We start from the raw sequence: 56462 nt of genomic DNA, 5'->3' as shown, positions 1-56462 counted from the left end.
CCTCAACGCCCTCCAGGGCACCGGCTCGGTGTACCTCGCGTGCTTCGCGGCGGGGATGCTCGGCATCCTGATGTACAACCAGTTCGGCCAGGACACCTCGGCGTTCTGGATGGTCGCGATGACGATCTCCTCGCCCCGTGACGCGTACGCGGAGCTGCGGGGCCGCGCCCTGGCGCTGACGCTGATCACCCTCCCCTACGCCACCCTGGTCACCGTCCTGACCACGGCGATGCTCGGCGACTGGCCCGCCCTGCCGGAGGCCCTCGGCCTCTCCTTCGCGCTGCTCGGCGCGATGCTGGCGACGGGCGCCTGGGCCTCGGCCCGCTTCCCGTACTCCATCCCGCAGGAGGGCTACAAGAACGTGGCCCCCGGGCAGGCGGGCCTCGCCTGGCTCTCCGTCTTCGGCGGCATGGTGGCGGCGGCCCTGCTGTGCGCCCCGGTGCTTGCCCTCACGATCTGGCTGCACGCCTCGGACGCGGCTTCCTGGACCTGGCTCCTGCTCCCCGTGGGCGTGGCCTACGGCTGGGGGATCGCGGAGGCCGGAATGCGCCTCGCGGCCCCGCGCGTGGCCGGCCGCCTCCCGGAGATCCTCACGGCGGTCAGCAGGGGATAGCCGCCGACCGATGACTTTCGCGACCCGATGCGGTCTGATGTGGCAGCCGACGATCAGTTCGAAGAGCTGATCCATGACGCGTGACCAGGAGACTTCACGATGCGCACCTTGATCAGCACCGCCTTCGTATCGCTCGACGGCGTGGTGGAGGCCCCCGGCGGCGAGCCGGGCTACCGGAACGCGGGCTGGACCTTCAAGGACATGGAGTTCCTGCCCGAGGCCTTCGAGATCAAGGGCCGGGAGCAGCAGGAGGCCACCGCGATGCTGCTGGGCCGGGTCAGCTACCAGGCGTTCAGCCCGGTCTGGCCGGCCATGGCGGACTTCGCCGACTACAAGTCGATGCCGAAGTACGTCGTCTCCTCGACCCTCGGTGAGGACGACCTGGTGTCGGACTGGGGCGAGACCACGATCCTGCGCTCGCTGGACGAGGTGGCCGCGCTGAAGGAGACCGAGGGCGGCCCGATCATCGTCCACGGCAGCGCCACGCTGAACCGGAGCCTCTCCGACGCCGGCCTGATCGACCGCTACCACCTGCTGGTCCTCCCGCTGCTGCTCGGCGCGGGCAAGCGGCTGTTCAGCGACACCGACAAGGACAAGCAGCGGCTGCGCCTGGTGGAGCACGCGGCGTACGCCAACGGCCTGCAGCTCAACGTCCTCGACGTCGTCCGCTGAGGCGGGCGTCCTGGGGGCACGCGCCCTCGGGACGCGGACGACCCGCGAGCCGTGGTTCCTGGGACGCCGGACGATGCCGGGTCCAGGAAGCCGGCCGGACGTACCGGCGGCTCGCGGGTCGGGTGACTGCTGGGAAATAGGGCCGGCTGCACGCACATCACACGTGCCGGTCCGGCGCCGAATTCGATGCGCGACGACGGGCCGCTAGCCCGCAGTCACCTCACGCGTCCGGTTTCGATACATCTGCCGAACCACCTCCCTTCTCGTGTACGTGCCACCCTAGGAACCGCTCCCCGCGCCGCACAACCGAATTTCGGGGCGCCACTTTTCCCGCGAGTTCCGGGAACCGGCTGTGGGGTGCGTCACGTTCGAGTTGAATGATCTGAGGACACGGCTGCAGGGGGTTCGGGGTGAGTGCTTCGCGGCGGAGCGGGACTACTGACGAACTGGGCCCTGACGAGCCCGAGCAGGGCGGCGCCGAGCTGCTCGCGGCGCTGCTGGACGGGATGGACGCGGCGCTGTGCGCGTTCGACGCCGACGGCGTGGTGACGCACTGGAACCGCGAGGCGGAGCGGGTCCTCGGCTGGTCGGCGGCGGAGGCCGTCGGGCGGCGGGGGCTGTCCGGGTGGGCCGTGCGGGCCGCCGACGCCGGGGACGTCGAGGGGCGGCTGCTGTCCGCGATGGACGCGCCGGGGCGCCAGGTGCACGAGTTCGCCCTGGTGACCAAGGGCGGCGGACGCGTCCTCGTACGGATGCAGTGCGCGTCCGTGCGCGGTGGGGACGGCAAGCCCGCCGGGGTGTACTGCGCCTTCAGCGAGGTCCACGCGCAGATCGACCTGGAACGGTCCATCGCCCTGAGCGAGGCGCTCTTCGAGGACGCCTCGTGGGGCGTGGTCATCGTCGACGCCGACCTGCGCCCCGCGGTGGTCAACGAACACGCCGCCCGCGCGCTGGGCCTCGGGCGCACGGCGGTCCTCGGCAGGCCGCTGGCCGATCTGCTCGGGCAGGGCGTGGAGGAGCTGGAGTGCGCGCTGGCCCATGTGCTCGCCGAGGGCGCGCCGCCCGCCCCCGCCGAGCTGTGGGTGTCGGTGCGGGCGGGCGAGGGCCAGGAGGAGGGCTTCGAGCGGCGGTGCTGGCGCAGCGGCTTCCTGCGGCTCGCCTCACCGCTCACGGAAGAACCGGTTCCGCTCGGTGTCGGATGGCTCTTCCAGGACGTGACCGAGGCGAAGCTGACGGAGCAGGAGGCCTCGCAACTGCGCTTCCGCTCCCAGCAGTCGCACCGCGCGGCGCGGGCCGCCGCCGAGTGCGAGGACCCGATGGAGGCGGCCACCGTCCAGCTGGACTTCGCGCTCGCCGGGTTCGCCGACCACGCCCTGGTCGACCTCGTGGCCGGCGAGGACCCGGTGCGCCTGGTGCGGGTCGCCGCGACGCCCGCCGGGGCGCCGGGGCCGTGTCTGCCGGTGGCCATGGCGGGGATACCGGTCCGCTATCCCGAGGGCCATCCGGCTCCGCAGTGCGTGGAGCGGGCCGGCTCGGTGCGGGCGAGCGCGGGCGCGGCGGCCCCGGAGCGGGCCCGCGAGTGGGCGGGCGCCCGGCAGTGGCCCACGGACACGGTGCACGCCCTGTGCGCGGTGCTGCGCAGCCGGGGCCGGACGCTGGGCGTCGTGACGTTCCTGCGGGGGCCGGGGCGCGGCCAGTTCGAGCGGGCGGACGCGATGTACGCGGAGAGCGTCGCGGCGCGGGTCGCGGCTGCGCTGGACCTGGCCGGGGGCCTCGGAGACTGACGGCGCCCCCCTTCGAGGTGCCTCCAGAAGCGTCGGGGTGCTCTCAGTAGCTTCGGGTGCTCTCCGAAGCGTCGGGGTGCTCTCAGTAGCTTCGGGTGCTCTCCGAAGCGTCGGGGTGCTCTCAGAAGCGGTAGAAGATCCGGTCCCCGTACTCCTGGAAGACCCGGCCGTTCCAGTCGTGGCCCCCGTCCACGTTCCCGGAGCGGAGCAGCGGGGGCTGGACGCCGCGCTCGGCCAGCTCCGCCACCGCGGCGGCGACCATCGCCTGCATGAGCGCGTTCGTCACCACGCTGGAGGCGGGGCCGAACGGCGCGTCGACCCCGTCCAGGGACAGCTCCGCGTCCCCCACGGCGATCTTGGAGTCGACCACCACGTCGCAGTGGTCCTTCAGGAACGTCCCGGAGGTGTGCCGCGACCTGGTCGCGGTGGCGTAGGCGAGCGAGGTCACGCCGATGACCTTGAGGCCGAGCGCGCGGGCGTTCATCGCCATCTCCACCGGCAGCGGGTTCCGCCCGGAGAGCGAGATGATCACCAGGACGTCGCCGGGGCGGGCGGGCGAGGAGTCGAGGACGGCGGCGGCGAGGCCGTCGACGCGCTCCAGGGCGGAGCCCAGGGTGGCGGGCATCACGTCGACGCCGACCACACCGGGCACGGCGAGGAGGTTCATCAGGGCGAGGCCGCCCGCGCGGTAGACGACGTCCTGCGCGGCGAGCGAGGAGTGTCCGGCGCCGAAGGCGAAAAGCCGCCCGTCGGAGGCGGCCGCATCGGCCAGCAGCGTGCCCGCGGCCGCGATGTTCCCGGACTCCTCGTCGCGGACCCGTCGGAGCAGGTCGATGGCGGCGTCGAAGTACTGGCCGGCCGGTTTGCTCTCGCTCTTGGAGCTCATTCGCCTCACGTTGCGGTCTGGACCTACACCCTGTCAACACTGTCTTCGGCCGCCCGGGGGCGGGTTTTCCCACGGCGCGGCACGGTTGTCGGTGGTATGCGTCAGAATTGAGGGCAGGGCCAGCGCACGAGCGAATTCTGAGGGGCACCCATGTCGGGGCTGATTGACACCACTGAGATGTATTTGCGCACCATCCTCGAACTGGAGGAGGAAGGTGTGGTCCCCATGCGCGCCCGGATCGCCGAGCGGCTGGACCAGAGCGGACCGACCGTGAGCCAGACCGTGGCGCGCATGGAGCGCGACGGCCTGGTGGCGGTCGCCAGCGACCGCCATCTGGAGCTGACCGAGGAGGGTCGCCGGCTGGCCACCCGCGTGATGCGCAAGCACCGCCTGGCGGAGTGCCTGCTGGTCGACGTGATCGGGCTGGAGTGGGAGCAGGTGCACGCCGAGGCCTGCCGCTGGGAGCACGTGATGAGCGAGGCCGTGGAGCGCCGCGTCCTGGAGCTGCTGCGCCACCCCACCGAGTCGCCGTACGGCAACCCGATCCCGGGTCTGGAGGAGCTGGGCGAGAAGGACGGCGCGGACCCGTTCCTGGACGAGGGCATGGTCTCCCTGACGGAGCTCGACCCGGGCACCGAGGGCAAGACGGTCGTCGTGCGGCGCATCGGCGAGCCGATCCAGACGGACGCCCAGCTGATGTACACGCTGCGGCGGGCCGGTGTGCAGCCGGGCTCCGTGGTGAGCGTGACCCAGTCGGCGGGCGGCGTGCTCGTGGGCAGCAGCGGCGAGGCCGCGGAGCTGTCCGCGGAGATCGCCTCGCACGTCTTCGTCGCCAAGCGCTGAGGACAACTTCCGCTGCCAGAGGGGTAGTTGACAAGCCGCTGCGATCTCCGCGAGATGTCGCGGAGTCCAAGATCCAGTGTGCGGAATCGCAGCGCGCGAGCGTTTCGCGTGCGAGGCTGTCGCGAGAGGCATATGACCTGAAGGCTCTTGACCGTGTCGGCGCCGGGTCTGGCCGCACGGCCGGAGAGGGGGCGGGATGTGCCCGTCTGGTGAGTCCGGATGCGAGGGTCCCGGCGCCCGAGGGCGCCGGGACCTGTCCTCCCCTGTACTGACCCGGAGCCCCGAGCTCTCGGGGTCAGTTCCCGCGGACCGGTTTCCCCGAGCGGCCCGCCTCCCGATGAAGATCTCCCCTCGGCCGCGCGGGTCAATCCTTGAGCGTGGTCACCCGAACGAGGGGTGTTACCCGCGATCCGCCCGTTCTCGAAAGGGAGTTCGATAGCGTGCGGGGGTGTGGGGCAAGGCCAGGCGTGGGTCCCGAGCGGAGTCAAGGGGGGTGCCAGGAATCATGGTGCGGCGCATCGACGTGACGGGCGCGGAGGGCGTACGCCTCGCCGCCTGGGAGTTCGCCGATCCTCCCAAGGCGGGAGAGGGCGAGGGGGCGCCGGGCGGTGTGCTGCTGCTGCACGGCCTGATGGGTCGGGCCTCGCACTGGGCGGACACCGCCCGCTGGCTCTCCGAGCGGCACCGCGCGGTCGCCCTCGACCAGCGCGGCCACGGCCGCAGCGAGAAGCGGCCCGAGGGCCCCTACACCCGCGAGGCCTACGTGGCCGACGCCGAGGCGGCCCTGGAGCAGCTCGGCCTCGCGCCCGCCGTCCTGATCGGCCACTCCATGGGGGCGCTGACCGCCTGGCAGCTGGCCGCGCGCCGCCCGGACCTGGTGCGGGGTCTTGTCATCTGCGACATGCGGGCCTCGGCGCTCGGCGCGGCCTCGCAGCGCGAGTGGGAGCAGTGGTTCACGTCCTGGCCGGTGCCGTTCGCGACGCTCGCCGACGTCCGCAGGTGGTTCGGCGAGGACGACCCGTGGGTGGAGCGCCCCAACCCCTCGCGCGGCGAGTTCTTCGCCGAGGTGATGGCCGAGGGCCCGGACGGCTGGCGGCCGGTGTTCGACCCCGCCCAGATGCTCAGGTCCCGCGAGCCGTGGGTGCACGACGCGCACTGGGAGGAGCTGATGCAGGTCCGCTGCCCGGCGCTCGTCGTGCGCGGCCTGGACGGCGAGCTGGGGCGGGCCGAGTCCCAGGAGATGGTCCGCGTGCTGCCCCGCGGCGAGTACGCGGAGGTGGCCGACGCGGGGCACCTCGTCCACTACGACCAGCCCAGCGCGTGGCGGGCGGCCGTCGAGCCGTTCCTGGACAGGGTCCTCGCCGGGTAGACCGGTGGGCCGGGTGTGCGCGGGGTCTGTCGTGGCCTTCGGCCCACTCGTCCTCAGACACCGGACGGGCTGTCCACTCCGGCCGAGGCTCGTCCCCAAACGTCGGCCTTGTCACGGGCTCAGGCGTTCCAGGTGCCAGCCCTTGCCGCCCTTGTCGTCCGGCGTCCGGACGTAGCGCAGGCGGTCGTGCAGGCGGTTCCTGCGGCCCTGCCAGAACTCCACCGCCTGCGGGGTCACCCGGAACCCGCCCCAGTTCGGGGGCACGGGGACCTGTTCACCCACCGGATAGCGGGCCGCCAAGTCGGCGTACGCGCGGTCCAGTTCGTCCCGGGAGGCGAGCACGGAGGACTGGGCGCTGGCCCAGGCGCCGAGCTGGGAGCCGTGCGGGCGGGTGCGGAAGTAGGCGACCGTCTCCTCGCGCCCGACCCGCGCGGCGGTGCCGGAGACGATGACCTGGCGGGCCACGGGGTGCCAGGGGAAGAGCAGCGAGACGTGGGCGTTGCCGGCCAGTTCCCGGGCCTTGCGGGAGTCGTAGTTGGTGAAGAAGACGAAGCCGCGCTCGTCGAAGCCCTTCAGGAGCACCGTGCGGGAGCTGGGCCTGCCCTCGGCGTCGACCGTCGAGACGATCATGGCGTTCGGCTCGTGCAGGACGTCCTTGTCGCGCGCCGCCTCCTTGAACCAGCGCGCGAACTGTGCCATGGGGTCGGCGGGCAGCTCCGCCTCGACGAGCCCCTCGGTGACGTACTGCTCGCGCATGCCGGCCGGCTCGGGGAGAGGTTCGGGGAAAGGGGCACTGGAGTCGGTCACCCGGTCATCTTGCCGTATCGGGGCGGGCGCCCGGCGGGGTGTTCCGCGCCCCGGAGAGGTGACCTGTGGCACTGAGTGCCGCGTTCCATCGCCAAAGGTGACACCAGGGGATATCGTCCTGCTGCCGAATCGGTTGGGTGACCACCAGCCCCACGGGGCATCACCGGGGTGACCGCTTCGGACCGCGAGTCGGCGAACGCGCCGTACAAAGGCCAGATCGACCGCGGAACCGGATCGTTGTTCGCCCGATTTTGACGCATGGTCATGAGCTGGTCGTCAACCCATCTCGCACACCATCCTGTCGAACCATCACGAGGAGCCGCCTGATGTCCGACTTCGTACCCGGTCTTGAAGGAGTCGTCGCGTTCGAGACGGAGATCGCCGAACCGGACAAGGAAGGCGGCGCGCTGCGCTACCGCGGCGTCGACATCGAGGACCTGGTCGGCCACGTCTCCTTCGGGAACGTGTGGGGCCTGCTCGTGGACGGCGCGTTCAACCCCGGTCTGCCGCCCGCCGAGCCCTTCCCGATCCCCGTGCACTCCGGTGACATCCGCGTGGACGTCCAGTCCGCGCTCGCGATGCTCGCCCCGGTGTGGGGGCTGCGCCCGCTGCTCGACATCAGCGAGGAGCGGGCCCGCGAGGACCTGGCGCGCGCCGCCGTCATGGCCCTGTCCTACGTCGCCCAGTCCGCCCGCGGCCAGGGCCTGCCGATGGTCCCGCAGCGGGAGATCGACAAGGCCGGGACCGTCGTCGAGCGGTTCATGAAGCGCTGGCGCGGGGAGCCCGACCCCAAGCACGTCCAGGCCGTCGACGCGTACTGGACGTCGGCCGCCGAGCACGGCATGAACGCCTCCACGTTCACCGCGCGCGTCATCGCCTCCACCGGCGCGGACGTGGCGGCGGCGTTGAGCGGGGCGGTGGGCGCGATGTCCGGTCCGCTGCACGGCGGGGCGCCGTCCCGGGTCCTCGGCATGATCGAGGAGATCGAGCGCACGGGTGACGCCGTGGCGTACGTGAAACAGGCGCTGGACAAGGGCGAGCGGCTGATGGGCTTCGGGCACCGCGTGTACCGCGCCGAGGACCCGCGGGCGCGGGTGCTGCGCCGTACCGCCCGCGAGCTGGGGGCGCCCCGCTTCGAGGTCGCCGAGGCGCTGGAGAAGGCGGCCCTGGACGAGCTGCACGCGCGGCGGCCCGACCGGGTCCTCGCCACGAACGTGGAGTTCTGGGCGGCGATCGTCCTGGACTTCGCGGAGGTGCCGGCGCACATGTTCACGTCGATGTTCACCTGTGCGAGGACCGCCGGGTGGTCGGCGCACATTCTTGAGCAGAAGCGGACGGGGCGGTTGGTGCGGCCCTCCGCGCGGTACGTGGGGCCCGGGTCGCGCGGGCCCCAGGAGATCGAGGGGTACGGGGACATCTCCCGCTGAGCCCGGGGGGCACCGTCTCGGGGGGCCTCGGGGGCTACCGCCTCGGGGCTCCGCCCCGGACCCCGCTCCTCAAACGCCGGAGGGGCTGAATTCCGGCCCCTTCAGCCGAGCCGGGTAGCTGCTGTTCGCCCCTTCAGCCGAGCGCCCCCTCCACCAGTGCCGTCCACTGGGCGACGACCCGCTCCCTGCGTGCTCCGTCGTCCGTGAGGAGGTTCGCGAGGCCGAGGCCCCGGGCCATGTCCAGCAGGCCCTGGATGGTCTCGCGGACGCCGGGCACGGACTCGTCGGCGCCGAGGAGTTCCACCGCGATGCGGTGCGTCTCGCGGCCGACGCGGGCCTCCAGCTCCGTCACCCGGGGGCCCAGCTGCGGTTCGTGGGACGCGGCGACCCACAGGTGGAGCGCCGCCCGGAAGAGCGGACCGGTGTAGAGGTCCACCAGGGCGGCGACCACCGGGCCACGGTCCTGCGCGGGCAGGGAGCGCAGGGCCGTGGAGCGCTGCTCGGCGACGTACTCCACGGCCGCCGTGAAGAGGTCCTCGCGGGTCGGGAAGTGGTGCTGGGCGGCGCCCCGCGAGACCCCGGCCCGCTCGGCGACCACCGAGACCGTCGAGCCCGCCCAGCCGTGCTCGGCGAGGCACGACACGGCGGCCTCCAGGAGCTTTTGCCGCGTCGCGCGGCTGCGGTCCTGCTTGGGCGCCCGGTCGGCGGTGGTCACAGCGCCCATGGGGGCTCCCGTCGTTCGAGGAACGCCCCCATGCCCTCCCGCGCCTCGGTAGAACCGAAGAGCCGCGCGGACAGGGCGAGCAGGGCGTCCGAATGCTCGTCGAATGCGTCCAGCACCCTAGCCGTGAGCAGCTTCTTCGTCTCGGCCAGGGCGCCCGGCGCCGCCTTCCGCAGCCCGTCGAGCATCGGTGCGAGACCCGCGTCCACGTCGGCGGCGTACGCCGTGACCAGGCCGATCCGCGCCGCCTCCGCCGCCTCGAAGCGCTCCCCGGTGAGGTGGTAGCGGGCGCCGGCGCCCGGGTCGAGGCGGGGCAGCAGGGTCAGGGAGATCACGGCGGGCGCCACCCCGAGGCGGACCTCCGTGAGCGCGAACGACGCGCCCGGCCCGGCCACCGCGAGGTCGCACGCGCCGAGCAGCCCGAGCCCGCCCGCCCGCACATGGCCGTCCACCCGCGCGAGCACCGGTTTGGGCAGCTCCACGATCTGCCGCAGCAGCCGCACGAAGTCCCGGGGGTCCGGTGGCTCGCGCAGGTCGGCGCCGGCGCAGAACGTCGTCCCCGTGTGGGTGAGGACGACCGCCCGCACGGCGGGGTCCCCGCCGAGACCGTGGAGCGCCTCGGCGAGCGCGCCCAGCAGGTCCGCCGAGAGCGCGTTGCGGCGCTCGGGGAAGTCCAGGCGGACGGTGACGATCCCCCGCTGCGGGGAGGAGACGACGAGGCTCATGGGCGGGGCTCCTCCTCAGTAGGACTTGGGCAGGCCGAGGCTCTGGTGGGAGACGTAGTTGAGGATCATCTCCCTGCTGACCGGGGCGATCCGCGCCACCCGGGAGGCCACGACGAGCGAGGCGAGGCCGAACTCCTTGGTCAGGCCGTTGCCGCCGAGGGTGTGCACGGCCTGGTCGACGGCCTTCACGCAGGCGTCGGCGGCGGCCAGCTTGGCCATGTTGGCGGCCTCGCCCGCCGCAATGTCGTCGCCGTCGTCGTAGAGCCTCGCGGCCTTCTGCATCATCAGGCGGGCCAGTTCGATCTCGATGTGGGACTGGGCGAGGGGGTGCGCGATGGCCTGGTGGGCGCCGATGGGCGTCTTCCAGACGGTGCGCTCCCTCGCGTACCCGACGGCGCGGTCCAGGGCGAAGCGGGCCATGCCGAGCGAGAAGGCGGCCGTCATGATCCGCTCGGGGTTGAGGCCCGCGAAGAGCTGGAGGAGGCCCGCGTCCTGGTCGCCGACAAGCGCGTCGGCGGGCAGCCGTACGTCGTCCAGGACCAGCTCGAACTGCTTCTCGGCCGCCTGGAGCTCCATGGCGATCTGCCGCCGCTCGAAGCCGGGGGCGTCGCGCGGGACGATGAACAGGCACGGCTTGAGGCTGCCGGTGCGGGCGTCGTGCGTCCGGCCGACGACGAGCGTGGCGTCGGCGATGTCGACGCCGGAGATGAACACCTTGCGCCCGCTCAGCAGCCAGTCGCCGGTGTCGGGGTCGCGGCGGGCCGTGGTGGTGATGCGGTGGGAGTTGGAGCCCGCGTCCGGCTCGGTGATGCCGAAGGCCATGGTGCGGGAGCCGTCGGCGAGGCCGGGCAGCCAGGTCCGCTTCTGCGCGTCGGTGCCGAAGCGGGCGATGACGGTGCCGCAGATCGCGGGCGAGACGACCATCATCAGCAGCGGGCAGCCGGCCGCGCCCAGCTCTTCGAGCACGATGGACAGTTCGCTGATGCCGCCGCCTCCCCCGCCGTACTCCTCAGGCAGGTTCACCCCGAGGTAGCCGAGCCGGGCGGCGTCCGCCCACAGCTCGTCGGGGTGGCCGTCGCCCGCCACGACACGGGTCATGTACTCCCGTCCGTAGCGCTTGCCGAGGGCGGCGACGGCGGCGCGCAGCGCCCGGTGCTCCTCGGTCTCCAGAACGGTGCTGCGTACGGTGCTTCCAGCGACGCTGCGTGTGGTGCTGCGTGCGGTGCTCATGCGGACTCCTCCGGTTCGGCGGCCTGGACGACGGCGAGCAGCTGGCCGACCTCGACCTGGCGGCCGGGTGCGGCGTGCAGCGCGGTGAGCGTGCCGGAGGCGGGAGCGCAGACGCGGTGCTCCATCTTCATCGCCTCCAGCCAGACGAGGGGCTGCCCGGCCGTGACCGCCGCGCCCTCGGCGAGTCCTTCGGCGACGCGCACGACGGTGCCCGGCATCGGGGCGAGCAGCGAGCCGGGCGCGCGGTGGGCGGTGGGCTCGGGGAGCAGGGGCAGCGCGGTCAGGGCGGTGTCCCCGTGCGCTGTGGTGACGTGCACGCGCTCGCCGTACCGGGCGACGGTGAACTTCCTTCGTACGCCGTCGGCCTCCAGCTCGACGCGGGTCGGCGTCACGGTCAGGACCCGCACCCCCTCGGCGGTCGGGCCGCGCCGGGTGTGGTCGTAGCGGACGTCGTGTTCGGTGCCGTCGGGTTCGGTGCGGTAGCGCTTGAGGTGGGGCTGGGAGCGGAGGTTGCGCCAGCCGCCGAACCGGGAGCGGCCGTGCGCGTCGGCGAGGGCGGCGGCGAGCGGGGCCAGGGGGTCGGGCGCGGCGCCGGTCAGCTGCGCGGCGTGCCGGTCGTAGAAGCCGGTGTCCATGCGGGCGCCGGTGAACTCCGGGTGCCGCAGGGAGCGTACGAGCAGGTCGCGGTTGGTGACGGGGCCGTGGACGACGGCCCGCTCCAGGGCGCCGGCCAGTTTGCGCAGGGCCTCGGCGCGGGTGGGCGCGTGCGCGACGGCCTTGGCGAGCATCGCGTCGTAGTGGACGCCGATCGTGTCGCCGTCCGTGTAGCCGGTGTCGAGGCGGACGCCCGGGACGTCCAGGTGGTGCAGGGTGCCGGTCTGCGGGGCCCAGCCGGCCGCCGGGTCCTCGGCGTACAGGCGGGCCTCGACGGCGTGCCCGCGCGCGGGCGGCGGCTCCGCCTCCAGGGCGTGGCCCTCGGCGACGCGGATCTGGAGCGCGACCAGGTCGAGGCCGAACACGGCCTCGGTGACGGGGTGTTCGACCTGGAGGCGGGTGTTCATCTCCAGGAAGTGGGCTCGGCCGTCGGCGACGAGGAACTCGACCGTGCCCGCCCCCCGGTACGCGGTCACGCGCGCGGCCCGCACCGCCTGTGTGTGCAGTTCCGCGACCAGGTCAGGGGCGAGGCCCGGCGCCGGGGACTCCTCGATGACCTTCTGGTGGCGGCGCTGGAGGGTGCAGTCGCGGGTGCCGAGCGTCCACACCGTGCCGTGCGCGTCGGCCATGACCTGCACCTCGACGTGCCGGCCGCCTTCGACGAACGGCTCCACGAACACCTCGCCGTCCCCGAAGGCACCGGTCGCCTCCGCGCGCGCCGCCGCCAACTCCCCCGCGAGGTCGGCGAGGTCGCGGACGACGCGCATGCCGCGTCCGCCGCCCCCGGCCGCCGCCTTCACCAGGAGGGGCAGGTCGGCCTCGGTGGGGTCGCCGAGCGGTGCGACGCCCATCAGCTCCTTGGCGCGCGTCTTGGACGCCATCGCCTCGATGGCCTCGGGCGGCGGGCCGATCCAGACCAGGCCGGCGGCCAGGACCGCGCGGGCGAAGCCGGCGTTCTCGGAGAGGAAGCCGTAGCCGGGGTGGACGGCGTCGGCGCCCGCCGCCCGCGCGGCCCGTACGACGAGGTCGCCGCGCAGATACGTCTCGGCGGGCGCCGCACCGGGCAGCCGTACGGCCGTGTCGGCCTCCCGTACGTGCAGGGCGTCCGCGTCGGCGTCGGAGTACACGGCGACCGTGGCGATGCCGAGGTCGCGGCAGGTACGGAAGACGCGGCAGGCGATCTCGCCGCGGTTGGCCACCAGGACTGACTCGATCATCGTCACTGCCTCACATCCGGAAGACACCGAAGCCGCCGCGCGCGCCTTCGTAGGGGGCCGTGTGGATCGCGGACAGGCAGAGGCCGAGGACGGTGCGGGTGTCGCGCGGGTCGATGACCCCGTCGTCGTAGAGCCGTCCGGACAGGAACATGGGCAGGGACTCGGCCTCGATCTGCTGCTCCACCATGGCCCGCAGACCGGCGTCGGCCTCGTCGTCGTACGGCTGTCCCTTCGCGGCAGCCGACGCGCGGGCGACGATCGACAGGACGCCGGCGAGCTGCTGCGGGCCCATGACGGCCGACTTGGCGCTCGGCCAGGCGAAGAGGAAGCGGGGGTCGTAGGCGCGCCCGCACATGCCGTAGTGCCCGGCGCCGTAGGAGGCGCCCATGAGGACGGACAGGTGCGGGACGCGCGAGTTGCTGACCGCGTTGATCATCATCGCGCCGTGCTTGATGATGCCGCCCTGCTCGTACTCCTTGCCGACCATGTAGCCGGTGGTGTTGTGCAGGAAGAGCAGCGGGATGTCGCGCTGGTTGGCCAGTTGGATGAACTGGGCGGCCTTCTGGGACTCTTCGCTGAACAGCACGCCCCGCGCGTTGGCGAGGATGCCGAGGGGGTAGCCGTGCAGGGCGGCCCAGCCGGTGGTGAGGCTGGTGCCGTAGAGCGGCTTGAACTCGTCGAAGTCGGACCCGTCGACGATGCGGGCGATGACCTCGCGCGGGTCGAAGGGGTTCTTCAGGTCGCCGGGGACGATGCCGAGGAGTTCGTCCTCGTCGTACTCGGGCGACTCGGCCGGGCCCGGATCGGAGTGCGCCTTGCGCCAGTTGAGGCGCGCGACGACCCTGCGGGCCCGGCGCAGCGCGTCCCGTTCGTCCTCGGCGAGGTGGTCGGCGAGGCCCGAGGTGCGGGCGTGCATCTCGGCGCCGCCGAGCGACTCGTCGTCGCTCTCCTCGCCGGTCGCCATCTTCACCAGCGGCGGTCCGCCGAGGAAGACCTTCGCCCGTTCCTTGACCATGATCACGTGGTCGCTCATGCCGGGGACGTAGGCGCCGCCCGCCGTGGAGTTCCCGAAGACGACGGCGATCGTCGGGATGCCGGCCGCCGAGGACTGCGTGAGGTGCTTGAAGAGGGCGCCGCCCGGGATGAAGATCTCCTTCTGGGAGGGCAGGTCGGCGCCCCCGGACTCCACGAGGTGGATCGACGGCAGCCGGTTCGCGTAGGCGATCTCGTGGGCCCGGAAGGCCTTCTTCAGCGTCCAGGGGTTGGAGGCGCCGCCCCGGACCGTCGGGTCGTTGGCGGTGATCAGGCATTCGACGCCCTCGACGACACCGATGCCGGTGACCATGGAGGCGCCGACGGGATGGTCGGTGCCCCAGGCGGCCAGCGGCGACAGCTCCAGGAAGGGCGTGTCGGGGTCGAGGAGCAGTTCGATGCGTTCGCGGGCGAGCAACTTGCCGCGCCCGCGGTGGCGTCGGACGTATTTCTCGCCGCCGCCCTCCAGGGCCTTGGCCTGCTCGGCGTCGAGTGCGGCCAGCTTCTCCAGCATGGCCGCGCGGTGCTCGGCGTACTCGGCGCTCGCGGGGTCGAGCGCGGAGGCGAGGACGGTCACAGCAGTACCTCCGGTAGGTCCAGGTGGCGGGCGCGCAGCCACTCGCCGAGGCCCTTGGCCTGCGGGTCGAAGCGGGCCCGCGCGGCCACGCCCGCGCCGAGCAGGCCCTCGACGACGAAGTTCAGGGCGCGCAGGTTGGGCAGGTCGTGGCGTACGACGGTCAGGTCGACGCACTCGGGCAGCAGGTGCCGCAGGCGGTCCACCGTCAGCTCGTGGGCGAGCCAGCGCCAGGCGTCGTCGGAGCGCGCCCACACGCCGATGTTGGCGTCGCCTCCCTTGTCGCCGCTGCGGGCCCCGGCGACGAGCCCGAGCGGGGCGCGGCGGGTGGGGCCCGGTGGCAGGGGTGCGGGCAGGGGTGGCGGCGGCACGTCCTGGAGTACGAGGGTGTCGTGGCCGCCCGACTCCACCGGACGCCGCTCGCCGTCGGGCAGCACGGCCGTGTGCGGGACGTCGGAGCGGTCCACGTACGCGGCCTCGAAGATCCCGTACGGTTCGCCCTTGCCGGGGGGCGCGGTCACGTGGAAGCCGGGGTAGCTGCCGAGGGCGAGTTCGACCGCGGCGCCGCTGAGGGCGCGGCCCACCGCGTCGGCGTCGGGGTCGCGCACGACGAGCCGCAGCAGGGCGGACGCCGTCTCCTCGGTGGCCGCGTCCGCGTGGTCGGTGCGGGCCAGCTCCCAGCGCAGCTCGGCGGGGCGGGACCCGGCGCGGTGCAGGGCGTCCTCCAGTTGGGCGCGCAGGAGCGTGGCCTTGGCCTCGATGTCGAGGCCGGTGAGGACGAAGACGACCTCGTTGCGGTGGCCGCCGAGCCGGGTGAGACCCACCTTCAGGGTGGGCGGCGGGGCCTCGCCGCGCACGCCGTCGACGCGTACCCGGTCGGGGCCCTCCTGGGTGAGCGCGACGGTGTCCAGGCGGGCGGTGACGTCCGGGCCCGCGTACCGGGCGCCCTGCGTCTCGTACAGGAGCTGCGCGGTGACGGTGCCGACGTCGACGAGGCCGCCGGTGCCGTCGTGCTTGGTGATGACGGCGGAACCGTCCTCGTGGATCTCGGCGAGCGGGAAGCCGGGGCGGCGCAGGGCCGCCGGGTCGTGCGCGGCGAAGAAGGCGTAGTTGCCGCCGGTGGCCTGCGTCCCGCACTCCAGGACGTGCCCGGCGACGACCGCGCCCGCGAGCCGGTCGTAGGCGGTGGGCGCCCAGCCGAAGTGGGCGGCGGCGGGCCCGGTGACCAGAGCGGCGTCGGTCACCCGCCCCGTGACGACCACGTCGGCGTCGCCCCGCAGGCAGGCCGCGATGCCGGCGCCGCCGAGGTAGGCGTGGGCGGTGAGCGCGCCGGGGAAGCGGGCGCCGAGGTCGTCGCCCTCGACGTGCGCGACCCGCGTGGGGACGCCGAGCCGCGCGGCCAGGTCCCGCACGGCGCCGGCGAGGCCCGCCGGGTTCAGCCCGCCCGCGTTGACGACGATCTTCACGCCCCGCTCGTGGGCGGTGCCCAGGCACTCCTCCAGCTGCCGCAAGAAGGTCTTGGCATACCCGCGCGCGGGGTCCTTGAGGCGGTCACGGCCGAGGATCAGCATGGTCAGCTCGGCGAGGTAGTCACCGGTCAGCACGTCGAGGTGACCGCCGGTCAGCATCTCGCGCAGGGCGTCGAACCGGTCACCGTAGAACCCGGAGGCGTTCCCTATGCGCAGGGGCGACCGCTTCATGCGCCGGCTCCCGGGGTGCTGTCTCCCGAGGCGACGTGGGCCTGTGACGCGGCTGCCCGCGCCCCGCCTCCCTGCGCCCCGTCTGCCCTCGGCGTGTCTCCTGGCGCCCGAGGGGCGCGGCCCGTGCCCGGGGGGCCCGCGAAGGCCTGGGCGATGTCCAGCCAGCGGTCGGCGTCGGCGCCCTCGGCGCGCAGGGACAGGTCGGCGCGGTGCGCGCGGCGCGTCACGAGCAGGCAGAAGTCGAGCGCGGGCCCGGTCACGCGCTGGGCGGCGCCCTCGGGCCCGTACGCCCACGACTCGCCGGTCACGGGCGCGGTCAGCTCGACCCGGAACTCCTCGCGGGGCGCGCTCTCCCCCCGTACGGCGAACGCGAAGTCCCGCGCCCGTACGCCGATCCGCGCCACGTGCCGCAGCCTGCCGGTCGGTGTCCGCCGCACGCCGAGCGCGTCCGCCACGTCCTGGCCGTGCGCCCAGGTCTCCATGAGCCGCGCGCTCGCCATGGACGGCACCGCCATGGGCGGCCCGTACCAGGGCAGCCGGGTCCCCGGAGGCGCCTCGGCGAGGACCCGGGCCAGCTCGTCGCGCCCGGCACGCCAGCGCGCGAGCAGCTCGGCGGGTGCCAGCGCCGCCCCTTGCTCGGCGCCCTCGTCCACGAACGAGTCGGGCGCCGCGGCGGCCTTGTCGACCTCGGTGGCGAAGGCGCCCGGGTCGGTGGCGGCGAGCAGGGCGGCCCGGTCGGTCCAGGCCAGGTGCGCGATCTGGTGGGCGATCGTCCAGCCGGGCGCGGGGGTGGCGAGGGCCCAGCGGTCCTCGCTCAGATCGCCGACGAGCCGGTCGAGTTCCTCGCTCTCGCGGCGCAGGTCGTCGAGCACGGACGGGGCATCGGACACGGAACGCTCCCCTCGGGGCACGAATGGGGTCTCCCCCTGCTCGACCGAAGCGGAGAGCTTGGGGAAGTGCCTGGGAGCATGGCAGCGCGCCGAGAAACAAGCAAGCGTGCTTGCATGAATTTACGCACGCCGTGTATCCGGTCCGGTGGAGCGGCGGCGTCCTCGTGCGGGGGCGGGCCAAGAGCAGAATCGGGAGGAGAAGCGGGAGGAGGAACGGGAGGAGGACGCGTAGAAGCGCTGCCGCCCGTCACTCGGCATGGCCGGTGTGGGGGGTGATGTCACCGGGCCCGGGAGGTGTCGTCGGAGACCTTGGTGAACGGAGTGACCGCGCCGTGCGTCACACGTGAGGGAGTGCGGTGCCTGCGGAAGGCACAGCCCCGCCCTCGGGTCCCTGAGGGGCGGTGCGGTCCGAAACGGGCGTCTGTGGTGCTGGTGAAAGCTAGGCTCCGGTCATGCCCGAGCCCTTCGTGAACGGCGACGTACACCACAGCGCGTGCGGCGTCTGTCCGTCGCGGTTTCACGCGGTCGGCGAGTTCGACGTGTTCGAGCGACCGACCCCGGAATGCCCGTTCAACAAGGCGGACGGGCACCGGTACTTGAGCGACGGGACACCGGTGTGTGTCCACCCCGGAAAGGTCGGGCTGCCCGCGAAGCGCTACAAGAGCGAAGGCGAGCCGCTGACGGTCGAGTTGCAGCTACCGCCCGACCCTTCCGCGGTGGTGCCGTATCTGCATGACGTGCTGTACGGCGCGGCCCCGGTCCTCCTGGATGACCTGATCTCACAGGCACAGCAGCAGATCCGGCAGCGCTTCCCGGAACTGGACCCGCTCACGTTGATGCGACAGGCACTCGGCTAGCCGTTACGCGGGGACGGGCTCGAACGTGATGCTGTGCGCGAGACCCATCCGGCGGAAGCCCGCCGCTTCGTATTTCCCCCGCAAGATGCCGAGCCGGCGAGTCACCTCCGCGTGCGTGAGCCCCTGAGACCCCGAAGGGGCTCGGTGTAGACCGTGTCCGCAAGGGGGTTCCGGGGTGCACGGGTCATGCCCCTTGTAGGGACCGAAGGGGTTCCGGTCTCGGTATCGGGCCTGACCAGCGTCGATGCCACCACAGCAACACTCCAGGACTACTGGTTCCGTGTGTGGGGAGAAACCGCCACAGCCCGGCACCCGGAACGATCCCGGCTCTGCCTGGTCGAAGAAGGCCGCATCGGTAAGAGCGGAACACCGACTCGGGTGCTCCGCTGGAAGCGGTCAACCGCAGACGGGGCAGGACTTGACCGTCCGCTCAGCCGCGCTCCGGCACCTTCCGCCGCCGACCCACCTGCGTCCGCACCGCACCCATGCTGGCCGCGATGACCAGGGCCACCGCGAGTGCCTCGGTCAGGGACAGGGCCTGGCTCAGGACGAGGAACCCGGCGAGGGACGCCAGCGCCGGTTCCAGGCTCATCAGGACCGCGAAGGTGTGCGCGGGGAGCCGCCGCAGCGCGACCAGCTCGAAGGTGTACGGCAGCACGGACGAGAGCACGGCGACGACCGCGCCGAGCGCCAGCGTGCCCGGCTCGACCAGCTTCGCCCCGGACTCGGCGATCCCGAGCGGCAGGAACAGCACCGCCGCGACCACCATCGCGAGCGCGAGCCCGTCGGCCTGCGGGAAGCGCCGCCCGGTGCGCGCGCTGAAGACGATGTACGCGGCCCACATGGCGCCGGCGCCGAGCGCGTAGGCGATACCGGCCGGGTCGAGGCCGCCGAAGCCCCCGCCGCCGCCGAGCAGGAAGACGCCGCAGAGCGCGAGCCCGGCCCAGACGAGGTTGACCGCGCGGCGCGAGGCGACGACGGAGAGCACGAGCGGCCCGAGCACTTCGAGGGTGACGGCGGGCCCCATGGGGATGCGGGCGACGGACTGGTAGAAGAGGCCGTTCATCCCCGCCATGGCCACGCCGAAGGCGACGACCGTGCCCCAGTCGGCGCGCGAGTGCCCGCGCAGCTTGGGGCGGCACACGGCGAGCAGGACGAGCGCGGCGAACACCAGGCGCAGCGTCACGATGCCGAGCGCCCCGGCGCGGGGCATCACGCTGACGGCGACAGCGCCGCCGAACTGCACGGAGACACAGCCGGCGAGGACGAGCCCGATGGGGCCGAACCTGGCGCGCAGGCCCTGAGGGGCCTCGGAAGTACCGGTGACCCAGGGAGCCCCGGAAGCCCCGGAGGCCTCGGCGGTCGTCGCCGCGCCGGCGACCTCCGGCTGCTGGGCCAGTACGGAGGCCGCCGCCGGTGCCGCTTGATCACTGCGCGAGACGTTCACGCCTGAGCCTTCCTGCCGTTGCCGCCATCCATGAGAAGTCCATCACGTTGGACTCTATCGTCCACTTTAATGGACTCAGACCGGAGGGGCGGAACGGTTTTTCCGCTGGCTGTCGCCACGCTCGCCGCCCGCGCCCACAAGTCGACGGTACGACCGCGCGCGGGAGGCGTGAAATGCCGATGGGGCTTCGGTTATGCACGGAGCGCATGAACGTGCGCCGGTGCTCACCGGGTGGGCCGAAGCGCCTCCGCGAGCACCTCCGCCAGATGCCGCCCCCGTACCCCGCCCAGCTGCTCCAGCTGCGTACGGCACGAGAACCCGTCGGCCAGCACCACCGCGTCGCCCGGTGCCCGGCGCACCGAGGGCAGCAGCTGCTCCTCGGCGCAGGCCGCCGACACCTCGTGATGGCCCCGCTCGAAACCGAAGTTCCCCGCGAGCCCGCAGCAGCCGCCGCTCAGCTCGCCCTCCAGGCCGGCCCGCGCCCGCAGTCGCCGCTCCGCCGCGTCGCCGAGGACCGCGTGCTGGTGGCAGTGCGTCTGACCGACCGCCGGACGGCCGACGCGCGGCGGGCGCCACCGCGGGGCCAGCTCGTCCAGGGCCTGCGCGAAGGTCCGCACCGACGCGGCGAGACGCCGGGCGCGCGGGTCGTCGCCCAGCAGTTCCACGAGGTCCGTCCGGAGCGCCGCCGCGCAGCTCGGCTCCAGGACGACGACCGGCAGGCCGTCCGTCAGCAGCGGCGCCATGCGGTCCAGCGTGGCGCGCAGCACCGCCCGCGCGCGATCGAGCTGCCCGGTCGAGACGTACGTGAGCCCGCAGCACACACCCCTGGGTGGCAGCGTGACCGTGAGCCCGGCCGCCTCCAGGACGTGTACGGCGGCCCGGCCCACGGACGGCGACAGATGCTCGGTGAAGGTGTCGGGCCACAGCACGACCGACGCCCCCCGCGCCCCCGGCACCCCCGGCTCCGGCTTCCGCGCCACCGCCATCGGCCGCCCCTGCCACCACCGGGTCAGCGTCCGCCGCGCCACCACCGGGACCGGCCGCTCCGGCGCGACGCCCGCGAGCCGCTTGCCGAGCGCCGCCAACGGGCCGATGCGGGCCAGGGCGTTGACGAGCGGGGCGGTGCGGGTGGCGGCGACGGCGCGCAGCCAGCGCGGCAGCCATCCCATCGCGTAGTGGGCGGCGGGCCTGCGTCTGCCCGCGTAGTGGTGGTGCAGGAACTCCGCCTTGTACGTGGCCATGTCGACGCCCACCGGACAGTCGGAGCGGCAGCCCTTGCAGGACAGGCAGAGGTCCAGCGCGTCCTTGACCTCGGTGGAGCGCCAGCCGTCCGTCACCACCTCGCCCGCCAGCATCTCGTGCAGCAGCCGCGCCCGGCCCCGCGTCGAATGCGCCTCCTCCCCCGTCACACGGAACGACGGGCACATGACCTCACCCGGCGAGGTCACCGTCGTCGTACGGCATTTGGCGACGCCGACGCAGCGCCGGACGGCCGCGGTGAAGTCGCCGCCGTCGTGGGGGTAGCCGAAGGCGACGTCGACAGGTTCGCGCGGCAGCGGCGCGAAGCGCAGATCGGCGTCGAGCGGCGCGGGCCGCACCAGGATGCCGGGATTGAGCAGCCCGGCCGGGTCCCAGGCGTCCTTCACGCGCTCGAAGAGGCGGACGAGTTCGGGCCCGTACATCTTCGGCAGCAGCTCCGCGCGGGCCTGCCCGTCGCCGTGCTCGCCGGACAACGACCCGCCGTGCGCCACGACGACCTCCGCCAGCTCCTCGGAGAAGCGGCGGAACCGCGCCACTCCTTCGGAGCTGATCAGGTCGAAGTCGACGCGTACGTGGATGCAGCCGTCCCCGAAGTGCCCGTACGGGGTGCCGCGCAGGCCGTGTTCGGCGAGCAGCGCCCGGAAGTCCCGCAGATAGGCGCCCAGCCGGGCCGGCGGCACCGCGCAGTCCTCCCAGCCGGGCCACGCCTCGCCCCCGTCGTCCGGCATGCGCGTGGCCGTCCCGGCGGCGTCCTCCCGCACCCGCCACAGCGCCCGCTGCCGCGCCGGGTCGTCGACGACCACGGCGTCGAGGACGTCGGCGGCGCGCACCACCCGGTCCGCACGCGCGCGTGCCTCGGCCGCGTTCGCCCCGCCCGTCTCCACGAACAGCCAGGCACCGCCCCTGGGCAGGGCGCCGCGCTGCGCGGGGTCGCGCACGAGGTCGGCGGCCATTCCCTCCACGGTGAGCGGCCCGTACGGCAGGAGGCCCGCCGCGGCCTCGGCGGCGGCGCTCTCGTCGGCGTACCCGAGGACGGCGAGCGCCCGTGCGCGGGGCGCCTCGACGAGCCGTACGACCGCTTCGGTGACGACGCCGAGCGTGCCCTCCGAGCCGCAGAACGCGCGGGCGAGGTCCACGCCGTGCTCGGGGAGCAGGGCGTCGAGGGCGTAGCCGGAGATGCGGCGGGGCAGGTCGGGGAAGCCGGTGCGCAGCAGGGCCAGGTGCGCCTCGATCAGCGGGCGCAGGGCGTCGGGCGCGCCGTCCCAGCCCCGGCCGAGCCGGACGGGACCGCGCTGCGGGCCGACGACCGTCAGCCCGTGGATGTTGTCGGCCGTGGTTCCCCAGGCCACGGAGTGCGACCCGCAGGAGTTGTTCCCGATCATCCCGCCGAGCGTGCACCGGCTGTGCGTGGCCGGGTCGGGTCCGAACGTCAGGCCGTACGGGGCCGCGGCGGCCCGCAGGTCGTCCAGGACGACGCCCGGTTCCACGACGGCCGTGCGCGCCCCGGGGTCCAGGGAGACGACGCGGTTCATCCGCCGGGTGAAGTCCAGGACGACGCCGACGCCCGTGGCCTGCCCGGCGATCGAGGTGCCCGCGCCGCGCGCCACGACCGGTACCGCGCGCCGCCGGCACACCTCCAGCGCCGCCGCCACGTCGTCGGCGTCGTGGGGGGCCACCACGGCGGCGGGCACCCGGCGGTAGTTGGAGGCGTCCATGGTGTGCAGGGCGCGCGCCGTCACGGAGAGGTCCACGGGGCCGCGTACGGCCGCGCGCAGCTCCCGCTCCAGGCCACCGGGATCGCCAGGGGCAGCGCCGTCGAAATCGCCGCCGGGATCGCCGCCGAGGTCACCGTCGAGAGGGCTCATGCGGTCCAGGATGCCCCTGCCCCCGACCGCCGCGGGCACCCCGCCGCTCCCGATATGTCACGATCCGGAACGGAACATTCCCACTACATGCATCAACTCTCCTATAGTGGCCAGAACTTGAGCAGTGCCCCGGACAAGACCGAGCAAGTTCGAGCAGAGTGTGTCGCTTCCGATCGAGGACCCCGATTGATGACCGCGCCAACCCCCCTAGCGCGCCCCGGGATGGAGCGCCCTCCGCTGCGCCCCTCCGTATACGTCCTACTGGCCTGCCTCCTCGTCACCGCGGTGCTCGCCGGCACGGCCGTCACGCTCGCGCCCGCGTCCGCACGGACCCCGCTGGCCTGGGGCGCCGGCGCCGCGGCACTCGCGCTCAGCGCCGCCGTGACCGTCGCCTGCCACGCCCTGCGCGGGCAGGCGCTGGCCCGCCGCCGGCTGGCCACCGAGCGGCAGAAGAGCGCGCGGCTCCAGCAGGAACAGGCGCTTCGGTCGGCCGAGTTCACCCAGGAACACGCCCGCCTCACGGCCGCGCACGCGCTTGAGGTGACCGACCTCACCACCGAGAACGCCCGGGTACGGGAGGAACTGACCTCCGCGCACGCCCGGGCGCGGGCGGAACTCACCGCCGAGAACACCCGCCTGCGGTCCGAGCTGACCGCCGAGAACACCCGGGTGCGCGCCGAACTGACGCGCCGCGCCCGCGCCGCCGAGTCCGAGCGCGCCGCCGCGCTCGCCGCCTGCGCCAACGCGGCGGGCCGCATGCAGGCGCTGGCCACCGGCATGCTCGCCGACCTGCGCGAGATGGAGGGCAGGCACGCCGACGAGGACGTCCTCACCGACCTCCTGCACCTGGACCACAGGACCGCGCAGGCCGGCCGGATCGCGGACTCGGTGGCGGTCCTCACCGGCGCCCGCTCGGGCCGCCGCTGGGCCCGACCCATCGTCATGGAGTCGATCCTGCGCGGCGCGATGGGCCGCATCGGCGGCTACCAGCGGGTGCGCGTCCACTCGGCCAGCGAGGTCGCGGTCGCGGGCCACGCCGCCGAGGGCGTCATGCACGCCCTGGCCGAGATCCTGGACAACGCGGCGAACTTCTCGCCGCCCACCTCCGAGGTGCACGTCTACATCGAGGACGTCGCGGCCGGCGTCATCGTCTCCGTCGAGGACAGCGGCCTGGTGATGGGCCCGGTGCAGCAGCGCCGCGCCGAGCGCGCCGTGTCCGGCGAGGCGACGGGCCTCGGCGGTCTGACCGGTACGCGCCTCGGCCTCGCGGTGGTGGGCAGGCTGGCCCGCAAGTACGGCCTGACGGTGTCGTTCCGCCCCTCGGCGCGCGGCGGCACCGGCGTACTCCTGCTGATCCCGCACGAGCTGCTCTCCCGCCCCTCGGACGCGACCCGGCCCCTCGCCACCACGCCCGCGCAACTCCCGCCGGCCACCCCGGCGACGCCGGGCACCCCGGCGACCCCCGTCGCCGCGCCCGCGCAGCTGCCGACCACCCCGCCGCCGCCCCCGGGCACCCCCGCGCCGGCCCCCGCACACGTGTCTCCCGCCGCCGCGCCCGCGTCCCCGGCCGCCCCCGTCGACGCCGACCCGACTGCGGCCCAGGACCCGGCGCCGGAGGCGGTGGTCGCGCCCGAGGCACCCCTCCCCAAGCGGCGTCGCGGTCGTACGCTCGCCGCCGCCGAGCGGGGCCGGCTCGACAGCGACACCGGGGAGAACCCCCGGCCGCGCCCCGCCGGTGCCGCGAGCACCGCGGCCCGTTTCAGCAGCTTCCGCCAGGCCGTCCGTACCCCCGCCCCGGACACCACCGATCCGTCGGGCGGCCCGGAGACCCCCGCCCCTGCCCAGCACCCGGAAGGCGACATCCCCCGATGACGACCGGCACCACGCCCGCCCCCACCACCGACGACAAGCTCACCTGGCTCCTGGTGGGCCTCCTGGAGCGCACCCCCGGCGCCCGCCACGCCCTCGTGCTCTCCCGGGACGGCCTGAAGCTGTGCCGCACCCCGGAGCTCTCCGTCGACCAGGCCGACCAGCTCGCCGCGATCGCCGCCGGCATCCAGTCCCTGTCGCACGGCGCGTCCGCCGAGTTCGGCGACGGCACCGGCGGGGTCCGCTCGGCGATGGCCGAGTTCTACGGCGGCATCCTCTTCATCGTCGAGGCCGGCGAGGGCGCGCACCTCGCGGTGATCGCCGCCGAGGACGCCGACGCGGGTCTGGTCGGGCACACCATGAGCGAGCTGGTCGAGCAGCTCGGCGAGCATCTGCGCGCGGCGCCCCGCGGCGCCGGCGGCCCCGGCGGCCGGCCCACCGCATGAGCGTGGGCCGCCCCGGCAGGGACGACTCCCCCGACCGGCTGTACACCCTCACCCAGGGCCGCAGCCGGTCGGCGCCCGACGCCCCGTTCGACCTGGTGACGCTCGTCGTCGCCGAGTGCGACCCGGTGCCCGGCATGCAGTCGGAGCACGCCGCGATCCTGCGGATGTGCCGCCTGCCGACGGCGGTCGTGGAGATCGCCGCCGAGCTCGGCCTGCCGGTGAGCATCACCCGCATCCTGCTGTCCGACCTGCTCGACGCGGGCCGTGTCAGCGCCCGCCACCCCCGCTCGGGCCCCGCCCACAGCCTTCCCGATCCCGAACTCCTGGAGCAGGTGCTCGTTGGACTCCGCAACCTCTGACCGCACGCCGGCCGGCACCGGCCGAAGAGCGCCGGCAGCGACCGCCGACAACGGCCTGAAGATCGTCGTGGTCGGCGGATTCGGCGTCGGCAAGACGACCCTGGTCCGCTCGGTCAGCGAGATCCGCCCCCTCAACACCGAGGAGACGATGACGCAGGCCGGCCGGGGCATCGACGAGACGGGCGGCCTGGCGGGGCTGCGCGCCAAGACGGCCACCACGGTCGCCTTCGACTTCGGCCGCATCACCCTCGACGCGCACAACGTCCTCTACCTCTTCGGCGCCCCCGGCCAGGAGCGCTTCTGGTTCCTGTGGGACCGGCTCTTCGCCGGCACGCTCGGCGCGGTCGTCCTGGTGGACACGCGGCGCCTCGCGGACTCCTGGTACGCCATCGACCGCCTGGAGCGCCACGGCACGCCGTTCATCGTGGCCCGCAACGACTTCGGCGGGCCCGCGCACACCACCGAGCAGCTGCGCGAGGCGCTCGACCTCGACCCGCACGTGCCGCTCGTGGACTGCGACGCGCGTTCGCGCACCTCCAGCAAGGACGTGCTGATCGCGCTCGTGGAGCACCTGAAGACGCTGTACGCCGCTCAGCGAGATGCCGCGCCGCGGCATGCCGCACCGCAGAACGCCCCTCTGGAGTACGCCCCGTGACCTGCCCCGTGACCGGCGCCGCACCCTCTCCCGTGCCGCTCTCCGGCCCCCGGTTCGCCGCCGAACCCGCGCAGCTGTACCGGGAGATGCGCCGGGACCACGGCCCGGTGGCGCCCGTGCTGCTCGACGGCGACATACCGGCCTGGCTGGTGCTCGGCTACCGCGAACTGCACCAGGTCACCGGCGACCCGGTGCTGTTCAGCCGCGACTCCGAGCTGTGGAACCAGTGGCCGAACATCCCCGCCGACTGGCCGCTGCTGCCGATGATCGGCCACCGCCAGCCGTCCATCCTCTACACGGTCGGCGAGCGGCACACCCGGCGCGCCGCGGTGATCGCGCACGCCCTCGAAGAGGTCGACCCGAGCGAACTGAAGGCGCACGCCGAGACGTTCGCGGACGAGCTGATCGACCGGTTCTGCGGCAAGGGCGCCGCGGACCTCGTCGCCCAGTACGCCATGCTGCTGCCGGTGCGCGTCCTGGCCCGCGTCTACGGCTTCCCCGACGAGGAGGGTCCCGCCCTCGTCACGGCCATGAACGACATGATCGACGGCCGGGAGCGGGCGCTGGCGGGCCAGCAGCATCTGGCGTCGTCGATGGTGCGCCTCATCGCCGACAAGCACGAGGCGCCGGGCGAGGACGTGGCCTCGTACATGCTCCACCACGGGCAACCGAACGCCACCGGCCAGCCGGACGCGACCGGGCAGGCGTACGTGGACGGGCAGGCGGACGCCTTCAGCGACGAGGAGATCGCCCAGGACCTCATGGTGATGATGGCGGCGGGCCACCAGCCGACGGCGGACTGGATCGGCAACTCGCTGCGGCTGATGCTCACCGACGACCGGTTCGCCGCGTCCCTCTTCGGCGGCCGGCACAGCGTCGCCGAGGCGATGAACGAGGTCCTGTGGGAGGACACCCCGACGCAGAACGTCGCCGGCCGCTGGGCCTCGCGCGACACCCGGCTCGGCGGGCGCCCCATCGGCGCCGGCGACCTGCTGCTGCTCGGCCTCGGCGCCGCCAACAGCGACCCGCTGGTGCGCACCGACGGTTCGGCGCTGACCGGCGGCAACAGCGCCCACTTCGCGTTCGGCCACGGCGAGCACCGCTGCCCCTTCCCGGCCCAGGAGGTCGCGGAGGTCATCGCGCGGACGGGCATCGAGGTGCTCCTCGACCGGCTGCCCGACCTCGACCTGGCCGTCCCGGCGGGCGACCTGACGCGCCGCCCCTCTCCCTGGCTGCGCGGTCTGACCGACCTGCCGGTGCGCTTCACCCCGACCCCGACCTCAGCGTTTGGAGACCTCAGATGACCGCGAGACCCGGCAGGATCGCCCTCGACCCGTTCGTCACCGACCTGGACGGGGAGAGCGCCCGGCTGCTCGCGGCGGGCCCGCTCGCCGAGGTGGAACTGCCGGGCGGCGTGCCGGTGTGGGCGGTCACGCACCACGCGGAGGCCCGCCAACTGCTCACCGACAAGCGGCTGGTGAAGGACATCGAGGTGTGGGGCGCGTGGCGGCGCGGCGAGATCCCCGCCGACTGGCCGCTGATCGGTCTCGCCAACCCCGGGCGTTCCATGCTGACGGTGGACGGCGAGGAGCACCGCCGGATGCGCTCGCTGGTCGCGCAGGCGCTGACGCCGCGCCGCGTGGAGCGGATGCGCGAGCGCGTCACCGAGCTGACGCACGGCCTGCTCGACAGGCTGTCCGCGTCGGGCTCCGACGTGGTGGACCTGAAGGCGGAGTTCGCCTACCCGCTGCCCATGTACGTCATCAGCGACCTGATGGGCATCGACGAGGCCGACCACCCCCGCCTCAAGGTCCTGTTCGACAAGTTCTTCTCCACGCAGACGCCGCCGCAGGAGGTCCTGGCGACCCTCGGCGAGCTGGCGGCCATGATGGGCAAGGTCGTGGCGGCCCGCCGGGAGAAGCCGGGCGACGACCTGACGAGCGCGCTGATCCAGGCCTCGGAGGGCGGCGACCACCTCACCGACCAGGAGATCGTCTCCACGCTCCAGCTGATGGTCGCGGCGGGCCACGAGACGACGATCTCCCTCATCGTGAACGCGGTCGTGAACCTCTGCGCGCACCCCGAGCAGCTCGCCCTCGTCCTGTCCGGCCAGGTCGGCTGGGACGCGGTGGTCGAGGAGACGCTGCGCCACTCCACACCGACCTCGCACGTCCTGATCCGCTTCGCCGCACAGGACGTCCCGGTCGGGGACAAGGTGATCCCGAAGGGCGACGCGCTGATCGTCTCCTACGGCGCGATAGGCCGCGACGAGCAGGCCCACGGCCCGACGGCCGCCGCCTTCGACCTCACCCGCACGTCCCCCACCCGCCACATCTCCTTCGGCCACGGCCCGCACGTGTGCCCCGGCGCGGCGCTCTCCCGCCTGGAGGCGGGCGTGGCCCTCCCGGCGCTCTACGCCCGCTTCCCCCACCTGACCCTGGCGGTCCCCCCCGCGGACCTCCACCACAAGCCGGTGGTGACCCAGAACGACCTGTACGCCTTGCCGGTACGACTCAACTGAGGCAAATCCAGTTCTCCACCTGATTTCAGCCGCGGGGGCCCAAATCCAGCCCCTCCGGCGTTTGAGGAGCGGGGTCCGGGGCAGCGCCCTGAGGCGGCACCTCGACCCCCGGGGACGGATCTCACCCGCCGGACACCAAAGGAACCCCGTGCCCTGAGCCGCTAGGCTCCTGCCGTGGCTGAGATCCGGATTCCCGCTGACATGAAGCCCGCCGACGGACGTTTCGGCGCGGGCCCCTCCAAGGTGCGGACGGAGGCGCTGGACGCCCTGGCCGCCACCGGCACCTCCCTCCTCGGTACGTCCCACCGCCAGGCGCCGGTCAAGAACCTGGTCGGCCGGGTGCGCGAGGGCGTCAAGGACCTCTTCTCCCTCCCCGAGGGGTACGAGGTCGTCCTCGGCAACGGCGGTTCCACCGCGTTCTGGGACGTGGCGACGCACGGCCTGATCGAGAACAAGTCGCAGCACCTGAGCTTCGGCGAGTTCTCCTCCAAGTTCGCGAAGGCGGCCAAGCTCGCCCCGTGGCTGGCCGAGCCCACCGTGCTCACGAGCGACCCGGGCACGCACCCGGAGCCGAAGGCGGAGGCGGGCGTCGACGTCTACGCCTTCACGCACAACGAGACCTCGACCGGTGTCGCCGCTCCCGTCGAGCGCGTCGCGGGCGCCGACGCCGGCTCCCTCGTCCTGGTGGACGCCACGTCCGGCGCGGGCGGCCTGCCGGTCGACATCGCCGAGACGGACGTCTACTACTTCGCCCCGCAGAAGTCGTTCGCCTCGGACGGCGGTCTGTGGATCGGCGTGTTCTCCCCGGCGGCGATCGAGCGCGCCGAGCGCGTCCACGCGTCCGGCCGGCACGTCCCGGAGTTCTTCAGCCTGCCCACGGCGATCGACAACTCCCGCAAGAACCAGACGTACAACACCCCCGCGCTCGCCACGCTCTTCCTGCTCGGCGAGCAGCTGGAGTGGATGAACTCCCAGGGCGGCCTGGAGTTCACGACCGGCCGCACGGCGGCGTCCTCGCGGACGCTGTACGGCTGGGCGGAGGAGTCGAAGTACGCGACGCCGTTCGTCACGGACCCGGCCAAGCGCTCGCAGGTCATCGGCACGATCGACTTCGCGGACGAGATCGACGCCGCGGCGGTCGCCAAGGCCCTGCGGGCCAACGGCATCGTGGACACCGAGCCGTACCGCAAGCTGGGCCGCAACCAGCTGCGGGTGGCGATGTTCCCGGCGATCGACCCGGCGGACATCGAGGCACTGACCAAGTGCGTCGACTACGTCATCGAGAAGCTCTAGCGCTGCGCCGCGCGACCGGCCGCGGGTGCGCCGTGGCCGGTCGCGCAGTTCCCCCGCCCCTGGCGGGGCCTATCGGCTCAGCTGCCTGAACCTCCGTACCGCCAGCGGCAGGAAGACCAGCGAGATCACGATCGGCCACACCACGGCCATCAGGACGGCATGCTGCTCGACCCAGCTCCCGCCCCCCGCGCCCGGGTTGCCGAACAGCTCCCGGATGGCCGTACCCGTCGAGGAGACGGGGTTCCACGCGGCGACCGGCGCCAGCCAGTCCGGCATCAGCGACGGCGCCACGAACACGCTGGAGATCATCGTGAGCGGAAACGCGACCGCGTAGAGACCGCCCGCGGCTTCCGGTGTCGGCACGACGAGGCCGAGGTAGACCCCGACCCAGATCAGGCTGAACCGCAGGAACAGCAGCAGCCCGAAGGCGAGGGCGGTGTCCAGGGGCCCGGCGCTGGAGCGCCAGCCGATGGCGAGGGCGGTCAGCGCGAGGATGGCGAGTTCCGCGCAGGCCACGACGAGGTCGGCGACCCCCCGCCCGGACGCCACCGCCGAGGGCGCCATCGGCATCGAGCGGAAGCGGTCGATGACGCCCTTGGAGGCGTCGGTGACGACGGCCATGGCGGTGTTCATGAAGCCGAACGCCATCGTCATCACGAACATGCCGGGCATCAGGAACTGCTGGTAGTCGCCGTCCTTCCCGTCGCCCGGCACCTTCATGGCCTCGCCGAAGACGAAGCCGTAGAGGAGGACGGAGATGATCGGGAAGCCCAGCTGCCAGGCGATGGTGACGGGCTGGCGCAGGAAGTGCGTGAGGTAGCGGCGGGCGATGTTCCCGCAGTCGGCGAGGGCCCAGAAGAGCCGGCCGTGCGAGGTGTCGGCGGTGAGGGCGACGCTCATGCGGCGATCTCCTTCTCCGGGTCGGCGACGGGGGCGTGGGTCCGGGAGGCGTGGGCCTGGGAGGCGTGGCCGGTCAGGCGCAGGAACACGTCGTCCAGGCTGGGCCTGCGCAGGCCGATGTCCTCGACGGCGATCCCGTCGTCCTGGAGGGTGCGCGCGACCTCCGTGAGGGCGGCGACCCGGTCCGTCACGGCGGCCTGGACGCGGCGCTCCGCGTCGACGACGAGCGGCTCGCCGGCGCAGACCCGGGTGACGGCCTTGGCGGCGGCGGGCAGGTCGGCGACGTCGCGCACCACGACGTCGAGGTGGCTGCCGCCGACGGTGTTCTTCAGTCCGTCCGGGGTGTCGTCGGCGATGGCGCGGCCGCGATCGATGACGGTGATGCGGGAGGCGAGCCGGTCGGCTTCCTCCAGGTACTGGGTGGTGAGCAGCACGGTCGTGCCGCGCGCCACCAGGTCCCGCACGCTGTCCCACACTTCGAGGCGGCTGCGGGGGTCGAGTCCGGTGGTCGGCTCGTCGAGGAAGAGCACGGCGGGCGCGAGGATCATCGACGCGGCGAGGTCGAGCCTGCGCCGCATGCCGCCGCTGTACTGACCGGCGCCCTTGTCCGCCGCGTCCTGGAGGTGGAACTGCTCCAGGAGTTCCTGGGCGCGCCGGGCGGCCCGCCGGGCGCCGAGGTGGAAGAGGCGGCCGAACATCTCCAGGTTCTGCCGCCCGGTGAGGATCTCGTCCACGGCGGCGTACTGGCCGGTGAGGCCGATGCGGGACCGGACCAGCGCGGGCTCGCGCGCCACGTCGGCGCCGGCCACCTCGGCGCGGCCGCCGTCGGGCCGCAGCAGGGTGGCGAGGATACGCACGGCAGTGGTCTTGCCCGCGCCGTTGGGGCCGAGCAGGCCGTGCACCGTGCCCTGCCGGACGCGCAGGTCGAAGCCGTCCAGCGCGTACTTGTCCCCGTACCGCTTCTGGAGCCCCTCGGCTCGTACCGCCAAGCCGTTCCCGTTCATGTACTGCCCCTCCCGGTCCTCGTCACGCACCCTCTGAGTACGCCGTACCCAGTGGAGGGTACACCGTACTCAGTTCTTCGGGGTACGCCGTACCCAGTTTCTTTGCGGGGGAATAGGGTGAGGCCATGACGAGCACGAACGGCGACGACGACCGGCGCATCGGCGGCGACATCACCCGCAGCCTGGAGCTGCTCTGGGGAGAGGGCACGCGGCCCACGCGCGGACCCAAACCGGCCCTCACCCTGGACCGGATCGTCACCGAGGCGGTGCGCCTCGCGGACGCCGAGGGGCTCGCGGCGGTCTCCATGCGCAGGCTCTCCACGGAGCTGGGCGCCGGCACGATGTCCCTGTACCGGTACGTGCCCGGCAAGGGCGAGCTGCTGGACCTGATGCTGGACCGCGTGTACACCCCGCCCCGCGAGGAGGCCCCGTGGACCGGCGGCTGGCGCGAGGGCGTCGAGGAGTACGCCCGCGAGACCCTCCTGCGCTACCGCCGCCACCCCTGGCTGCTCCACGTCAACCAGGCCCGCCCGGTGCTGGGCCCCGGCTCGGTCGGCGGCCTGGACCGGACCCTGGCGCGGATCTCGTCGACGGGCCTGACCGACCCCGAACTGATCAGCGTCGTCGTCATGGTGGAGGGGTACGTCACCGGGGTCGCCCGCACCCAGGTGCACGAGACGGAGGCGGTGAAGAGGACCGGCCTGTCCGACCAGGACTTCTGGGCGGCGCAGGCCCCGGCCCTCGAACGCGTCATGAGCAGCGGCCGCTACCCGGTCCTCGCGGGGCTCTCCCGCGACGCCTTCGGCCCGGACTTCGACCACTTCGAGTTCGGGTTGCAGCGCCTCCTGGACGGCCTGGACGTCCTGGTCTCCCGGCGCCGTCAGGAGGCGTGAGAGCCGGGTCCGGGGCCGCAACCGCGGCCGGGGTCAGCGCCTGCGCAGCAGCCGCTTCAGCCCGAAGAGGACGAACAGCACGGCACCGGCGGTGAGCGCGCCCTTGGCGAGGTTCCCGCCCAGGTCCCCGCCCCCCGCGCCGCCGCCCGAACTCCCGCCGCCCGACGGCCCGTCGGAGCTGCCTCCGCCCTTGCCGCGCACCTCCACGGGCGTGACCGCGCTCTGCGCGCCCTCGGTGCCGTACATCAGGGTCGTGCCGTCCGGGGTGTACGTCATCGACTCGCCCTGCCGCTGGAAGGGCACGCTCAACCGCCCCTCCCGCACGGGCTTCCTGCCCGCACCCCGCCAGGCGAGGTCGACCCCGCCGAAGTAGCCGCGCAGGGACAGCCGGCGGCCGTCGGGCGAGAAGGCGCCGTCGGTGACCCACAGGTCGGTGGCGGCGATCCGCCGGAAGACGTTCGGACCGGCGGTGGACATCTTGGTGGGACCCTCGTAGAGGCTGCCGCCCTCCTCCTTCTTGTCCGCGATGTAGATCCGCCCGGTCTTCGGGTGCACCATCAGCGCCTCCGCGTCCCGCGCTCCGTCGGCGTACTTCACGACGTACTGCGTGGCACGGACCGTCTGGTCCTTCAGCGTCTTCGGCTCGGGCAGCTTGTAGATCCATACGTGGGGCCAGGTGCCGCCGAGGTTGTCGCCGATGTCGCCGACGTAGAGGAAGCCGTCGGTCCCGACCGAGATCGCCTCGACGTCCCGGGGCGCGCCGATCCCGGACATGGTGACGGTGGCGACCGTCCTGCCGGTCCTGGAGTCGACGGCGTACAGGTAGGCGCCCTTGTCCTGGTCGTTGTGCGTCCAGTAGACGCCGGGGTGGGCGCGGGAGGCGGCCAGGCCGCTGGACTCGACGATCCGCGGGTCCTTCATGGTGAACCCGTCGTGACCGCCGTCGGCCGCGACGGGCCCCGCCGAGGTCAGGAGCAGCACGGCGGCGGCGAGGACGGAGGGGACAGCCCGGAGCGAACGCATGGGCCCAAGCGTGCCATCCGCGCGGCGGCGGGGCGTGTGCGGCCTCACATCGCGGGCGGCGGCGCCCATCCGCGATGATGTGCGGATGCTCAGGTTCATGTTCGTCGGCGACTCGATGACGATCGGGAGCGCCGGTGAACACACCTGGCGCCACCGCATGTGGCAGCACCTGCGCGCCGCCCTGGGCGACGGGGGCGTCGCCGTGGTGGGGCCGCGCACCGCGCTCCACGACAAGGCGGCGGGAGCGCCCCTGTCGCACGACTACGCCGACGCCTCCCCCGACTTCCCCCGCCACCACCTGGCGGGCTGGGGCGAGGGCTGGCTGCACATGGCGCCGCGGATCGCGGACGCGCTGACCCGCGACCCGGCGGACATCCTGCTGATCTCGCTGGGCCTGATCGACCTCGGCTTCTACACGAACGCGGAGCAGACGGCCGCCAACGTCCGGGCGTTCGTCGCCGGGGCCCGCTCGGCGAACCCGGGCGTCCGGATGGTCCTCCTCCCGGTGATCCCGAACATCCGGGCCGCCACGGACGCGCCGTTCGCCGTCGAGGTCGCCCACTTCAACGACCTCCTCGCGAAGACGGTCGCCGACCTGGACACCGGCCGCTCGCCCCTGCTGCTTGCCTCGCCGCCGTCCTCGTACGACATCCACACCGACACCTACGACGGCACCCACCCGAACGCGAGCGGCGAGCACAAGCTGGCCGCCGCCTTCGCGGAGGCGATGGCGCAGGCGTGGGGCATCGGCGGGCCCTACACGGGCCTCCCGGACACCCGGGCGCTCACGCGGCCCACCGCCTGATCGCGAACTTCCCTCCCGCGCGCCGCACTTCGGCCGCACCCGCCCCTCGCAGGTGTGCCGGGAAGACCAGCTCCCGCTCGTCGGCGGCCCGGCCGAGGACGCGCACCCGGGTCGCGGCGGCCGCACCCGGGTCGAGACACAGGCAGCTGCTGTGGTCCGGTTCGAGGATCTGCACCGGGGTGTGCAGGAGGTCGCCGACGAAGACCGCCCGGTCGGTTCCCGAGGCGAGCCGCAGGACGGACGAGCCGGGGGTGTGCCCGGGCGCGGCCTCCAGACTGAGGTGGGCGTCGATGCGGTACGCGCCGCTCCACAGCACTGTCTGCCCGGCCCGGTCCACGGGCGCGACGCTGTCGGCGAAGACCGGGTCGCGGCTGACCCGGTCCGCGCCGCACGGGCCGAAGTGGGCGTGGTCGGCGGCCGGCATGAGGTAGGTGGCGTTCGGGAAGGTGGGCACCCAACCGCCGTCGCCCCGGCGGGTGTTCCACCCCACGTGATCGGCGTGCAGGTGGGTGTTGACGACGATGTCGACGTCCTCGGGGCGCACTCCGGCGGCGGCGAGACGGGCCGGGAAATCGGTGTCGAGGTCCTCGAAGTGCGGGGCGTCCGGCCGGCGGCGTCCATTGCCGACGCCCGTGTCCACCAGGACCGTCTTCCCCTCGCTCCGGAGCACCCAGGTCTGCACGGCGGCCATGACCCGGCCGCTGTCCGGGTCCCAGAAGTCGGGCGCGAGCCAGGACCGGTTCGCACGCCACAGCTCCTCGGGCACGCCGGGCACGAGCGCGGTGGCGGGGAGGAAGGGCGCCTCCAGCTCCACCACGCGCCGGATCTCGACCTCGCCGACCATCAGGTGTTCGTTCATGAGTACGACCGTAGACAGACCGGGTGAGCGCCCCAATGCCCGATCCGCTCGCCCGGATACGCGCACGGCTCACCGCCGCTCCTCTACGCTGCCGCCATGGACGTAGTGAGCGACGCCATCGCGGCAGCCCGGGTCGGCCGGCCCGACGCCCACCGGGTCAGGGTCCTCGGCTCCTGGTGCAGCAGGCTGCCCGCGTATGACGGGATGGGGTTCCACGTGGTCCTGGAGGGCGGCTGCTGGCTGCTGCCGGACGGCGGCGGCGCCCCGCTCACCCTCGCGGCGGGCGACACGGTGCTGTTGCCGCGCGGGGCGGGCCACGTCCTCGCGGACGCACCGGCCGACGCCCGCACCGTCGCACGGGCGGCCCCCTTCGAGCACCGGCTCGACACGGCCGGCCCCTCGCGGACGCCCGTCCCGCGTCCCGAACAGGACGGCCCGGCCACCGAGTTGCTCTGCGGGAAGTACCGCTTCGACCGCCGTCACGCCCACCCGCTGCTCGCCGAGCTGCCCCAGACCGTGCACCTGCCCCGCCGCGCCGGACACCACCCGGAGCTGCGGGCGGCGATCGACCTGCTCGGCCGGGAGACGGGGGCGGCTCTCCCCGGGGCGGACGTGGCCGTGCCCGGGCTCCTCGACCTGCTGCTGATCTACATGGTGCGGGCGTGGACGACGGACCACACCTCGGGCGCCGGCTGGCCCGCCGCCCTGGCCGACCCGGTGGTCGCCGAGGCCCTGCGCCTCCTGCACGCCTCCCCCGAGGCCCCCTGGACCAGCACCGCGTTGGCCGCCCGCACGGGTGTCTCCCGCGCCACCCTCACCCGCCGCTTCACGACGCTGGTGGGCCGCGCCCCGATGACGTACCTCACCTGGTGGCGCATGTCCCGGGCGGCCACGCTCCTGCGCGACACGGCGCACCCCCTGAAGACAGTGGCCCGCCAGGTGGGCTACGGCTCGCCCTACGCCCTCTCGCACGCGTTCACCCGGACGTTCGGCGTCACGCCGGGGCGCTACCGGAACGGTACGAATTCACGTGCCGTCGCACCGGCACCCTGAGGCGGCCGGCGCGCACTGTGCGGCACTCGGGTCCACGCTGGAAGAGAGGGTGTTTCCCCGTGCCTCTCAGCAGGTGAGCAGGGAGGAGCCATGACAGCGATCACGCGGAAGGACACTCCGGTCGCCATCGCGGACGGCGGAGTGGAGCTGCGTTTTCAGGACGTCGGCGGAGACATGTCGGTCGCCTTCGTGAGGTTTCCCGAAGGCACCGACCTGGGACCGGCCCTCAAAGGGCTGGCCGGTGACCTTTGCCCGTGCCCGCACTGGGGCTATCTCTTCAAGGGACGGCTGAAGATGCGGACCCCGGACGGCGACGAGGTCTACGAGGCGGGTCAGGCCTTCTACTGGCCGCCCGGTCACGCCCCGGTGGCCCTTGAGGACTGCGAGTACGTCGACTTCTCGCCGACGAAGGACTTCAACGAGGTGATCGAGCACATCAAGTCACAGGGAGGCTGACGGGCGCGGGGGCCTCGCTCCACGGCGGGGCGGGACTCGGCGCGCGATGATGCGGTCACCGTGCCGCGCGTTCAGTCGTCTCGTGCAGCAAATCAACGTCCACGAACGGGACTTCACTCGTCGGGCGCGACCGCCAGTCCAGCGGCCACGTGTAGCCGTCCAGCGCGGGCACGCCCACGTACGCGAGGTTCCCCGAGCGTCGGCTCAGCGCACGCGCGCCGACCGGCCAGGTGCGGGAGTCCGCCGTCTTCGGGGGCAGCAGGAAGTAGAGGTAGCGCCCACCCGTCGCCTCGCGGACGATCGGGCCCGCGCGGAAGTCCGTGAACTGCATCAGGCCGTACGCGACTTGCTCGCCGAACGCGCCCTCGATCCGTACCGCGTCGAAGTGAATGCCGGCGTGGCGCAGGGCGTGGCCCGTCGCCGGGATCCAGTCGTGGACCCTGAGTGATGAGGTTTCCGAGTTCATGCGCCAGATGTTGTCGGTCGCTCACATACTGTGACCAGGGATTCACAGGTGTCGTGCTGCGCTGTGCGCTTGGGGAGGTCGCTGTGCACTCCGGTGAACGAGGTTCGGAGACGTTCGGCGCACTGTTGCGGTTCTACCGCGAGCGGGCCGGGCTCACTCTGGAGGTGCTGGGCACGCATGTCCAGTACTCCAAGTCGCAGGTGGCGATGGTGGAGCGGGGCGAGCGGCCCCCGAAAGGGAAACTGGTCGAGATCGCCGATCAGGTACTGGGTGCACAGGGTGCACTGACGCTGCTCGCGGAGAAGGAGTTCGGGAGCAGCGGGCTACGGCCGTGGACCGAGGATTATCTGGCTGAGGAGAAGAACGCCTCTGCCCTTCACGTGTACCAGAGCCACGTGATTCCTGGTTCGCTCCAGACGGAGGCATACGCCCGGGCGGTCTACGCCTGCAACTGCTACCCGACTCTGGACGACGACGAGGTGGAGAAGCGGGTGGTCGACCGCGTGGGGCGCCAGCGGTTGTTCCAGCGCAAGCCCGCGCCGAACGTCAGTTACGTACTGGAGGAGAGCACTCTCACCCGACCCATCGGCGGCCCACCGGTCCTCAAGGAGCAGCTACACCACATCCTCGGCATCGGACAGTTGCGGCACGTCGAGGTCCAGGTCATGCCGCATGCGCGGCACGTCCACGCGGGGCTGAACGGCTCCATGATCCTGCTGGAGACAGCAGAGCGTCGTCAGCTTGCCTATGTGGAAGGACCGAGTGGCGGCTACTTCGTATGCGAACAGCCCTACCTGGGAGACCTGTTCGGCAAATATGGCATTCTGCGGGCGCAGGCTCTGAACCCGGAAGAGTCAGCGAAGCTGATCGAACAGGTGGCGCAGGGACTATGAGCGTGGACCTCAACTGGTTCAAGAGCAGCTACAGCGGTGGCGAGGGCGAATGCCTGGAGGCGGCCCTCAGCTGGACCAAGTCCACCCACAGTAGCGAGCAAGGCGGCGAATGCCTGGAGGTAGCCACAACGCCCGCCACCATCCACATCCGCGACTCAAAGCTGAACCCCAGCGGCCCTACCCTCCAGATATCCCCCGCCACCTGGACCGCCTTCCTCAGCGCGCCTGCGCGGCCCGTGCCCGGTCGGACATGAGCTGCGTGGCGAACTGGAGGTCGTCGCTGCCGTAGTTGCGGCTCTCCGTGTCCTTGCCGCCCACGACAGTGAGTACCGTCCCCGTGCGTACCAGCGTGTAGTTGGTGGTCTCGGAGACGTATCCGCCGCCTCGGCCCTCGGTCACGGAGAACGCGACGAGTTCGTCACCGATGGCCGGCATGGTCATCCGCTGCGCGCCCTCCTTCGCCGCCTCGCGGCTCTTCTCCTTGAAGGCGGCGACCGCCTTCTTCTCGCTCGGGTAGGCATAGACCAGGAACTGGGTGTCCATTCCGTAGCTCGGGTAGTACACAGCTGAGCCTTCGAAGGTCGAGCCGTCGTCCTGGGAGGCGACGTCCGCCGTGGGCGGGCTGCTCTGGGTCCAGCCGGAGGACAGGCTGGTCGTATCGGGCAGGACGCTCAGGACCGCGTCGGCGTCGGCCAGCGGCACCAGCTTCTCCGATCCACCCGCCCCGGCCACACCGGTTCCCGCACCGGGTCCCGCGTCGCTTCCGCCACCGGTCGCCGAACCGCCCGGCTGGGACCGGCCGCCGGGGACGGACGCCCGGTCCGAGCCCGGCGAGTCCCCGCCGCTGAACGCCTGCGTGCCGCCGTAGACCGCGAAGACCACGAGAACGAGGAGTACGGCCAGCGACGCCGCCAGCGCCGTGCGCCCCGCGGGGGTGTTGTTGAAGGTCACGGGGCCCAGCGACAGGGTGCTGCCCCGCACCTTCGCACCGCCGTCGATCACGATGCTGCCCGTGTACTCCCGAGGGGGCTCGGCCGGTGGCGGACCAGCCGTGGGAGGGCCGGCCGGAGGCGGGCCCGCCAGCGCCTCCGCGAGCCGGGCGGCGAACTCCGGGTCCGCCGCGACCCGCTCCCGCACCGCTTCCCGCAGCGCGGCCAGCGCCTGGGGGTCCTGCGGCCTCTCCTCCACGACGTCCAGCGCCGCCTGCCCGGAGGGGCTCCCGCCGATGCGCTGCCGTACGAGATCGGAGACGGTCTGTCCCACCTCCGCCCCCACCGCGCCCGCCGCGCCACCTGCGAACCCCGTCATCACGCGCACCGCTTCCGCGACCACGTCCACGGACCCCACGCCACCACCCCCGAGTCATGGGCATGCCATCAGACTCATGCCGAGGACCCCATTGTCGGGCAACCCCGCCTGGATGTAAGGGCGTTGGCGGTACCGGCACCAAGGCCCGGTCCGCCCGACCGACTGGGTCAGGCCGCCCGCGTCAGCCGGTTCGCCAGCGTCGACATCGTGTACGTACCGATGCCGAGGACGACTTCGAGGGCGTTGCGCTCGGTGTGGCCGTGGGACAGGAACCGCTTCAGCTCGTCGTCGCCGACGCCGCCCGCCGTGGCCAGCACGGTCAGCGTGAACTGCCGTACGGCTTCGAGCCGCTCGTCGGGCAGTTCACGCTCCTCGCGCAGGGCCGTGATCAGCTCCGTCCCCGCGCCCAGTTTGCGCAGCTTGCCGGTGTGCATGGTGACGCAGATGTGGCAGTCGTTACGGGTGGCGACCGTCATGATGACGACCTCGCGGGCGACGGGCTCCAGCGTCGTGCGCTCGAAGGCGGCGCTCGACTCCAGGAAGTTGTTGAGGAGTTCGGGGGACTCGGCGAGCCGCGCGACGGCGTTCGGGAGCCGCCCGAAGGCCTGGGTCACCCGCTCCATGGCGGGGCGGGACTCGGCCGGTGCGGTCTCCACGGTGTGGTCGGCGAACAAGGTGTACCCCCTACTATCGACAACATGGTTGACGAACAGAAGGTAAACCAGGTTGACGACCTGCACAAGGGGATTCAGGGAAGCGGGGAGGACGGGCGCGCCGGAGCTGACGGGGCCGCCGGAGCCGACGCGGCCGACGGAGTCGCCGGAGCCGACGGGGCCCACGGCAGGGGCTACGAACTTCCCTTCCTGCTCCTCGCCGGCTTCCGCTCCCTCATCGACCGCGTGCACGCCGAACTCGCCCACCAGGGCCACCCCGACCTGCGCCCCGCCCACGGCTTCGCCCTCCAGGCCATCGGCGCCCGGGGCGCCACCGCCAGCGAGATCGGCCGCCGCCTCGGCGTCTCCAAGCAGGCCGCGGGCAAGACGGTCGACCGCCTCGTCGCCCTCGGCTACGCGGCCCGCGCCGACGACCCCGCCGACGCCCGCCGCAAGCTGGTCCGCGTCACCCCGCACGGCATCGACGCGCTGCGCCGCTCGGCGGTCGTCTTCGACGAGCTGCGGGCGGAGTGGGCGGCGTCCCTCGGCGCCGACCGCCTCCGCGACCTCGAATCCGGCCTGCGCGCGGTCGTGCCCCCGGAGGCGTTCCGCCTCGACGCGGCGGGGTGGCTGGGCGGCTCGTGACCGGACGTGACCTTGCCGCCGTGCGTATCGTTGTACTGCGCGGCCGCCTTCGACCGGGGGTGGCCGGGGAGGAGCGCCACGATGACCGTCGCGGAGACCGACAGGATCGAGATGGCTGAGATCGGCAACGAGCTCACCTTGGACAAGATGTTCGAGTGGCTTGAGAGGATGCCCGTCCCCGAGGGAATCAAGACCGAGATCGTCGGGGGACATATCTTCGTGTCGCCACAGCGAGACACCCACTGGACCATCACCTTCAGCATCCTGACCCAGCTCAGTGCCCATTTCCCGATGGAATGCCAGAAGTCCGACGTTCGCATCGACTACCCGGGGCATCTCAACGGCTTCGCCAGCGACGTGACACTGGTGGCGGAGGACGCCGTCATGAACGACAAGGGGCAGTGGCTCCACCAGGACGTCGTGTTCGTCGCCGAAGTGATCTCCAAGAGCACGGCGATGAACGACTACGGCCCCAAGAAGACCGCCTACGCCGATGCCGAGGTCCCCGTCTACCTCATCGCTGACCCGTACCAGGGAAGGGTCTACGTCCACTTCGACCCCAAGGACGGCGAGTACACGACCCAGTCGAAGTACAGCTTCGGTGAAGACATCGATCTCACCGGTACGCCTCTGGGCCTCACCCTCAAGACCGACAGGTTTCCCCGCGACTGACCCGACCCCCCTTGCCTGGAGCCCACTCCAGCCACTTGGCTAGGGCCTCATGAAGTACACGCAGCTGGGACGCACAGGGCTCAAGGTCAGCCGGCTCACGCTCGGCACCATGAACTTCGGGCCGTTCACCAATGAACCCGACAGCCACTCGCTCATGGACACCGCGCTCGACGCGGGCGTCAACTACTTCGACACGGCCAACGTGTACGGCCAGGGCGCCGGCAAGGGCCGCACCGAGGAGATCATCGGTACCTGGTTCGCCCAGGGCGGCGAGCGCCGCGACAAGGTCGTCCTCGCCACCAAGGTGTACGGGAACATGACGGCGCAGGGCGAGAGCGTCTGGCCGAACCACGACCGGCTCTCCGCGCTCAACATCCGGCGCGCCGTCGAGGCGTCGCTCAAGCGCCTGCAGACCGACTACATCGACATCTACCAGTTCCACCACATCGACCGGCAGACGCCGTTCGAGGAGATCTGGCAGGCCGTCGACGTCCTGGTCCAGCAGGGGAAGATCCTCTACGCCGGGTCCTCCAACTTCCCCGGCTACAAGATCGCCCAGGCCAACGAGGCCGCCGCGCGGCGCGGCAGTCTCGGTCTCGTCAGCGAGCAGTGCCTGTACAACCTCGCCGTGCGCGACGCCGAGACGGAGGTCCTGCCGGCGTCGCTGGAGTACGGCGTCGGCGTCATCCCCTGGTCACCGCTGCACGGCGGGCTGCTCGGCGGCGCGCTGAAGAAGCAGGAGGGCGCCCGCCGCAGCGGCGGACGGGCCGCGGCGGAGCTGGCCAAGCCGGAGGTCCGCGCGCGCGTCCAGGCGTACGAGGACCTGGTCGACAAGCACGGCCTGGAACCCGGCGAGGTCGCCCTGGCCTGGCTGCTCACCCGGCCCGGCGTCACCGCGCCGATCGTCGGCCCGCGCACCGCCGAGCAGCTCGCCTCCGCGCTGCGCGCCGTCGAACTGGAGCTGTCGCGGGAGGTTCTCGACTCCCTGGACGAGATCTTCCCCGGCCCCGGCCCGGCACCGGAGTCCTTCGCCTGGTAGCCCACGGGCACCAGGAGTACGCGGGGCGGCCCGCTGTCCCGGCGGGGTCCGAGCCGGGGCCGGCGGGGTCGGGCAGGTCCTAGCCGCCGAGCGCGGCCGCCACCGCAACCACGACGAACATCATCACGAGCACACCGGCCATGATCCGGTTTCTTGTCTTCGGGTCCACAGCGTCGAGGTTAACCGGCCGGGTCCGCCGGCCGGGCGGCGCCTCCCAGCGGCCAGCGCCCGACCGCCTCGTACCGGGGCCGCTCCCCCGGCACCCCGCTCCGGGGCAGTTCACTGCGTACGAGGGTCAGCTCGTCCACCGTCCACGGCGCGCCCGCGAAGGCGCCGAGCGCGTCGGCGTACGGCCCGAGGCCCGTGCCCCCGCCCCCGCGCGCCAGCGTCAGGTGCGGGCGGTAGTGCCGGGCCTCCTCCCGCGGGAGGCCCGCCTTGCGCGCCGCCGCCTCCACGCGCTGGGCCAACAGCCGCAGCGCGGCCGTCTCCCCCGTGACGCCCGCCCACAGGACACGGTCGCCGAAGTGCCCGCCGCCGCGCAGGGCGAGGGTGAACGGCGGGGTGCGGTGCGCGGCGCGTGCCAGGCGGGCGGTGAGGTCGGGCACGGTCTCCGCCGGCACCTCGGCCAGGAAGGCCAGCGTGAAGTGCCAGTTCGCCGGGGGCGCCCAGCGCAGGGTGTCGGCGCCCGGCAGCCGCCGCAGCCCGGACGCCGCCGCCGCGAGTCCGGCGACGACGGCGTCCGGCGGCAGCACGGCCGCGAAGAGTCTCATGGGTCCGACGATAGGGCGTGCCGGGAAAGTCCCGAGGGGAAGAACCTGCGCGGCCGGGCGTCAGTCACGCCGCCGTCGCCAGCTCCCGCTCCCTCGGCACGAACCGCACGTGCTGCCGGCCGCGGCGCAGGTCCACCTTGAGCCGCAGGTTCGCCGCGCGCGCCAGCATCAGGCCGACGCCGACCGCGGCGAGCGCGCAGACCAGGCCGCCGACGGCCATGCTGACCCGCACGCCGTAGGCGTCGGCGAGCCAGCCGAAGAGCGGTCCGCCGAGTGGTGTGCCGCCGGTGAAGACCATCATGAACAGCGACATGACGCGGCCCCGCATCTCGGGGTCGGTGGACATCTGGACCGCGGAGTTGGCGGTGACGTTCACCGTCAGGCCGAGGATGCCGATGGGCACGATCAGCGCGACGAACATCCACAGCTCGGGCGCGAAGGCCGCCACGATCTGCAGCACGCCGAAGGCGACCGCCGCCCCGGCGAGCAGCCGCAGCCGGGAGGTGCCGCGCCGGGCGGCGAGAAGCGCGCCGGCCAGGGAGCCGATGGCCATCAGGGTGTTGAAGAGCCCGTACATCCCGACGCCGCCGTGGAAGACGTCGTCCGCGAAGGCGCTCAGCCAGATCGGGAAGTTGAACCCGAACGTGCCGACGAAGCCGACGAGGACGATCGGCCAGATCAGCTCGGGGTGCAGGGAGACGTACGTGAGGCCCTCCCGCAGCTGCCCCTTGCCGCGCGGTTTGCGCGGGGTGGGGTGCAGTTCGGCCGGGCGCATCAGGAGCAGGCCGGTGAGCGGCGCGAGGAAGGACAGGCCGTTGGCGAGGAACGCCCAGCCGGGTCCGACGGCCGCCGTCAGGGCGCTGGCCACGGCGGGGCCGACGAGGCGGGCGGACTGGAAGTTCGCGGAGTTCAGCGAGACGGCGTTGCGGACCTGGTCGGGTCCGACCATCTCGGGCACGAAGGACTGCCGCGTCGGGTTGTCGACGACGGTGACGAGGCCGGTGAAGAAGGCCGCGGCGTAGACGTGCCAGACCTGGACGTGGCCGGTGAGCGTGAGCGCGGCGAGGAAGAGGCCGCTGAGGCTCATGGCGCCCTGGGTCAGAAAGAGCAGGTTCCGCTTGGTGAACCGGTCGGCGATCACGCCGCCGTAGAGGCCGAGGAGCAGCATCGGCAGGAACTGCATGGCGGTGGTGATGCCGACGGCGGCGGAGGACCCGGTGAGGCTGAGCACCAGCCAGTCCTGGGTGATGCGGGCCATCCAGGTGCCGGTGTTGGAGACGACGGCCCCGGTCGCGAAGAGCCGGTAGTTGCGGATCCTCAGCGAGCTGAACATCGAGGACTTACGGGTGTGGCCAGGGGTGTCGTGGGTGGTTGGTGCGGGGGCGGAGGGTGCTCCGGATCCCGTACTCAAAGTGCGTTCGCCTCCTTTGGACGTACGAAGGGTCGATCGGTCGTACGCGGGTCGTTTTCCGCGGGGTGCGGGAGCCGTCTCCCCGCGGGGTGCGAGGCCGTCTCCCGCGGGCGCGAGGACCGGGCGGGGCTACAGGTGGGCGAGCTTCTCCAGGACGGGGGCGGCGGCGCGCAGGCGCGCCCACTCGTCCTCGTCGAGGTGCTCGACCAGCCCGGCCAGCCAGGCGTTCCGCTTGCGGCGGCTCTCTTCGAGCATGGCCTCGGCGGTCTCGGTCTGGGTGACCACCTTCTGGCGGCGGTCCTCGGGGTGCGGCTCCAGCCGGACCAGGCCCTTGGCCTCAAGCAGGGCGACGATGCGGGTCATCGACGGCGGCTGCACGTGCTCCTTGCGGGCGAGCTCGCCCGGAGTGGCGTGGCCGCAGCGGGCGAGGGTGCCGAGCACCGACATCTCGGTGGGGCTCAGCGACTCGTCGACCCGCTGGTGCTTGAGTCGACGGGACAGGCGCATCACAGCGGAGCGCAGGGCGTTCACGGCGACGGCGTCGTCACCATGGGAGAGGTCCGGCATGGTCGTTAGCATAACTCATTACCCTGGCTAAGGACCACTTGTTTCCCGGACGTCTCCCGCGACGCCTCCCCCACGTCGCCCCCGCGTCTGCCCGCGGCCGCCGAAAAACGGATGAGCGCCCGGGACCAGGTGGTCCGGACGCTCATCCGGGACGGCTGCGGGGAACCCCGACCGGGGCCGCGTGATCAGGTGAGTTGCAGCGCCGGCATCAGGTAGTAGAAGGCGAACACCGCCGACACCGCGTACATCGCGGCCGGCACCTCGCGCCCCCGGCCCGCGGCCAGCCGCAGCACGGTGAACGTGATGAAGCCCATGCCGATGCCGTTGGTGATCGAGTACGTGAACGGCATCATCAGCATCGTCACGAACGCGGGGATGGCGATGGTGGGGTCGGCCCAGTCGATCTGCCGGATGGAGCCGGACAGGATCAGGAAGCCCACCGCGAGCAGCGCGGGCGTGGCCGCCTGGGACGGCACCATCGTGGCGAGCGGCGTGAGGAACAGCGCGACGGCGAACAGGCCGCCGGTGACGACGTTCGCGAGGCCGGTGCGCGCGCCCTCGCCGACGCCGGCCGTGGACTCCACGAAGCAGGTGGTGGCCGAGGAGGACGAGGCGCCGCCCGCGGCGACCGCGATGCCGTCGACGAAGAGCACCTTGTTGATGCCGGGCATGTTGCCGCCCGCGTCGGTCAGCCCGGCCTCGTCGCCGATGCCCATGATCGTGCCCATCGCGTCGAAGAAGCACGAGAGCAGCACGGTGAAGACGAACAGGACGCCGGTCAGGACGCCGACCTTCTCGAAGCCGCCGAACAGGCTGATCTCGCCGACGAGACCGAAGTCGGGCGTCGAGACGGGGTTGCCCGGCCACTTCGGGGTGGTCAGGCCCCAGCTGGGCACCGTGGCGACGGCGTTGACGACCATCGCCACGACCGTCATGACGACGATGCTGATGAGGATGGCGCCCGGCACCTTGCGCACCAGCAGCGCCAGCGTGAGCAGCACGCCGAGCGCGAAGACCAGGACGGGCCAGCCGTTGAGGTGGCCGTCGCCGCCGAGCTGGAGCGGGACGGTGGTGTGGGCGGCGTCCGGGATGCGCGAGACGAAGCCGGAGTCGACGAGGCCGATCAGCATGATGAACAGGCCGATGCCGATCGCGATGCCCTTGCGCAGACCGAGCGGCACGGCGCTCATCACGCGCTCCCGCAGCCCGGTGGCGACCAGCAGCATCACGACGAAGCCCGCGAGGACCACCATGCCCATGGCGTCGGGCCACGACATGCGGGGGGCGAGCTGGAGGGCGACGACGGTGTTCACGCCGAGGCCCGCGGCGAGCGCGATCGGGACGTTGCCGATGACGCCCATCAGGAGCGTGGTGAAGGCGGCGGTGAGCACGGTCGCGGTGACCAGCTGCTTGTTGTCGAGCTGGTGCCCGTACATGTCCTTCGCGCTGCCGAGGATGATCGGGTTCAGCACGATGATGTAGGCCATCGCGAAGAAGGTGGCGAAGCCGCCACGGACTTCCCTGGCCAGGGTCGAACCGCGCTCACTGATCTTGAAGTAGCCGTCGAGACCGCCCTGCGGGGGCTTCGCGGGCTCTTTGCCGGCGTCGACCGGGGCACTGGCCGAGGGGGACATGGAAAACCTCGTGACTTGTATGTTCGTACGAAAACAACCGGCCATTCATAAGCCGTTTCAGTATGAATACATGAGGAGAAAATCGCTATCTCCGCGCGTAGACCCAGGTGCCGCAACGGGTGTACGCGGTGCTGGGCCTGCCTCGTAAGCTGTGCCCATGGCCGCACCTTCTTCGGGATCCCCCCAGCACGAGGCGCCGGAGCCCCTGGAGGGCCCCGTGGTCGCCACCATCACCGGCGGCACGATCCTCTGGTTCGTCCTCTTCCTGGTCCAGCTGCCCTTCTACGGCTGGTTCGACGAGCGCGACGCGACCTGGTGGGTGTGGACCTGCCTGGCCGGCGGCGGCCTCGGCCTCATCGGCATCTGGTACGTACGCCGCCGCGACGCCGCCCTCAAGAGGGCGAAGGTCACCGAGTCCCGGTAACAAGGTCCCGCTCTCCCGGGCAGCCGCGTACGACCACAGGACCGGACATGTCCTACCGGGGTCGGATCTTTGCCGCACTCAAGGGGTGAACCCCCACCGCCCCCCTTACCGTCGAATGCATGACGCATATCGACGCGGGCGCCGAAGCCGACCCGGCCCACCCGGCAGCGCCCCCCGCGGCCCGGGCCACCGGCCTGACGGCCGCCGAGGTGGCCGAGCGGGTGGCCCGCGGCGAGGTCAACGACGTACCGGTGCGCAGCTCCCGGTCCCTGCCCGAGATCGTCCGGGCCAACGTCTTCACCCGCTTCAACGCGATCATCGGCGTGCTTTGGGTGATCATGCTCTTCGTGGCGCCGATCCAGGACAGCCTCTTCGGCTTCGTCATCGTCGCCAACACCGGCATCGGCATCCTCCAGGAGTGGCGCGCCAAGAAGACCCTGGACTCCCTCGCCGTCATCGGCGAGGCGAAACCGACCGTGCGGCGCGACGGCGGGGCCGCCGAGATCTCCACCTCCGAGATCGTCCTCGGCGACCTGGTGGAGCTGGGGCCCGGCGACAAGATCCCGGTGGACGGCGAGGCCGTCGAGGCGGAGAGCCTGGAGATCGACGAGTCCCTCCTGACCGGTGAGGCCGACCCGGTCGTCAAGAAGCCCGGCGACAAGATGATGTCCGGCTCGTTCGTGGTCGCGGGCGGCGGCGCGTTCACCGCCACCAAGGTCGGCCGCGAGGCGTACGCCGCGCAGCTCGCCGAAGAGGCCTCACGCTTCACCCTCGTCCACTCCGAACTGCGCTCCGGCATCTCCACGATCCTCAAGTACGTGACGTGGCTGATGGTGCCGACCTCGATCGGCCTGGTGATCTCCCAGCTCGTCGTCAAGGACGACGACTTCAAGGAGTCCATCGCCTACACCGTCGGCGGGATCGTCCCCATGATCCCGGAGGGGCTCGTGCTCCTCACCTCCGTGGCCTTCGCGATCGGCGTGATCCGGCTCGGCCGCAAGCAGTGCCTCGTCCAGGAGCTGCCCGCCATCGAGGGCCTGGCCCGCGTCGACACCGTCTGCCTGGACAAGACCGGCACGCTCACCGAGGGCGGCATGGACGTCACCGAGCTGCGCCCCCTGAACGACAGCGACGAGACGTACGTACGCAAGGTCCTCGGCGCGCTCGGCGAGTCCGACCCCCGGCCGAACGCCTCGCTCCAGGCGATCATCGACGCCTGCCCCGACAGCGAGGACTGGCGCTGCACCGAGTCGCTGCCGTTCTCCTCGGCCCGCAAGTACAGCGGCGCCTCCTTCAGCGAGGGGGACGGCACCACGTCGGCCTGGCTGCTCGGCGCGCCCGACGTGCTGCTGCCCGACGGCGACCCGGCCCTCGCCGAGATCGAGGAGCTCAACCGGCAGGGCCTGCGCGTGCTGCTCCTGGCCCGCGCGGCCGGCGACCTCGACGCCCCCGACGTGGCCGCCTCGGCGCACGCCACCGCCCTGGTCGTCCTGGAGCAGCGGCTGCGCCCCGATGCCGCCGACACCCTGCGCTACTTCGCGGAGCAGGACGTCGCGGCCAAGGTCATCTCGGGCGACAACGCCGTTTCGGTGGGCGCCGTCGCGGGCAAGCTCGGGCTGCCCGGCGCCGAGAACACCGTGGACGCGCGCCGGCTGCCGGGCGAACCGGAGGAGATGGGGCGGGCGCTCGACGACAACTCCGTCTTCGGCCGGGTCACCCCGCAGCAGAAGCGCGACATGGTGGGCGCCCTCCAGTCACGCGGGCACACGGTCGCGATGACGGGCGACGGCGTGAACGACGTGCTGGCCCTGAAGGACGCCGACATCGGCGTCTCGATGGGTTCGGGCTCGGAGGCGACGCGGGCGGTGGCCCAGATCGTGCTGCTCGACAACAGCTTCGCGACGCTGCCCTCGGTGGTCGCGGAGGGCCGCCGCGTCATCGGCAACATCACGCGCGTGGCCACGCTGTTCCTGGTCAAGACCGTCTACTCGGTGATCATCGCGCTGCTCGTGGTGTGCTCGCAGGTCGAGTACCTCTTCCTGCCCCGGCACCTGACGCTGCTCTCCACCCTGACGATCGGCGTGCCCGCGTTCTTCCTCGCCCTCGCCCCCAACAAGGAGCGCGCGAAGCCGCACTTCGTGCGCAGGGTCATGCGGTACGCGATTCCCGGCGGCGTCATCGCGGGCGTCGCCACCTTCGTGACGTATCTGCTGGCCCGGCACCACTACGCGGGGGCGGGCGCGCGGGAGGCCGAGACCAGCGCGGCGACCCTGGCGCTGTTCCTGATCGCCATGTGGGTGCTCGCCATCATCGCCCGCCCCTACACGTGGTGGCGGGTCGCCCTGCTCGGCGCGATGGGTCTCGGCTTCCTGCTCGTGCTGACCGTGCCCTGGCTCCAGGACTTCTTCCAGCTGAGGCTGGTGGGCACGGTGATGCCGTGGGCGGCGGTCGCGATCGCGGCGGTGGCCTCACTGGCCGTCGAGGCCGCCTACCGCGTGCTGGACCGCCGCTTTCCGGCGTAGTCCCGGTCCCCTACCCGCGGGATCTACTGGACGTCGACGTAGTCGCTGGTGGCCGTCACCGACGGGGTGGTGGACGTGCCGGCGAAGGAGTAGCGGAAGTAGCCGTCGGCGGAGGCCGTGACGGTCGTCTTCAGCGCGCCCCGGGAGCCCGACTTCACCGTCTTGACAGTGGTGTAGGCGCTGGCGCCCTTCTTCTTGAACTGGAGCTTCACCGACTGGCCGGTGTAGCCCGCGTACGCCTTGGTGTCCCAGTTGGCGCGGGTCAGGGCGCCGGTGACCGTGAGCGTCTTGCCCTTCTTGACGGGCTCCGGGGAGGCGTTGGTGGTGAGCTTGGCGGCGCGCTTCACCGAGACGCTCGCGTACGAGTCGCGGATGATGTAGTCACCGTCCTTGCCCTGGGCGCCCGCCAGAACCTTCCACTTGCCGGCGAGGATGTTGCCGTAGATGTTCGTCTTCGGGTCGGCGACGACCTTGATGGTGCAGGTGCCCGTGGTGGCGTTGACGGCCTTGCAGTCGGCCTCCTCGTCCTCGCCCGGGACCATGTAGCTGTCGATGTTCTCGTCGGAGAACTCCGTGCCGTGCCACAGGGCCGCGGCGCCGTCGTTGATGCCCTTGGGGTCCGTGGCGGTGACGCTGATGACGACCGTCTTCTTGACGGAGGTGCCGACCACGATGTCCTTGCCGCCGTTGACGGTGACCTTCGTGATCTTGGTGTCGCCCTCGGTCTCGTCGCCCGGGCCGCGCTCGGCGATGGAGGCGAGGTTCGGGACCTTCGGGGCGTCGGCGGCCTGGGCGGCCGGAACAGCCAGTGCGGACAGGGCCAGGGTGCCGGACAGTGCGGCCACGGTGGCGCGGATGCGCATGTGTTTCCCCAAGTGGAGAAGGGGACCTCGCGGTGCAGGTGCCGTCACGCGAGATCCGGGTGATCTAGGAGTCTGTTGACTCGCGAGATCAGACCCTCACCGGGGCCGAACGGTTGTACGACGCGGGCGAATTGGTTCGCTGCCGTCGTCGCCTTGTTCGCCCCGCCCCGGAATGTCGGGTTCCGCCCCTCTGGCGGGGCGGAACCCGGCGATGGCGGCCCCAAAGGTCAGTCGAACCAGCGGTCGCGGGCCAGCTCGGCCGTCCGGGAGGGGTCCTCAAGCAGCGCCGCCACCTCGAAGCGGCGCGGCCACTGCCCCGCCGCCCAGGCGAGAGCGGCCGCGACACCCTCCAGGGTCGCCGCGTGCACCGTGCCGTCCGGGGTGCGCCGCCAGTCCAGCTCCACACCGCCCGCCACCAGCTCGTCGTGCTCGACGTACGTACGCGGGGTCGCCGCCCCCAGCAGGGTCCGCACCGGCTCCGGCACGGCGCGCTCGACGCCCTGCCCCGCGGGCTCCACGGCCGCCGTCTCGCTCAGCCTGCGCACCTGGAACAGCTCCGCCAGGTCAGCGGCCCTGCGCGGCTCCACGGGCAGCAGCGCCACACCGCCGGCCAGCGGCAGCAGATCGGGGGCGTCGGCGATCACCGCGTCCGCCGCGTCGACCACCACGACCTCGCCGTCCACCACCGCGCGCAGCTCGTCGGGGAGCGTCACCCGCTCCGGGTCGAGATCGGCCAGCGCGCCGTACAGGGCGTGCAGCTGGGCGGCGGACACGGGCCGCTCCGGGTCCGCGAGCCGGTCCAGCAGCTCGGCCGCGCCACCCGGCTCCGCGAGGAGCGCGGCCACCGACGTCCGTACGCCGAGGGCCCGCAGCACCTCCTCGTCGCCGAAGCCGGACGCGTCCGCCGCGTCGTACAGACCTACCAGGAGCGGATCGCCGCCCGCCGCGCGCAGTCCGGCGGGACGGCGGCCGTCGAGGACGGGGTGCCCGCGCAGCCACCAGGCGGTGTACGAGCGGACGGTACGCGTCGTGCCGTCCGGCAGCAGCACCCGCAGCGGCTGCGTCAGCGCGTCCCGCAGCGGCGGGCGCGAGAGCATCGCCAGCGCCTGCGGCCAGTGGTCGTCGTCCACCAGGTCCAGGTCCCGTACGGCGACGATCTCCGTGGCGACCGGCGGCACCGGGGTGTCCGGCAGCCCGTCGAGGAGGTCCTCGCACCACACGTCCACGGCGTCCAGCAGACCGGCGTCGTCGGGCTCGGCGAAGTCGCCGTCACGCGGCTCCAGTTCGTCGGGGTCGAGCACGACATCGGTGGCGCGCACGAGCGCGAAGGTGGCCAGCACCCCGCAGGCGGCCAGCGGCTGCTCGCCCCAGCGCTCGGCCAGCTCCTGGTCCACCAGCGCCAGTTCGTCGTCCCGCATGACCTCGGCGAAGGCACTGCCCGGCAGGACCAGCTCACCGGCGGGCGCCGGCTCGCCGTCCTCGTCGGGCAGGGCGAGCGCGCCGAGCCACGGCTCGTCGCCCGGCGCGAGATCGGCGTCCCGCACCAGTGTGAGGACGATGTCCGCCAACTCCTCGGCGTCCGGCGCGTCCTCGTCCCACGTCTCGTCGTCCAGGGAGGCGGCGACCGCCGCGCGCACCTGGGGCGTGGTCAGGACCGCGCGGGGCGTCGCGGGCAGCGCGCCGAGCTTTTCGAGCAGCGGATGCACGGCGTCCGGGTGGGCGACCTTCAGGCCGAGCCGGGCCAGGGAGGCGGGGTCGCGTTCGTCGCCGGGGGCGGGCAGCAGCACCTGGCGGGGCCCGATCGTCGTACGCCCGTCGGCCAGCGGCACCGGGAGCCCCGAGAGCCGGTCGGGGTCGACCCCGGCGAGGGCGTCGTACAGCCGCCGCCACCAGCCGGGTTCCCGCTCCAGCCCGGCGAGGCGGTCGACCGCCTCGGTCAGCGGGACGCGGGCCACGCCGAGGGTGCGCAGCTCCGCGCGGCGCTCCAGGCCCGCGGGGAGCAGGCTGGGCAGCACCTCGGCGAGGACGCGCACGGTGTCCGCGCCGGCACCCTCCACGACCTCCGCGTCGCGGGGCCGCAGGGCCTCGGGCAGCCCGTCCTCGTCCTCCGCGCGCCGAGGCAGGGCGGGCGGCAGGAACGCGGCGCGCGGCAGCCGCTCCAGGACGGCCTGGCGCAGAGCGCCGTCCAGCTCGCTCTGCCCGAGCGGGCCGGGGACCAGGCCGATGATCTCCTCGGCCACCGGGCGCCAGGCGGTGAGGAGTTCGACGTACGCGTCCGCCGCGCGCTGCACGAGGAAGTCGGTCAGCGGCCCCGGGGCGGCGTGCCGTCGGGCGGTGTCCAGCGGGAACGAGGCGATGAGCAGCGCGGGCAGGCCGAGCGGTTCGTCGCTGGGGGTGGGGGCGTGCAGGACGGGGGTGGTGCGGGGCCGCGCCGGGGCGCCGGCGTGGTCCGCGGGGACGGCCCAGGTGACCGACCAGTAAGGGCGCAGCCGCTCCTCGACGGGCCGGTCCTTCAGGAGGGCGGGGTCGAGGGGGCCCTGCCGCTCGGCGATGCGCCAGCGGGTCGTGCCGTCGCGGCTGTCCTCCACGACGGTGTACGGGTCCTCGGCGCGGCGGCGCAGGGTGCGGGTGGCGCCGTCCGGGGTCTGGACGGTGACCTCCGCGAGCCCCGGCAGGGCGAGGAGCAGGGCGTCGTCGATGCCGTCGAGGAGCCGGGCGACGAGATCCTCGGCGGCGGCGTCGCGCAGGGGCAGGATGACGACCGTGTCGTATCCCTCGGGGGCGGTGCCCTCGGCGGCGAGGGGGAGCCGCAGGAGCGGTACGTGGCCGTCGCGGCGCCGGATCTCGTCCCCGAGGCCCGGGCTGAACCGGGCGGTCTCCGCGGCGAGCTCGCGGGCCTCGGAGAGCGACCAGCGGACGCCGCCGGTGCGCCCGACGACGGCGGGCTCGTCACTGACGGCGAGCACGGCGGCGAAGCCGACGCCGAACCGGCCGACGCTGTGGCCCTGCTGGGCCGGGCCGTCCTCGCGCTTGGCGGAGGCGCGGAGGGTGGCCAGGGACTCCACCCCGGCGGCGTCGAGGGGCGCGCCGCGGTTGGCGGCGGCGAGGACGCCGTCGCGCAGCGTCAGGGCGAGCCGTCCGGGGACGCCGGCGCGGGCGGCGGCGTCGGAGGCGTTCTGGGCCAGCTCGACGACCAGGCGGTCGCGGTAGCCGCCGAGGGCGAGGTCTTCCTCGGCGTTGGCGTCCTCGCGGAAGCGGGCGGGGGCTGCCGCCCAGGCGTCGAGGACTCCGCGGCGGAGGCGGGCGGTACCGAAGGGATCCGTACCTTCGGCCGCCGGCCGCACGGTCTTGCTCACGGGGGCTTTCTCCTCTGCAGGGCGCTGCGCTGGGCTTGGCGGGGTTGGGCTTGGCTGGGCTGGGTTGGGCTGCGCTGGGCTGGGTTGGGCTGGGCGCGGCTGCGGGTTTGCCTCTCCACCACTGTCGGGCGGGTTCGGCTCGGGGGCGAACGGTATCGCGTCCTGGCGGGGGGTCGGAGGGGGGTCTCGGGGGGGGCCTGGGTGAGGGGCTCTCGGTTGGGGGGCTGGGTAGGGGGTCTCTGGGCGGAGGGGCTCTGGGCGGGGGGGGCTTCGGGTGGAGGGCTCTGGGCGGGGGGCTCCGGGTGGAGGGCTCTGCGCGGGGGGCTCCGGACGGAGGGCTCTACGCGGGAAGCTCCGGACGGAGGGCTCTACGCGGGAAGCTCCGGACGGAGGGCTCTACGCGGGAAGCTCCGGACGGAGGGCTCTGCGCGGGGGGGCTCTGCGCGGGAGGCTCCGGACGGAGGGCTCTGGGCGGGGGGGGCTCTGCGCGGGAGGCTCCGGACGGAGGGGCGCGTCCAGGGCACGTCACCGCTCCGGGGGCGGGGGCGCCGGGCGGGGCATCGCCTCCCACGGGCCGTCCCGTGCGTCACCGCGGGGCCCCGGGTGGGGCGGCCGCCCTCGGCGTGCCGGCCGGCGCTTCGCCGCTTCGTGGCGGTTCTCCCACCGCCCGCCCGATTGCCCCGCACCGGGCCGCACCGTTCGGGCCCGCTCTAGCAACGGGGCGGGTCGGTCTCATGCCCCCGGTTGCCGGCGCCGTCTTTCGCCGCTTCGCGGCGGGGTATCCCACCCACCCGATTGCCCCGCACTGAGCCGCGCCGTTTGGTGCCGCTCCGCAACGGGGCCCCGTGCTGTCCTTCTCCGCCGCCCGGCCGGGATCGGCCAGGCGTCCGCCCTCCAACCCCAGCTCACGGCACTTCGCCGCTGCGCGGCGGGAACCGGTAGGACGGCTGTTCTATCCAGCCCGTCAGGAGACGGAGAAAGGGCGGGTGGGCGGGGAGAACGCCGCGAAGCGGCGACGCGGTCACGGGTCGAGCCGGGGTGATCAGGGGCCGGGCTCCCGCCCCCCACATCCCGAAGGCAAGGGGAGGCGGCGGGGTCTTCGTCCGCGCGGCCGGGACGGAGTGGGAGGGGACGGAGGCCCTGGGCGGCACGTTCGTACGCCACCCACCGCCCCCGCAGCTAGCTGTGACCCAGGTCCTCGTCCGGCCCCGCCCCAGGCCCCTCGACCGATACCGACCCCGAATCCGCCGAAGGCCGAAGCGGCAGCACATCCACCCGCGTCTCGTCCAGAACCGGCGGCGCCGGCCGCGGCGGCTTCGGCATGACGGCGGCCTCGGAGTGGCCCCCGCAGCCGTACGAGAGGGAGACGACATGCCCGTCCGCGGGCCCGAACTCATTGGCGCACACGCCGAACGCCTGTCCGAGCGAGCCGCCGATCGCCACCAGGAACCCGCAGCTGACACACGCCGCGGGCGCCGCCTGCGCCATCGCGGTCTTCGCGCCGTGCGTCTCTTCCCAGCGGTCGGCGGCGACATGCAGCCCGTACCGCGACAGGACCCGCGCCCTGCGCATGCCCAGCTCGTCGGCGATCGAGGCGATGGAGCCCCGGGCGGGGGCCACCGGCAGCTCGGCGGGCGAGCCCACCGTGACCTCGGCGTCCTCGGCCTCGACGAGCGCCGCCATCTCCTGCGACACGATCGAGTTCGGCGGCGGCTCCTCCTCGCCGGTGAAACCCGGTTCCAGGCGGAGATCCTCGGCGTCGGTCGGCAGCAGATCACCGGGACCCATGTCACCCGGGCGCAGCCGCTCGCTCCACGGCACCCACTCGGGGGCCAGCAGCGCGTCGGGGCCCGGCAGCAGGACCGTCTCGTCGAGCGTGACGATCTTCGCCCGCGAGGCCCGGGCTACCGTCACCGCCCAACGCCAGCCGCGGTAGCCGAAGTCCTTGCACTCGAAGAGGTGCGTGACGACGCGGTCGCCCTCGACGACGACCTCGACATGCTCACCGACCACCCCGGGCGCGGCGGCCTCCTCTGCCGCGGCGCGCGCCAGGCCGACCGCCTCGGCGCACAGGCGGTCGGGGGTACGCGGGGTGCGCGGGGTACGGCTTCGCGTTGTCGCTGCGCTCACAGGTATCGCTTCTCTCCTACGCCGTCTCACGAGTGCGCCACCTTTACGCGGGGGGCGGACGGAGCGGACCAGGGGGCCGCGTCAACGTCCGCGCCCGACGTTCTCGGGCGCACCTACGTCACCCATTCTGCGGGATGACCGAGAGGCGCGCGGCCAAGAACAACCGCCGCAGGCGCGCTACGCACGCTACCTTCTCCTGGCCCCTGGGCCTACACCGACGTACGCACGAGCGTCCCTCGGCCTCGTCGGCGGCCCCGTCCCGCGCTGGTCCGCGGCCCTCGGACGCCTGGCCGAAACCTGTGCCCCGACACACCGAAGCGGCGCCCCGTGTCCCTCGCCCACCCGGCGAGAATCCCACCCCACGCCACGCCACACGACCGGAAGCCGCACTCCTCGGCCC

Annotated in this window: 50 protein-coding genes (1 of these 50 cut by a window edge); 25 read left to right on the top strand and 25 right to left on the bottom strand. The window is 73.0% G+C overall.

What is annotated here, in order from left to right; genetic code table 11:
• The 3 genes from ACZ5GP_RS16370 to ACZ5GP_RS16360 form a co-directional block, all read left to right on the top strand.
• Positions 1 to 613, top strand: the 3' end of a protein-coding gene (locus ACZ5GP_RS16370; RefSeq protein ID WP_468751469.1) for a transporter. It extends 992 nt beyond the left edge of the window; only the last 613 of its 1605 coding nucleotides appear in the window; its start codon lies beyond the left edge, outside the window; the stop codon is at positions 611 to 613.
• A gap of 99 nt (positions 614 to 712) precedes the next feature.
• Positions 713 to 1285: a dihydrofolate reductase family protein gene (locus tag ACZ5GP_RS16365; RefSeq protein WP_468751468.1), complete on the top strand. Its 573-nt coding sequence runs from the start codon at positions 713 to 715 to the stop codon at positions 1283 to 1285.
• Positions 1286 to 1695: 410 nt separating this feature from the next.
• Positions 1696 to 3069, top strand: a complete 1374-nt coding sequence (locus tag ACZ5GP_RS16360; RefSeq protein ID WP_468751467.1) for a PAS domain-containing protein — start codon at positions 1696 to 1698, stop codon at positions 3067 to 3069.
• A gap of 121 nt (positions 3070 to 3190) precedes the next feature.
• Here the strand turns inward: ACZ5GP_RS16360 and ACZ5GP_RS16355 are convergent, their stop codons facing one another.
• Positions 3191 to 3955: an SIS domain-containing protein gene (locus ACZ5GP_RS16355; protein ID WP_468751466.1), complete on the bottom strand. Its 765-nt coding sequence runs from the start codon at positions 3953 to 3955 to the stop codon at positions 3191 to 3193.
• A gap of 150 nt (positions 3956 to 4105) precedes the next feature.
• Between ACZ5GP_RS16355 and ACZ5GP_RS16350 the strand changes: the two genes are divergently transcribed.
• Together ACZ5GP_RS16350 and ACZ5GP_RS16345 are read left to right on the top strand one after the other, a co-directional pair.
• Positions 4106 to 4798: a metal-dependent transcriptional regulator gene (locus ACZ5GP_RS16350; RefSeq protein WP_358588687.1), complete on the top strand. Its 693-nt coding sequence runs from the start codon at positions 4106 to 4108 to the stop codon at positions 4796 to 4798.
• Between the two features lie 505 nt (positions 4799 to 5303).
• Positions 5304 to 6167 carry an alpha/beta fold hydrolase gene (locus ACZ5GP_RS16345; protein ID WP_468751465.1) on the top strand — a complete coding sequence of 288 codons (864 nt, stop codon included), beginning with the start codon at positions 5304 to 5306 and terminating at the stop codon, positions 6165 to 6167.
• A 111-nt stretch (positions 6168 to 6278) separates the two neighbouring features.
• On the opposite strand, the gene pdxH is transcribed toward ACZ5GP_RS16345, so the two are convergent.
• Positions 6279 to 6992 carry a pyridoxamine 5'-phosphate oxidase gene (gene pdxH, locus ACZ5GP_RS16340; RefSeq protein WP_468751775.1) on the bottom strand — a complete coding sequence of 238 codons (714 nt, stop codon included), beginning with the start codon at positions 6990 to 6992 and terminating at the stop codon, positions 6279 to 6281.
• Between the two features lie 308 nt (positions 6993 to 7300).
• Here pdxH and ACZ5GP_RS16335 point away from each other — a divergent pair, with 308 nt between their 5' ends.
• Positions 7301 to 8401, top strand: coding sequence for a citrate synthase 2 (locus tag ACZ5GP_RS16335; RefSeq protein WP_358588685.1), 1101 nt, complete (start codon positions 7301 to 7303; stop codon positions 8399 to 8401).
• A gap of 133 nt (positions 8402 to 8534) precedes the next feature.
• Here the strand turns inward: ACZ5GP_RS16335 and ACZ5GP_RS16330 are convergent, their stop codons facing one another.
• Genes ACZ5GP_RS16330 through ACZ5GP_RS16300 form a run of 7 tightly spaced genes read right to left on the bottom strand, consistent with a single transcriptional unit; the run spans position 8535 to position 17144 of the window.
• On the bottom strand, positions 8535 to 9125 hold the full coding sequence (locus tag ACZ5GP_RS16330; RefSeq protein ID WP_468751464.1) for a TetR/AcrR family transcriptional regulator: 591 nt from the start codon (positions 9123 to 9125) through the stop codon (positions 8535 to 8537).
• Entirely contained in the window at positions 9113 to 9847 is a 735-nt protein-coding gene (locus ACZ5GP_RS16325) for an enoyl-CoA hydratase family protein (RefSeq protein WP_468751463.1), read from the bottom strand. Before ACZ5GP_RS16325 ends, ACZ5GP_RS16330 begins: the two co-directional genes overlap by 13 nt.
• A 15-nt stretch (positions 9848 to 9862) precedes the next feature.
• A complete protein-coding gene (locus ACZ5GP_RS16320; RefSeq protein WP_468751462.1) occupies positions 9863 to 11077 on the bottom strand; it encodes an acyl-CoA dehydrogenase family protein in 1215 nt (404 codons plus the stop codon).
• Complete coding sequence (locus ACZ5GP_RS16315) at positions 11074 to 12948, bottom strand: acetyl/propionyl/methylcrotonyl-CoA carboxylase subunit alpha (RefSeq protein WP_468751461.1); 1875 nt, start codon at positions 12946 to 12948, stop codon at positions 11074 to 11076. Before ACZ5GP_RS16315 ends, ACZ5GP_RS16320 begins: the two co-directional genes overlap by 4 nt.
• Positions 12949 to 12958: 10 nt before the next feature.
• Positions 12959 to 14557 (bottom strand): acyl-CoA carboxylase subunit beta, encoded by a 1599-nt coding sequence (locus ACZ5GP_RS16310; protein WP_468751460.1) that lies wholly within the window; start codon positions 14555 to 14557, stop codon positions 12959 to 12961.
• Complete coding sequence (locus ACZ5GP_RS16305; protein WP_468751459.1) at positions 14554 to 16254, bottom strand: acyclic terpene utilization AtuA family protein; 1701 nt, start codon at positions 16252 to 16254, stop codon at positions 14554 to 14556. The genes ACZ5GP_RS16310 and ACZ5GP_RS16305 overlap by 4 nt, the downstream gene beginning before the upstream one ends.
• Positions 16251 to 17144, bottom strand: coding sequence for a TIGR03084 family metal-binding protein (locus tag ACZ5GP_RS16300; protein WP_468751458.1), 894 nt, complete (start codon positions 17142 to 17144; stop codon positions 16251 to 16253). Before ACZ5GP_RS16300 ends, ACZ5GP_RS16305 begins: the two co-directional genes overlap by 4 nt.
• 452 nt (positions 17145 to 17596) lie before the next feature.
• On the opposite strand from ACZ5GP_RS16300, the gene ACZ5GP_RS16295 reads away from it, so the two are divergent.
• Positions 17597 to 18001 carry a hypothetical protein gene (locus ACZ5GP_RS16295; protein ID WP_468751457.1) on the top strand — a complete coding sequence of 135 codons (405 nt, stop codon included), beginning with the start codon at positions 17597 to 17599 and terminating at the stop codon, positions 17999 to 18001.
• Positions 18002 to 18431: 430 nt separating this feature from the next.
• Here ACZ5GP_RS16295 and ACZ5GP_RS16290 read toward each other — a convergent pair whose 3' ends face one another.
• Positions 18432 to 19448 carry an EamA family transporter gene (locus ACZ5GP_RS16290; RefSeq protein WP_468751456.1) on the bottom strand — a complete coding sequence of 339 codons (1017 nt, stop codon included), beginning with the start codon at positions 19446 to 19448 and terminating at the stop codon, positions 18432 to 18434.
• A gap of 224 nt (positions 19449 to 19672) precedes the next feature.
• The gene (locus ACZ5GP_RS16285) at positions 19673 to 22573 is read right to left on the bottom strand and encodes an FAD-binding and (Fe-S)-binding domain-containing protein (RefSeq protein ID WP_468751455.1); all 2901 of its coding nucleotides are present in this window, start codon (positions 22571 to 22573) and stop codon (positions 19673 to 19675) included.
• A gap of 222 nt (positions 22574 to 22795) precedes the next feature.
• Here ACZ5GP_RS16285 and ACZ5GP_RS16280 point away from each other — a divergent pair, with 222 nt between their 5' ends.
• The 7 genes from ACZ5GP_RS16280 (at position 22796) to serC (ending at position 29716) form a co-directional block, all read left to right on the top strand.
• Positions 22796 to 24445, top strand: a complete 1650-nt coding sequence (locus ACZ5GP_RS16280) for a sensor histidine kinase (RefSeq protein WP_468751454.1) — start codon at positions 22796 to 22798, stop codon at positions 24443 to 24445.
• Positions 24442 to 24888: a roadblock/LC7 domain-containing protein gene (locus tag ACZ5GP_RS16275; RefSeq protein ID WP_468751453.1), complete on the top strand. Its 447-nt coding sequence runs from the start codon at positions 24442 to 24444 to the stop codon at positions 24886 to 24888. The genes ACZ5GP_RS16280 and ACZ5GP_RS16275 overlap by 4 nt, the downstream gene beginning before the upstream one ends.
• 2 nt (positions 24889 to 24890) lie before the next feature.
• Positions 24891 to 25247: a DUF742 domain-containing protein gene (locus ACZ5GP_RS16270; protein ID WP_468751774.1), complete on the top strand. Its 357-nt coding sequence runs from the start codon at positions 24891 to 24893 to the stop codon at positions 25245 to 25247.
• Positions 25228 to 25902, top strand: a complete 675-nt coding sequence (locus tag ACZ5GP_RS16265) for a GTP-binding protein (protein WP_468751452.1) — start codon at positions 25228 to 25230, stop codon at positions 25900 to 25902. Before ACZ5GP_RS16270 ends, ACZ5GP_RS16265 begins: the two co-directional genes overlap by 20 nt.
• Positions 25899 to 27206 (top strand): cytochrome P450, encoded by a 1308-nt coding sequence (locus ACZ5GP_RS16260; protein WP_468751451.1) that lies wholly within the window; start codon positions 25899 to 25901, stop codon positions 27204 to 27206. The genes ACZ5GP_RS16265 and ACZ5GP_RS16260 overlap by 4 nt, the downstream gene beginning before the upstream one ends.
• Entirely contained in the window at positions 27203 to 28423 is a 1221-nt protein-coding gene (locus ACZ5GP_RS16255; protein ID WP_468751450.1) for a cytochrome P450 family protein, read from the top strand. Before ACZ5GP_RS16260 ends, ACZ5GP_RS16255 begins: the two co-directional genes overlap by 4 nt.
• 174 nt (positions 28424 to 28597) lie before the next feature.
• Complete coding sequence (serC, locus tag ACZ5GP_RS16250; protein WP_468751449.1) at positions 28598 to 29716, top strand: phosphoserine transaminase; 1119 nt, start codon at positions 28598 to 28600, stop codon at positions 29714 to 29716.
• Between the two features lie 69 nt (positions 29717 to 29785).
• Here the strand turns inward: serC and ACZ5GP_RS16245 are convergent, their stop codons facing one another.
• Positions 29786 to 30616 (bottom strand): ABC transporter permease, encoded by an 831-nt coding sequence (locus tag ACZ5GP_RS16245; RefSeq protein WP_468751448.1) that lies wholly within the window; start codon positions 30614 to 30616, stop codon positions 29786 to 29788.
• Positions 30613 to 31620: an ATP-binding cassette domain-containing protein gene (locus tag ACZ5GP_RS16240; RefSeq protein WP_468751447.1), complete on the bottom strand. Its 1008-nt coding sequence runs from the start codon at positions 31618 to 31620 to the stop codon at positions 30613 to 30615. Before ACZ5GP_RS16240 ends, ACZ5GP_RS16245 begins: the two co-directional genes overlap by 4 nt.
• A 125-nt stretch (positions 31621 to 31745) precedes the next feature.
• On the opposite strand from ACZ5GP_RS16240, the gene ACZ5GP_RS16235 reads away from it, so the two are divergent.
• On the top strand, positions 31746 to 32513 hold the full coding sequence (locus ACZ5GP_RS16235; RefSeq protein ID WP_468751446.1) for a TetR/AcrR family transcriptional regulator: 768 nt from the start codon (positions 31746 to 31748) through the stop codon (positions 32511 to 32513).
• Between the two features lie 33 nt (positions 32514 to 32546).
• On the opposite strand, the gene ACZ5GP_RS16230 is transcribed toward ACZ5GP_RS16235, so the two are convergent.
• The gene (locus tag ACZ5GP_RS16230; protein ID WP_468751445.1) at positions 32547 to 33536 is read right to left on the bottom strand and encodes a WD40 repeat domain-containing protein; all 990 of its coding nucleotides are present in this window, start codon (positions 33534 to 33536) and stop codon (positions 32547 to 32549) included.
• An 85-nt stretch (positions 33537 to 33621) separates the two neighbouring features.
• Between ACZ5GP_RS16230 and ACZ5GP_RS16225 the strand changes: the two genes are divergently transcribed.
• Positions 33622 to 34341 (top strand): GDSL-type esterase/lipase family protein, encoded by a 720-nt coding sequence (locus ACZ5GP_RS16225; protein WP_468751444.1) that lies wholly within the window; start codon positions 33622 to 33624, stop codon positions 34339 to 34341.
• Here the strand turns inward: ACZ5GP_RS16225 and ACZ5GP_RS16220 are convergent.
• Entirely contained in the window at positions 34322 to 35200 is an 879-nt protein-coding gene (locus ACZ5GP_RS16220; protein ID WP_468751443.1) for an MBL fold metallo-hydrolase, read from the bottom strand. The genes ACZ5GP_RS16225 and ACZ5GP_RS16220 overlap by 20 nt on opposite strands.
• Before the next feature lie 96 nt (positions 35201 to 35296).
• Here ACZ5GP_RS16220 and ACZ5GP_RS16215 point away from each other — a divergent pair, with 96 nt between their 5' ends.
• Together ACZ5GP_RS16215 and ACZ5GP_RS16210 are read left to right on the top strand one after the other, a co-directional pair.
• Complete coding sequence (locus ACZ5GP_RS16215) at positions 35297 to 36253, top strand: AraC family transcriptional regulator (protein WP_468751442.1); 957 nt, start codon at positions 35297 to 35299, stop codon at positions 36251 to 36253.
• Positions 36254 to 36343: 90 nt separating this feature from the next.
• A complete protein-coding gene (locus ACZ5GP_RS16210; protein WP_468751441.1) occupies positions 36344 to 36709 on the top strand; it encodes a cupin domain-containing protein in 366 nt (121 codons plus the stop codon).
• Positions 36710 to 36764: 55 nt separating this feature from the next.
• On the opposite strand, the gene ACZ5GP_RS16205 is transcribed toward ACZ5GP_RS16210, so the two are convergent.
• The gene (locus tag ACZ5GP_RS16205; protein ID WP_468751440.1) at positions 36765 to 37175 is read right to left on the bottom strand and encodes a hypothetical protein; all 411 of its coding nucleotides are present in this window, start codon (positions 37173 to 37175) and stop codon (positions 36765 to 36767) included.
• An 83-nt stretch (positions 37176 to 37258) separates the two neighbouring features.
• Here ACZ5GP_RS16205 and ACZ5GP_RS16200 point away from each other — a divergent pair, with 83 nt between their 5' ends.
• Positions 37259 to 38068: a helix-turn-helix domain-containing protein gene (locus tag ACZ5GP_RS16200; RefSeq protein WP_358699903.1), complete on the top strand. Its 810-nt coding sequence runs from the start codon at positions 37259 to 37261 to the stop codon at positions 38066 to 38068.
• Positions 37954 to 38322: a DUF397 domain-containing protein gene (locus ACZ5GP_RS16195; protein WP_468751439.1), complete on the top strand. Its 369-nt coding sequence runs from the start codon at positions 37954 to 37956 to the stop codon at positions 38320 to 38322. The genes ACZ5GP_RS16200 and ACZ5GP_RS16195 overlap by 115 nt, the downstream gene beginning before the upstream one ends.
• On the opposite strand, the gene ACZ5GP_RS16190 is transcribed toward ACZ5GP_RS16195, so the two are convergent.
• Both ACZ5GP_RS16190 and ACZ5GP_RS16185 read right to left on the bottom strand, forming a co-directional pair.
• Positions 38285 to 39415, bottom strand: a complete 1131-nt coding sequence (locus tag ACZ5GP_RS16190; protein ID WP_468751438.1) for a hypothetical protein — start codon at positions 39413 to 39415, stop codon at positions 38285 to 38287. The two genes, ACZ5GP_RS16195 and ACZ5GP_RS16190, sit on opposite strands and share 38 nt — an antisense overlap.
• Positions 39416 to 39543: 128 nt before the next feature.
• Positions 39544 to 40050: a carboxymuconolactone decarboxylase family protein gene (locus ACZ5GP_RS16185; protein WP_468751437.1), complete on the bottom strand. Its 507-nt coding sequence runs from the start codon at positions 40048 to 40050 to the stop codon at positions 39544 to 39546.
• A 189-nt stretch (positions 40051 to 40239) separates the two neighbouring features.
• Between ACZ5GP_RS16185 and ACZ5GP_RS16180 the strand changes: the two genes are divergently transcribed.
• From ACZ5GP_RS16180 to ACZ5GP_RS16170, 3 genes are all read left to right on the top strand, one after another.
• Entirely contained in the window at positions 40240 to 40674 is a 435-nt protein-coding gene (locus ACZ5GP_RS16180; protein ID WP_468751773.1) for a MarR family winged helix-turn-helix transcriptional regulator, read from the top strand.
• A gap of 81 nt (positions 40675 to 40755) precedes the next feature.
• Positions 40756 to 41346 carry a Uma2 family endonuclease gene (locus tag ACZ5GP_RS16175; protein ID WP_361078295.1) on the top strand — a complete coding sequence of 197 codons (591 nt, stop codon included), beginning with the start codon at positions 40756 to 40758 and terminating at the stop codon, positions 41344 to 41346.
• A 49-nt stretch (positions 41347 to 41395) separates the two neighbouring features.
• Positions 41396 to 42385, top strand: coding sequence for an aldo/keto reductase (locus ACZ5GP_RS16170; RefSeq protein WP_468751436.1), 990 nt, complete (start codon positions 41396 to 41398; stop codon positions 42383 to 42385).
• Between the two features lie 179 nt (positions 42386 to 42564).
• Here the strand turns inward: ACZ5GP_RS16170 and thpR are convergent, their stop codons facing one another.
• The 4 genes from thpR to ACZ5GP_RS16150 all read right to left on the bottom strand — a co-directional run bounded on the left by thpR (position 42565) and on the right by ACZ5GP_RS16150 (position 46767).
• A complete protein-coding gene (gene thpR / locus ACZ5GP_RS16165) occupies positions 42565 to 43155 on the bottom strand; it encodes an RNA 2',3'-cyclic phosphodiesterase (protein ID WP_468751435.1) in 591 nt (196 codons plus the stop codon).
• Positions 43156 to 43219: 64 nt separating this feature from the next.
• Entirely contained in the window at positions 43220 to 44566 is a 1347-nt protein-coding gene (locus ACZ5GP_RS16160; RefSeq protein ID WP_468751434.1) for an MFS transporter, read from the bottom strand.
• A 129-nt stretch (positions 44567 to 44695) separates the two neighbouring features.
• Positions 44696 to 45133, bottom strand: coding sequence for a MarR family winged helix-turn-helix transcriptional regulator (locus ACZ5GP_RS16155; protein ID WP_055532087.1), 438 nt, complete (start codon positions 45131 to 45133; stop codon positions 44696 to 44698).
• 185 nt (positions 45134 to 45318) lie between these two features.
• A complete protein-coding gene (locus ACZ5GP_RS16150; protein WP_468751433.1) occupies positions 45319 to 46767 on the bottom strand; it encodes an NCS2 family permease in 1449 nt (482 codons plus the stop codon).
• A gap of 157 nt (positions 46768 to 46924) precedes the next feature.
• Here ACZ5GP_RS16150 and ACZ5GP_RS16145 point away from each other — a divergent pair, with 157 nt between their 5' ends.
• Positions 46925 to 47191 carry a DUF2530 domain-containing protein gene (locus tag ACZ5GP_RS16145; protein ID WP_468751432.1) on the top strand — a complete coding sequence of 89 codons (267 nt, stop codon included), beginning with the start codon at positions 46925 to 46927 and terminating at the stop codon, positions 47189 to 47191.
• Between the two features lie 119 nt (positions 47192 to 47310).
• The gene (locus tag ACZ5GP_RS16140; RefSeq protein WP_468751431.1) at positions 47311 to 49713 is read left to right on the top strand and encodes an HAD-IC family P-type ATPase; all 2403 of its coding nucleotides are present in this window, start codon (positions 47311 to 47313) and stop codon (positions 49711 to 49713) included.
• Positions 49714 to 49736: 23 nt separating this feature from the next.
• Here ACZ5GP_RS16140 and ACZ5GP_RS16135 read toward each other — a convergent pair whose 3' ends face one another.
• The 3 genes from ACZ5GP_RS16135 to ACZ5GP_RS16125 all read right to left on the bottom strand — a co-directional run bounded on the left by ACZ5GP_RS16135 (position 49737) and on the right by ACZ5GP_RS16125 (position 56062).
• Complete coding sequence (locus ACZ5GP_RS16135) at positions 49737 to 50576, bottom strand: calcium-binding protein (protein ID WP_468751430.1); 840 nt, start codon at positions 50574 to 50576, stop codon at positions 49737 to 49739.
• 227 nt (positions 50577 to 50803) lie between these two features.
• Positions 50804 to 53932, bottom strand: coding sequence for a sacsin N-terminal ATP-binding-like domain-containing protein (locus ACZ5GP_RS16130; RefSeq protein WP_468751429.1), 3129 nt, complete (start codon positions 53930 to 53932; stop codon positions 50804 to 50806).
• A gap of 1179 nt (positions 53933 to 55111) precedes the next feature.
• On the bottom strand, positions 55112 to 56062 hold the full coding sequence (locus ACZ5GP_RS16125; protein ID WP_361078316.1) for a DUF3027 domain-containing protein: 951 nt from the start codon (positions 56060 to 56062) through the stop codon (positions 55112 to 55114).
• Positions 56063 to 56462 lie beyond the last annotated feature (400 nt).

It is taken from the genome of Streptomyces sp. NPDC031466 (assembly GCF_055581265.1).
This window is presented reverse-complemented; position numbering and strand designations above follow the sequence as displayed.

Bases quoted from the DNA above. Each gene is read 5' to 3' on its own strand.
- ACZ5GP_RS16365 (WP_468751468.1), top strand. From the start codon at position 713: ATGCGCACCTTGATCAGCACCGCCTTCGTATCGCTCGACGGCGTGGTG.
- ACZ5GP_RS16355 (WP_468751466.1), bottom strand. From the start codon at position 3,955: ATGAGCTCCAAGAGCGAGAGCAAACCGGCCGGCCAGTACTTCGACGCC.
- ACZ5GP_RS16350 (WP_358588687.1), top strand. From the start codon at position 4,106: ATGTCGGGGCTGATTGACACCACTGAGATGTATTTGCGCACCATCCTC.
- ACZ5GP_RS16345 (WP_468751465.1), top strand. From the start codon at position 5,304: ATGGTGCGGCGCATCGACGTGACGGGCGCGGAGGGCGTACGCCTCGCC.
- ACZ5GP_RS16335 (WP_358588685.1), top strand. From the start codon at position 7,301: ATGTCCGACTTCGTACCCGGTCTTGAAGGAGTCGTCGCGTTCGAGACG.
- ACZ5GP_RS16330 (WP_468751464.1), bottom strand. From the start codon at position 9,125: ATGGGCGCTGTGACCACCGCCGACCGGGCGCCCAAGCAGGACCGCAGC.
- ACZ5GP_RS16325 (WP_468751463.1), bottom strand. From the start codon at position 9,847: ATGAGCCTCGTCGTCTCCTCCCCGCAGCGGGGGATCGTCACCGTCCGC.
- ACZ5GP_RS16320 (WP_468751462.1), bottom strand. From the start codon at position 11,077: ATGAGCACCGCACGCAGCACCACACGCAGCGTCGCTGGAAGCACCGTA.
- ACZ5GP_RS16315 (WP_468751461.1), bottom strand. From the start codon at position 12,948: ATGATCGAGTCAGTCCTGGTGGCCAACCGCGGCGAGATCGCCTGCCGC.
- ACZ5GP_RS16305 (WP_468751459.1), bottom strand. From the start codon at position 16,254: ATGAAGCGGTCGCCCCTGCGCATAGGGAACGCCTCCGGGTTCTACGGT.
- ACZ5GP_RS16295 (WP_468751457.1), top strand. From the start codon at position 17,597: ATGCCCGAGCCCTTCGTGAACGGCGACGTACACCACAGCGCGTGCGGC.
- ACZ5GP_RS16285 (WP_468751455.1), bottom strand. From the start codon at position 22,573: ATGAGCCCTCTCGACGGTGACCTCGGCGGCGATCCCGGCGGCGATTTC.
- ACZ5GP_RS16280 (WP_468751454.1), top strand. From the start codon at position 22,796: ATGGAGCGCCCTCCGCTGCGCCCCTCCGTATACGTCCTACTGGCCTGC.
- ACZ5GP_RS16275 (WP_468751453.1), top strand. From the start codon at position 24,442: ATGACGACCGGCACCACGCCCGCCCCCACCACCGACGACAAGCTCACC.
- ACZ5GP_RS16255 (WP_468751450.1), top strand. From the start codon at position 27,203: ATGACCGCGAGACCCGGCAGGATCGCCCTCGACCCGTTCGTCACCGAC.
- ACZ5GP_RS16245 (WP_468751448.1), bottom strand. From the start codon at position 30,616: ATGAGCGTCGCCCTCACCGCCGACACCTCGCACGGCCGGCTCTTCTGG.
- ACZ5GP_RS16240 (WP_468751447.1), bottom strand. From the start codon at position 31,620: ATGAACGGGAACGGCTTGGCGGTACGAGCCGAGGGGCTCCAGAAGCGG.
- ACZ5GP_RS16235 (WP_468751446.1), top strand. From the start codon at position 31,746: ATGACGAGCACGAACGGCGACGACGACCGGCGCATCGGCGGCGACATC.
- ACZ5GP_RS16230 (WP_468751445.1), bottom strand. From the start codon at position 33,536: ATGCGTTCGCTCCGGGCTGTCCCCTCCGTCCTCGCCGCCGCCGTGCTG.
- ACZ5GP_RS16225 (WP_468751444.1), top strand. From the start codon at position 33,622: ATGCTCAGGTTCATGTTCGTCGGCGACTCGATGACGATCGGGAGCGCC.
- ACZ5GP_RS16220 (WP_468751443.1), bottom strand. From the start codon at position 35,200: ATGAACGAACACCTGATGGTCGGCGAGGTCGAGATCCGGCGCGTGGTG.
- ACZ5GP_RS16215 (WP_468751442.1), top strand. From the start codon at position 35,297: ATGGACGTAGTGAGCGACGCCATCGCGGCAGCCCGGGTCGGCCGGCCC.
- ACZ5GP_RS16210 (WP_468751441.1), top strand. From the start codon at position 36,344: ATGACAGCGATCACGCGGAAGGACACTCCGGTCGCCATCGCGGACGGC.
- ACZ5GP_RS16205 (WP_468751440.1), bottom strand. From the start codon at position 37,175: ATGAACTCGGAAACCTCATCACTCAGGGTCCACGACTGGATCCCGGCG.
- ACZ5GP_RS16195 (WP_468751439.1), top strand. From the start codon at position 37,954: ATGCGAACAGCCCTACCTGGGAGACCTGTTCGGCAAATATGGCATTCT.
- ACZ5GP_RS16175 (WP_361078295.1), top strand. From the start codon at position 40,756: ATGACCGTCGCGGAGACCGACAGGATCGAGATGGCTGAGATCGGCAAC.
- ACZ5GP_RS16170 (WP_468751436.1), top strand. From the start codon at position 41,396: ATGAAGTACACGCAGCTGGGACGCACAGGGCTCAAGGTCAGCCGGCTC.
- thpR (WP_468751435.1), bottom strand. From the start codon at position 43,155: ATGAGACTCTTCGCGGCCGTGCTGCCGCCGGACGCCGTCGTCGCCGGA.
- ACZ5GP_RS16155 (WP_055532087.1), bottom strand. From the start codon at position 45,133: ATGCCGGACCTCTCCCATGGTGACGACGCCGTCGCCGTGAACGCCCTG.
- ACZ5GP_RS16150 (WP_468751433.1), bottom strand. From the start codon at position 46,767: ATGTCCCCCTCGGCCAGTGCCCCGGTCGACGCCGGCAAAGAGCCCGCG.
- ACZ5GP_RS16145 (WP_468751432.1), top strand. From the start codon at position 46,925: ATGGCCGCACCTTCTTCGGGATCCCCCCAGCACGAGGCGCCGGAGCCC.
- ACZ5GP_RS16140 (WP_468751431.1), top strand. From the start codon at position 47,311: ATGACGCATATCGACGCGGGCGCCGAAGCCGACCCGGCCCACCCGGCA.
- ACZ5GP_RS16135 (WP_468751430.1), bottom strand. From the start codon at position 50,576: ATGCGCATCCGCGCCACCGTGGCCGCACTGTCCGGCACCCTGGCCCTG.